Annotated in this window: 47 protein-coding genes, 1 pseudogene, 1 riboswitch and 1 other annotated feature (2 of these 50 cut by a window edge); of the genes and pseudogenes, 36 read left to right on the top strand and 12 right to left on the bottom strand. The window is 46.0% G+C overall.

Annotation, left to right across the window (positions count from 1 at the left end; all coding sequences use genetic code 11):
- Positions 1-34, top strand: the 3' end of a protein-coding gene (locus PBN151_RS14840) for a GNAT family N-acetyltransferase (RefSeq protein WP_072729595.1). The gene continues 527 nt to the left of window position 1, outside the view; only the last 34 of its 561 coding nucleotides appear in the window; its start codon lies off the left edge, out of view; its stop codon occupies positions 32-34.
- 55 nt (positions 35-89) lie between these two features.
- Here PBN151_RS14840 and PBN151_RS14835 read toward each other — a convergent pair whose 3' ends face one another.
- On the bottom strand, positions 90-794 hold the full coding sequence (locus PBN151_RS14835; protein ID WP_072729594.1) for a MerR family DNA-binding transcriptional regulator: 705 nt from the start codon (positions 792-794) through the stop codon (positions 90-92).
- A gap of 220 nt (positions 795-1,014) precedes the next feature.
- Here PBN151_RS14835 and uvrA point away from each other — a divergent pair, with 220 nt between their 5' ends.
- Complete coding sequence (gene uvrA / locus PBN151_RS14830) at positions 1,015-3,456, top strand: excinuclease ABC subunit UvrA (protein ID WP_072729593.1); 2,442 nt, start codon at positions 1,015-1,017, stop codon at positions 3,454-3,456.
- A 195-nt stretch (positions 3,457-3,651) separates the two neighbouring features.
- Here uvrA and PBN151_RS14825 read toward each other — a convergent pair whose 3' ends face one another.
- The gene (locus PBN151_RS14825) at positions 3,652-4,422 is read right to left on the bottom strand and encodes a hypothetical protein (protein ID WP_083545142.1); all 771 of its coding nucleotides are present in this window, start codon (positions 4,420-4,422) and stop codon (positions 3,652-3,654) included.
- A gap of 737 nt (positions 4,423-5,159) precedes the next feature.
- Here PBN151_RS14825 and PBN151_RS14820 point away from each other — a divergent pair.
- Positions 5,160-5,771: a YqaA family protein gene (locus tag PBN151_RS14820; RefSeq protein WP_072729592.1), complete on the top strand. Its 612-nt coding sequence runs from the start codon at positions 5,160-5,162 to the stop codon at positions 5,769-5,771.
- A 111-nt stretch (positions 5,772-5,882) separates the two neighbouring features.
- Here the strand turns inward: PBN151_RS14820 and PBN151_RS14815 are convergent, their stop codons facing one another.
- Positions 5,883-6,470, bottom strand: coding sequence for a DUF421 domain-containing protein (locus PBN151_RS14815; RefSeq protein WP_072729591.1), 588 nt, complete (start codon positions 6,468-6,470; stop codon positions 5,883-5,885).
- A 117-nt stretch (positions 6,471-6,587) separates the two neighbouring features.
- Entirely contained in the window at positions 6,588-6,806 is a 219-nt protein-coding gene (locus PBN151_RS14810) for a cysteine-rich CWC family protein (protein WP_072729590.1), read from the bottom strand.
- 235 nt (positions 6,807-7,041) lie between these two features.
- On the opposite strand from PBN151_RS14810, the gene PBN151_RS14805 reads away from it, so the two are divergent.
- Positions 7,042-9,237 (top strand): penicillin-binding transpeptidase domain-containing protein, encoded by a 2,196-nt coding sequence (locus PBN151_RS14805; RefSeq protein WP_072729589.1) that lies wholly within the window; start codon positions 7,042-7,044, stop codon positions 9,235-9,237.
- Between the two features lie 195 nt (positions 9,238-9,432).
- Here PBN151_RS14805 and PBN151_RS14800 read toward each other — a convergent pair whose 3' ends face one another.
- The gene (locus tag PBN151_RS14800) at positions 9,433-10,869 is read right to left on the bottom strand and encodes an amidohydrolase family protein (protein ID WP_175560717.1); all 1,437 of its coding nucleotides are present in this window, start codon (positions 10,867-10,869) and stop codon (positions 9,433-9,435) included.
- A gap of 194 nt (positions 10,870-11,063) precedes the next feature.
- Positions 11,064-11,621 (bottom strand): YkoP family protein, encoded by a 558-nt coding sequence (locus tag PBN151_RS14795; RefSeq protein ID WP_072729587.1) that lies wholly within the window; start codon positions 11,619-11,621, stop codon positions 11,064-11,066.
- A gap of 177 nt (positions 11,622-11,798) precedes the next feature.
- On the opposite strand from PBN151_RS14795, the gene PBN151_RS14790 reads away from it, so the two are divergent.
- Both PBN151_RS14790 and PBN151_RS14785 read left to right on the top strand, forming a co-directional pair.
- On the top strand, positions 11,799-12,887 hold the full coding sequence (locus PBN151_RS14790) for a DUF3626 domain-containing protein (protein ID WP_072729586.1): 1,089 nt from the start codon (positions 11,799-11,801) through the stop codon (positions 12,885-12,887).
- Between the two features lie 270 nt (positions 12,888-13,157).
- Entirely contained in the window at positions 13,158-13,811 is a 654-nt protein-coding gene (locus tag PBN151_RS14785) for a FusB/FusC family EF-G-binding protein (RefSeq protein ID WP_072729585.1), read from the top strand.
- A 92-nt stretch (positions 13,812-13,903) separates the two neighbouring features.
- Here the strand turns inward: PBN151_RS14785 and PBN151_RS14780 are convergent, their stop codons facing one another.
- Positions 13,904-14,758, bottom strand: a complete 855-nt coding sequence (locus tag PBN151_RS14780; RefSeq protein WP_021256016.1) for a divergent polysaccharide deacetylase family protein — start codon at positions 14,756-14,758, stop codon at positions 13,904-13,906.
- A 166-nt stretch (positions 14,759-14,924) separates the two neighbouring features.
- Here PBN151_RS14780 and PBN151_RS14775 point away from each other — a divergent pair, with 166 nt between their 5' ends.
- Positions 14,925-16,064, top strand: coding sequence for an amidase domain-containing protein (locus PBN151_RS14775; RefSeq protein WP_072729584.1), 1,140 nt, complete (start codon positions 14,925-14,927; stop codon positions 16,062-16,064).
- The gene (locus PBN151_RS14770; protein ID WP_227774683.1) at positions 16,057-17,616 is read left to right on the top strand and encodes an oligosaccharide flippase family protein; all 1,560 of its coding nucleotides are present in this window, start codon (positions 16,057-16,059) and stop codon (positions 17,614-17,616) included. Before PBN151_RS14775 ends, PBN151_RS14770 begins: the two co-directional genes overlap by 8 nt.
- Before the next feature lie 93 nt (positions 17,617-17,709).
- Here PBN151_RS14770 and PBN151_RS14765 read toward each other — a convergent pair whose 3' ends face one another.
- A complete protein-coding gene (locus tag PBN151_RS14765; RefSeq protein ID WP_072729582.1) occupies positions 17,710-18,006 on the bottom strand; it encodes a phosphatidylinositol kinase in 297 nt (98 codons plus the stop codon).
- Between the two features lie 172 nt (positions 18,007-18,178).
- On the opposite strand from PBN151_RS14765, the gene PBN151_RS14760 reads away from it, so the two are divergent.
- The 7 genes from PBN151_RS14760 to PBN151_RS14730 all read left to right on the top strand — a co-directional run bounded on the left by PBN151_RS14760 (position 18,179) and on the right by PBN151_RS14730 (position 25,932).
- Positions 18,179-19,360 (top strand): NAD(P)/FAD-dependent oxidoreductase, encoded by a 1,182-nt coding sequence (locus tag PBN151_RS14760; protein WP_072729581.1) that lies wholly within the window; start codon positions 18,179-18,181, stop codon positions 19,358-19,360.
- A gap of 35 nt (positions 19,361-19,395) precedes the next feature.
- Complete coding sequence (gene sigJ / locus PBN151_RS14755; RefSeq protein WP_072729580.1) at positions 19,396-20,259, top strand: RNA polymerase sigma factor SigJ; 864 nt, start codon at positions 19,396-19,398, stop codon at positions 20,257-20,259.
- Between the two features lie 136 nt (positions 20,260-20,395).
- Positions 20,396-20,935 (top strand): MarR family winged helix-turn-helix transcriptional regulator, encoded by a 540-nt coding sequence (locus PBN151_RS14750; RefSeq protein WP_072729579.1) that lies wholly within the window; start codon positions 20,396-20,398, stop codon positions 20,933-20,935.
- Between the two features lie 130 nt (positions 20,936-21,065).
- On the top strand, positions 21,066-21,548 hold the full coding sequence (locus PBN151_RS14745; RefSeq protein WP_072729578.1) for a hypothetical protein: 483 nt from the start codon (positions 21,066-21,068) through the stop codon (positions 21,546-21,548).
- Between the two features lie 3 nt (positions 21,549-21,551).
- Positions 21,552-22,418 carry an NmrA family NAD(P)-binding protein gene (locus PBN151_RS14740; RefSeq protein WP_072729577.1) on the top strand — a complete coding sequence of 289 codons (867 nt, stop codon included), beginning with the start codon at positions 21,552-21,554 and terminating at the stop codon, positions 22,416-22,418.
- Between the two features lie 206 nt (positions 22,419-22,624).
- Complete coding sequence (locus PBN151_RS14735) at positions 22,625-24,175, top strand: DNA-binding protein (protein ID WP_370510425.1); 1,551 nt, start codon at positions 22,625-22,627, stop codon at positions 24,173-24,175.
- A gap of 143 nt (positions 24,176-24,318) precedes the next feature.
- The gene (locus PBN151_RS14730; protein WP_072729576.1) at positions 24,319-25,932 is read left to right on the top strand and encodes a bifunctional metallophosphatase/5'-nucleotidase; all 1,614 of its coding nucleotides are present in this window, start codon (positions 24,319-24,321) and stop codon (positions 25,930-25,932) included.
- Between the two features lie 253 nt (positions 25,933-26,185).
- Here PBN151_RS14730 and PBN151_RS14725 read toward each other — a convergent pair whose 3' ends face one another.
- Positions 26,186-26,803, bottom strand: coding sequence for a L,D-transpeptidase family protein (locus PBN151_RS14725; protein WP_227774699.1), 618 nt, complete (start codon positions 26,801-26,803; stop codon positions 26,186-26,188).
- A gap of 292 nt (positions 26,804-27,095) precedes the next feature.
- Between PBN151_RS14725 and PBN151_RS14720 the strand changes: the two genes are divergently transcribed.
- A complete protein-coding gene (locus PBN151_RS14720; protein WP_072729574.1) occupies positions 27,096-31,655 on the top strand; it encodes a non-ribosomal peptide synthetase in 4,560 nt (1,519 codons plus the stop codon).
- Positions 31,656-31,927: 272 nt separating this feature from the next.
- On the opposite strand, the gene PBN151_RS14715 is transcribed toward PBN151_RS14720, so the two are convergent.
- Positions 31,928-33,193 carry a voltage-gated chloride channel family protein gene (locus PBN151_RS14715; RefSeq protein ID WP_072729640.1) on the bottom strand — a complete coding sequence of 422 codons (1,266 nt, stop codon included), beginning with the start codon at positions 33,191-33,193 and terminating at the stop codon, positions 31,928-31,930.
- A 128-nt stretch (positions 33,194-33,321) separates the two neighbouring features.
- Positions 33,322-33,382, bottom strand: a riboswitch (Fluoride riboswitch).
- Between the two features lie 63 nt (positions 33,383-33,445).
- Positions 33,446-33,559 (bottom strand): annotated as a pseudogene (locus PBN151_RS30755) (ABC transporter substrate-binding protein); the annotation flags it as partial.
- Positions 33,560-33,799: 240 nt separating this feature from the next.
- Between PBN151_RS30755 and PBN151_RS14705 the strand changes: the two are divergent.
- The 3 genes from PBN151_RS14705 (at position 33,800) to PBN151_RS14695 (ending at position 37,286) form a co-directional block, all read left to right on the top strand.
- A complete protein-coding gene (locus PBN151_RS14705; protein ID WP_227774679.1) occupies positions 33,800-33,988 on the top strand; it encodes a hypothetical protein in 189 nt (62 codons plus the stop codon).
- Positions 33,989-34,003: 15 nt separating this feature from the next.
- A complete protein-coding gene (locus PBN151_RS14700; RefSeq protein WP_072729572.1) occupies positions 34,004-35,146 on the top strand; it encodes a GerAB/ArcD/ProY family transporter in 1,143 nt (380 codons plus the stop codon).
- A 117-nt stretch (positions 35,147-35,263) separates the two neighbouring features.
- Positions 35,264-35,519 (top strand) — a binding site (T-box leader).
- Between the two features lie 93 nt (positions 35,520-35,612).
- Positions 35,613-37,286, top strand: coding sequence for a glutamine--tRNA ligase/YqeY domain fusion protein (locus tag PBN151_RS14695; RefSeq protein WP_072729571.1), 1,674 nt, complete (start codon positions 35,613-35,615; stop codon positions 37,284-37,286).
- A 221-nt stretch (positions 37,287-37,507) separates the two neighbouring features.
- Here the strand turns inward: PBN151_RS14695 and PBN151_RS14690 are convergent, their stop codons facing one another.
- Positions 37,508-38,443, bottom strand: coding sequence for a DMT family transporter (locus PBN151_RS14690; RefSeq protein ID WP_072729570.1), 936 nt, complete (start codon positions 38,441-38,443; stop codon positions 37,508-37,510).
- Between the two features lie 343 nt (positions 38,444-38,786).
- Here PBN151_RS14690 and PBN151_RS14685 point away from each other — a divergent pair, with 343 nt between their 5' ends.
- From PBN151_RS14685 to PBN151_RS14605, 17 genes are all read left to right on the top strand, one after another.
- Positions 38,787-39,866, top strand: coding sequence for an exosporium glycoprotein BclB-related protein (locus PBN151_RS14685; RefSeq protein ID WP_072729569.1), 1,080 nt, complete (start codon positions 38,787-38,789; stop codon positions 39,864-39,866).
- Positions 39,867-40,305: 439 nt separating this feature from the next.
- The gene (locus tag PBN151_RS14680) at positions 40,306-41,502 is read left to right on the top strand and encodes an MFS transporter (protein ID WP_072729568.1); all 1,197 of its coding nucleotides are present in this window, start codon (positions 40,306-40,308) and stop codon (positions 41,500-41,502) included.
- 292 nt (positions 41,503-41,794) lie between these two features.
- Positions 41,795-42,784 (top strand): helix-turn-helix transcriptional regulator, encoded by a 990-nt coding sequence (locus PBN151_RS14675; protein ID WP_072729567.1) that lies wholly within the window; start codon positions 41,795-41,797, stop codon positions 42,782-42,784.
- Between the two features lie 212 nt (positions 42,785-42,996).
- The gene (locus tag PBN151_RS14670) at positions 42,997-44,424 is read left to right on the top strand and encodes an aminotransferase-like domain-containing protein (protein WP_072729566.1); all 1,428 of its coding nucleotides are present in this window, start codon (positions 42,997-42,999) and stop codon (positions 44,422-44,424) included.
- Between the two features lie 27 nt (positions 44,425-44,451).
- Entirely contained in the window at positions 44,452-45,171 is a 720-nt protein-coding gene (locus PBN151_RS14665; protein WP_072729565.1) for an SDR family NAD(P)-dependent oxidoreductase, read from the top strand.
- A 134-nt stretch (positions 45,172-45,305) separates the two neighbouring features.
- Complete coding sequence (locus tag PBN151_RS14660; protein ID WP_072729564.1) at positions 45,306-46,001, top strand: FadR/GntR family transcriptional regulator; 696 nt, start codon at positions 45,306-45,308, stop codon at positions 45,999-46,001.
- A 32-nt stretch (positions 46,002-46,033) separates the two neighbouring features.
- A complete protein-coding gene (locus tag PBN151_RS14655; protein WP_072729563.1) occupies positions 46,034-46,834 on the top strand; it encodes an ABC transporter ATP-binding protein in 801 nt (266 codons plus the stop codon).
- A gap of 315 nt (positions 46,835-47,149) precedes the next feature.
- Positions 47,150-47,695: a GNAT family N-acetyltransferase gene (locus PBN151_RS14650; RefSeq protein ID WP_072729562.1), complete on the top strand. Its 546-nt coding sequence runs from the start codon at positions 47,150-47,152 to the stop codon at positions 47,693-47,695.
- Positions 47,696-47,818: 123 nt separating this feature from the next.
- The gene (locus PBN151_RS14645; RefSeq protein ID WP_072729561.1) at positions 47,819-48,793 is read left to right on the top strand and encodes a DUF5643 domain-containing protein; all 975 of its coding nucleotides are present in this window, start codon (positions 47,819-47,821) and stop codon (positions 48,791-48,793) included.
- 42 nt (positions 48,794-48,835) lie between these two features.
- Positions 48,836-49,819: a DUF4179 domain-containing protein gene (locus tag PBN151_RS14640; protein WP_072729560.1), complete on the top strand. Its 984-nt coding sequence runs from the start codon at positions 48,836-48,838 to the stop codon at positions 49,817-49,819.
- 259 nt (positions 49,820-50,078) lie between these two features.
- Positions 50,079-50,675 carry an RNA polymerase sigma factor gene (locus PBN151_RS14635; protein ID WP_072729559.1) on the top strand — a complete coding sequence of 199 codons (597 nt, stop codon included), beginning with the start codon at positions 50,079-50,081 and terminating at the stop codon, positions 50,673-50,675.
- On the top strand, positions 50,644-51,864 hold the full coding sequence (locus PBN151_RS14630) for a DUF4179 domain-containing protein (RefSeq protein ID WP_072729558.1): 1,221 nt from the start codon (positions 50,644-50,646) through the stop codon (positions 51,862-51,864). Before PBN151_RS14635 ends, PBN151_RS14630 begins: the two co-directional genes overlap by 32 nt.
- Before the next feature lie 290 nt (positions 51,865-52,154).
- Entirely contained in the window at positions 52,155-53,996 is a 1,842-nt protein-coding gene (locus tag PBN151_RS14625) for a fibronectin type III domain-containing protein (RefSeq protein ID WP_072729557.1), read from the top strand.
- 167 nt (positions 53,997-54,163) lie between these two features.
- Positions 54,164-54,940, top strand: a complete 777-nt coding sequence (locus tag PBN151_RS14620) for a DeoR/GlpR family DNA-binding transcription regulator (RefSeq protein WP_072729556.1) — start codon at positions 54,164-54,166, stop codon at positions 54,938-54,940.
- Positions 54,933-56,141, top strand: coding sequence for an MFS transporter (locus PBN151_RS14615; protein WP_072729555.1), 1,209 nt, complete (start codon positions 54,933-54,935; stop codon positions 56,139-56,141). Before PBN151_RS14620 ends, PBN151_RS14615 begins: the two co-directional genes overlap by 8 nt.
- Before the next feature lie 219 nt (positions 56,142-56,360).
- Positions 56,361-57,560: an FAD/NAD(P)-binding oxidoreductase gene (locus PBN151_RS14610; RefSeq protein ID WP_072729554.1), complete on the top strand. Its 1,200-nt coding sequence runs from the start codon at positions 56,361-56,363 to the stop codon at positions 57,558-57,560.
- A gap of 82 nt (positions 57,561-57,642) precedes the next feature.
- Positions 57,643-57,671, top strand: the 5' portion of a protein-coding gene (locus PBN151_RS14605; protein WP_072729553.1) for an MBL fold metallo-hydrolase. The gene runs 1,426 nt beyond the window's last position; the window shows 29 of its 1,455 coding nt (coding positions 1-29); it begins with the start codon at positions 57,643-57,645; its stop codon lies beyond the right edge, outside the window.

Raw genomic sequence — 57,671 nt, 5'->3', positions numbered from 1 at the left:
AGATTATGAACATATGGTGAAGAAGGTACAGTAACGTATACACGAATGCAGAAGAAGCGACAACTTAGTTGCAGTCACTTTGCGATTACTTACATCAGCTGCAGCACCTTGCACAGTTTAACAAGTTCATGTACTCCTCGGAATTGCTGGCGATTTCGATCATGGAGGCTGCGGATAGCATTTTCCGTCACTTTTTTGGCCTGCTCGATGCTGTGATGGTCAAGAGCATCTACAATTTCTTTCATGCTTTTGAGAAAATATAACGTACTGCGCAAGGTGCGAAGCAGCAATATTTTGCGGATATGCAGCGCGTTGAACATCCGATACCCGTTCTCGGGATTGCGTTCCGGGATGATTAACCCTTCCTTCTCCCAATGCCGGATGGCGGACGCGGCAACCCCTGTATATTCAGCAGCTTCGCCGATGGTCATTGGGCTCTTGAAGGTCTTATTCCCAATAGTCGGGAGGTCAATTTGCTCCAATACCGTTAATAATTGATCTGCCACAACCTTCTCCTGATGCAAGTTAGCCTGTTCCTCATTGACAAGCCAGAAGGCTTCGTCCACCTCTTCTTTCTGCATATGTTTGAGAACTGTACAAGTTAGCCCCACCCCAAAGCCAGGGAACATCGCACGAAGACATCGAAAATAAGCAAGATGTACGTCGGTGTACAACCTGTATCCATTCGCATCCCGATCCGGTGCAGGAACCACTCCCCATGATTCATAATGCCGAAGAGCACTCGTACTGATATGAAGTACCCTTGCGATATCCACAGGTTTGTAATACTGCATGTTTTTCCTCCTCAGCTAGTAATGACCTCAATGTATCAGATCGTTTCCCATAAAATCAAATCTTCCAGTAAAACCTTAAAGCACCGTGCTAAAGTTTTGCACGATAAGTCTGTGTCTATCAACACATTTTTTTATAAAACTCTAGCACTTGCATGAATGTTGTAAAGTGGATCATGTAACTCGAATTTCACCGTCACTTTAGAACGATGGAGGGTGCTGCATGAAAGACGTTATTCGTATTCAAGGCGCTAGAGAAAATAATTTAAAAAATGTGACATTAGACATTCCAAAGCATCAGCTTATCGTGGTTACGGGTCCTTCCGGCTCGGGTAAATCAACACTTGCTATGGACATTCTGCAGCGGGAATGTCAGCGTCAGTATGTGGAGTCTAGTGGGATATCAGCCGAATCCATTGCCAAGCCTAATGTCGATTCGATTACTGGACTTGCACCGTCAATCTCGATTGGACAGCATGTGACGAACCGCAATCCTCGATCAACTGTTGGGACGATTACGGATATGTACACGTATTTGCGGACAGTTTATGAGAAAAAGGGAGTTAGGACATGTAAGTTCTGTGGAGAGAGCATAACTCCTTCTCCCGTAGACGTTGCGGGTGAGTCAATAAAGTGCCCAGCATGCTCACAGCCACATACACCACTGACGAAGGCGGATTTCTCTTTCAATACACCAAGCGGTGCGTGTCCCACGTGCAGTGGTTTAGGGAGCATAGTCGATATTCAAGTTGAGGCTGTTTTCAACAAGGAGAAAACGATTCGTGAAGGCGCCGTCACCTTCTGGTACGAATCCCTAACTGATTATCAAGCCAACATTATTGAGGCGGCAGGGAAGCATTATGGCTTGGATATGAGTGGGCCGCTGCACAGTTTTAGCCCTGTACAATGGGAATTATTGAAGCATGGGGTGGAGAGCGAAGCATTTGCATGTCACTTCCCGAATATTGATCCGCCCAAAACAGTTGGCAAAGGCCGATTTAAAGGTGTACTAACTGCAATGTGGCAGAAGTACAAGGAGCGGGATGGGCAGTCAAGCGAGGCGGCTTATTTTACGACTCAATCATGTCCCGATTGCAGAGGAGATCGTCTGAAGTACGAGAGCAGATCAGTTACCGTCGAAGGCCGTACCCTGCCTAGCTTAGCGAGATGCTCGTTAGAAGAGCTGAATGATTGGTTGCTTGCCGTTCATGCGAAGTCTCGTATGGAAGGCGATATGATCCTTCTTGCCGTACTCGAAGAACTCCTTGGTAAAATAAAGCGCGTCATTCTTGTAGGACTTGGCTACTTATCGCTCGACAGACAGATGATCACATTATCAGGAGGAGAAGCGCAGCGATTACGGCTAGCATCGATCCTTGGCTCTGGGTTAACTGGTGTGTTGTATGTCCTTGATGAGCCGACAACAGGCCTTCATCCGAAGGATACAGATGGTCTGATTGAGGTCATGAAGGAATTGCGCGATATGGGCAATACCGTGCTGATGATAGAGCATGATACACGTGTAATGCAGCAGGCGGATCACATTATTGATATCGGACCGGGGGCAGGTCGGTTCGGAGGAGAGATTGTTGGGCAAGGTACGCTTAAGCGACTTATGGAACAGACTTCATCCGTGACCGGACATTATGTTAGAGCACAATCACGTCTTCAATCCAAATGCCGACAAGGCAATGGGGATGTCATCTCCATTCATGAGGCAACCCTTCATAACTTGAAGCAGGTATCCGTGTCATTCCCATTAGGCAGTCTGATCTCGGTATCTGGAGCCTCAGGTTCTGGCAAGTCGACACTCGTATTCGATCTGTTGGCAAATGCCAGCGGCACTGGAGGCCGAGTTGAAGGCTGCCGGGAAGTCACAGGGCTGAATAAAGTTAACAGCATCATTACTGTAGATCAATCTCCCATATCACGAATGCAGCGCTCGAGTGTGGCAACTTATACAGACCTGTATACCTTGCTTCGCAAGGTGTTCGCCTCACTTCCAGCAGCGAAGGCACGTGGCTTGAACGAGAAATATTTTTCCTTCAATTCACCGGGCGGAAGATGTGAGCAGTGCGAAGGACTCGGAATCGTTGAAGTCGATATGCACTTCCTCCCGCATCTGCGTGTGCAATGTCCAGCTTGTCATGGCAAGCGGTTTATTCCGGAAGTCCTGGCCGTTACGTATGAAGACTACACCATAGCTGACATCTTAGAGCTCAGTATTGAAGAGAGTTTATCACTATTTAAGGGCCACCCAAAAATGGCGAAGCTGCTTAAGCTGTTGTGTGATGTTGGTATTGGCTATCTCCAATGGGGACAATCTGCAACAACGCTTTCCGGTGGGGAAGGGCAGCGCTTAAAGCTTGCTAGGGAACTGAGTGCACCTGCTAACGGTCACACCCTGTATCTGTTGGACGAACCGTCTTCAGGCTTGCATCCGCTCGATGTACACAAGCTGTATGTATTATTGGATAAGCTTGTAGATGCCGGAAATACCGTAATCTTGGTCGAACATAATACCGATCTGATTGCGGCATCAGATTGGGTCATTGATATGGGGCCAGGCGGAGGCAACTCTGGAGGTCAGGTTATAGCGGCAGGTACACCGGAGCAAATCGTTAGCTCTGAAGCGTCTTGTACAGGAACCTATTTATCGATATAGATATAACTGCGCTAGGGTAGTGTCATATAACATATACGCAGTCAATGCATTTCAATTGGATGCGAAAAAAGCCAGCCAGATCCATGATGTGATCTGGCCGGCGTTCTTCTGAACCCGAGTTAAGTTTGTCTGCATTTATTCCTTGGGTCGCCTGCTTGTATACCTGCTTACGTCACCAGGCTAGGACAATCCTTCTTATTTCTTTACAGCCGTTTCAGCAAACTTTATCAAATCTTCTTTGGTGAGCGGGTTGCCCGGATTGGTTGTGATGCTATAAATATGATCCTGATCTGACCATATCAGCTTGTTTCGAACCAAGCCAGGGATCTTCTTGCCTTGTTCGGCATCGACTTCAGTTGATTTAATGTACCGGTATCCGTTGTTTGCCGTTTTTCTGCCAAGACTGTGCGCTACTTGCATTTCTAAATTGTCTTTTCCGTTTACGAATGTAAGATTGATTTCGCCCATTTCGTTCCAGTCGAATTTTTTGTAATAGACGCCTTTTCCTTGAGCTTCCGCTTCCGCTTTCACTTCTCGTTGAAACTCCTTATGATGCTTTGCAATCGGGGGTTGGATGTTTCCATTCTCAAATTTATAACCTTCAGGCAGACCTACCGGCTTTTGAAGCACAGGACCCTGCAGTTTGCCTGCCTGGTTTAAATAATCATCATAATTTGTGAATTTGAACATATCCAGATAATACAAGAATGCAGATCCGCCATTGAGACTTGGGTCACTTACGTACAAGAGGTACGTATCCCCTGTATTCTTTCCAATCTCCCCATTTACTTTCTGGGAGAGTTCAGCTTTTGCCGCTTCAACAGCTTCCTTACCAACCACCGGCGTTTTCGATTCCAACTCCTGTGCGGAGTTTGTTTGGTTTGCAAATGCCTCCGTCATATTTGCGGTGCCAAACAACAACGCGATACCCGTTGCGACAACGGCTGCCTTCTTTACGTATTTCATGTGAATATTACTCCTCTCATTTATGCAAGTTTTATTTTTTTGTGAAGACCGGACGCTATCGATTGGGATCCCTTTGTGCCAGCTTCTGTGATATAAACACAGCCCAGGAAAATTTGGTTCACTATTTCGAACAATATCAGAAACAATAACAATGCGTAATGAACATCACACTTTGTTTTGCCCCTTTGGAATCGGCATCAATGACATTTTTCAAGCGATTATTATCTATAAACACAATTGCAAGACCGCTTGCGCCCATGGAGCGGTCTTCGTCATTTTCTGCCAAAATTCTTGAGTGACATGTTAAAATAGAAAAAGACATATAAACGTAGTAGGATAATTGTCATTGCAAACCTTTGGAATGAGAGGAAGGCGAGATTCAACTGATGGTTGGAATAAAAATAACATTGTCAAGTTGCATGAAAAATCAGTATGCTTATTTTACCTGAAACGATAGGACTTTAGCCCCGTACTAACAACAGCAGGGGATATTACCTAGCGCATCGGCCAATGAAACGAATATTGTATTGGTAGCATATTCCACCATTTCGTGTGAAGGGATGCGGCAACAAAGAATCGTCTATACCTGAGAACGTGAATGAGTATATTTCTTTAGAGTTGCTTCCAAACAGCAATTGTCTACATTACCAAAGTGTAATCATTCGCAACACGAAATAAGGTAAAATGAGATTTACCAATCAACTTATAGAAAGAATTTTTCCGGATAGGGGTAGATTATGTTTCAAAACATCATTGATTTTCTAATGGACTACGGGATATGGGGGCTAGTCATCCACTCTTTCGCAGATGCAGTTATTTTTCCTGTACCAGCCTTCTTCTTGCAGGTGCCATTAAGCTTACTGGATCCATCCAATGCCTTATGGCTAGCAACAGCAGGATATATTGCATGTCTGCTCGGTACTCCAGTAGGCTACATGATCGGCAAGCTGTTAGGCCACTCCGTCTTGGAGAAAATTCTTAAAAAATCATGGATTGACGGCGCCAATCAAATGTTTAAGAAAAATGGAGAAGCTACGATTCTTATCGGCTCTTTTACTCCAATTCCGTTCAAAGTATTTACGATTCTATCCGGCTGCATGAATTTCCCGCTATGGAGACTTATCGGATATGCAGCAATTGGAAGAGCAGTTAAGTTCTATGCAGTAGGTCTGCTGTTTTATTTGTATGGGAGATCTGCAGAAGGAATGGTTAAGCACGTCTCGCTGTATATCTTCCTCATTGCTGTTCCAATCTTGGTTATCTTTTTGATTATTCGCAAGAGAAGGAGAAACAAAGCTGCAGCAAAAGCAGACCATACTGAAGGTAAAACAACATCAATCAGCGAATAAACAAATTGTAAAAGGTCGACCCAATGGGCCGGCCTTTTGTTATCTACATCAGTCGTATGAGAGTACACTACATAGTTGTCTGCACATAGCGTAAATCCTGTTGGCATGGCTTCATTCCAAATGGGGGGCAATCTTTTTCCGGTGACCATCCTGCTTAACTTCGTCGAATAAATTCTCTTCTTTGTGGGTCTGCTTCGGAACAGGCATGTTCCATGCTTTCATGAGCCTCTCCAATTCTCCGATCGTCACTGGCTTAGCATGTCGTGCTAACTCGTAACCGATATGACCGCTCATCTCGATAGTCGCTGTTTTCACTTCCGACAACGATGTAATTCCCTTTGTTCTTAATTTTGCTTCTAGCTGATCGACGGTTAGCCGCAGCTTTTTGAGACTCTTTTCAACAATTAGTCCATTTTCAATTACGATTGTTGCTCTTCCAATGAACCACTTCTCGACCCAATTGAACTTAATGGCAAGGAATTGAATGATGAGGAGAAGACTGACAAAGATGCATAAGGTTATCAATGTTCGCAATAGACCGTCCCCTTTGACAGCATGTCCAATCATGGAGGCCATCGCAAGCAGCGTAATGATCTCAACGCCAGTCATTTCTCCGACCGTTTTTTTACCGAGAACGCGCAGCAGACAATAGCCAAAGCTGAGAACAATGACTGCTTCCCCAATGAATGAGAAATCCATAGCATACTACCTCCAGACCCTATCAATGATGGGAAGGCAACATCGTGCGTTCCACTGTGTTCCAGACATGAGTAGTATGCATTTTTGTTCAAATTTTACTCGTAAGGTTGATGTCACTCATTCATTCATTTGCGTTGATTGGAGAAATGCACGGACACATTGCTCGCAGACACATGCTTTCCTGCGAAATTCTGATGGGATTTTCTCTAACAGCACTTGCGGCACAGATAGAGTCATACACCAGCATTCCTGATGGGGGCGGCCTGCCTGGTATGCGCAGTGGTTCTCATTGCCGCACAAGGGACATATTTTCGGATCGATTACTACCTCAGACATGGTAAACACCTGCTTTTGTAAGTTTAATAGCGAAATTGATGCTATACAAGATAATAGCGTATCAGTGAGCATTAACCCAATATATTTCATCACAGCGCACAATTTCATAAAGAAAATGAAACTGTTTTCTGTTTTGAAGCATCTAATTTGATAGAAAGCCCGAGCTGCGCTTGCTAACTCGCAAACGTACCACGTTTATATAATCATGGCAATTACTTTTAGAAAGAGGGATAAGGTGATCAAGCGAATAAAGGTGCGCACATTATTGATTGGAGCCATCTTTACAATCTTTTTCGGGGTCATTTTCGTTCGGCTGTTCTGGTATCAGGTTATCAATCAATCGTTCTGGATGGAGCAAGCGAGAGATTCGTGGTCCGTGAGGAAGGAGCTGACTCCTATCAGGGGAACGATCTATGATCAGAATGGCGACGTATTGGCCATGGATGCCCCTACTTATACCGTGGCGATAAGCCCCAAGGTGATTCAGGAGCTCCGCAAGAAGGGGGATCTGATCGAGAAACGGATTGATATGGAGCGCATCATCGTAGACAAGTTGCATACCGTACTGAAAAAGCCTGAGAATGAACTCTTTGAGCTTACACGAAAAATGAGAACAAAGGACGGCAAAGACGAATATTATCCTCAGGTCGAGGTGCGCAATGAAGGATGGAAGTTGGACGACGAAACAGCCAAGAAATTGCGTGAATTTATCGAGGAATTAAAAGATATGACGAAATTGCGCGACGTCGGACTTTACCTGCTGCCCGAGGTCAAGCGGTTCTATGCGAAGAATGCGCTGGCCTCACACGTTCTTGGATATATGGATAAGCAGAACAATCCCATCGGCGGGATTGAGAAAATGTACGATGAACAGCTTCGAGGCACTGTCGGTTTCCTACAATATGAGAAAGATCGTTTAGGAAATAAGCTTCCCACAGCATCGGAAGTATTTCAGCCTTCCCGGGACGGCAGCAACATCTACTTGACGATAGATAGCACGATCCAGCAATATATCGTGAATTCGATGCGCGAGGTGTATAACAAATATACGCCCAAAAGCATGACAGTCATCGCGGCCGATCCGAAAACGGGCGACATCCTGGGACTGGCCAATATGCCGGATTTTGATCCGAATTCATATTGGAAAGCCAAGGACCTATCCGCTTTTTATAACCATGCAGTCCAATCGCGTTATGAGCCTGGGTCGACGTTCAAAATCGTGACGCTGTCGGCAGCCGTACAGGAGGGCATCTTCAATCCGGATGAAAAGTTCGTGTCTGGCAAAATCATAGCCGGCGGAGTACCCATTGGCGACGTGAATCAGACATGGGGAACGATCACTTATTTAGAGGGTTTGAAGCGATCCAGCAACGTGGCATTTGTCAAGCTAGGCTACGAGAAATTGAAGGAAGAGAAATTGAAATCGTACATCGAGAAATTCGGCTTCGGCAAGAAGACTGAGATTGAAATGCTTGGTGAGAACAGCGGACTGATTCGCTTTGAATATGCGGCAGATGTGGCCGCTGCTTCATACGGCCACGGGCAGGTGCTGGTGACGCCGATCCAGCAGGTTATGGCCGTATCGGCAGTGGCGAATGGCGGTAATCTAATGAAGCCGCATCTTATTCGTAAAATCGAAGATACCGTTAGCGGTGAGGTGTCGGAGCGCAAGCCGGAAATCGTGCGCGAGGTTATCGATCAAAATGTAGCCAAACAAGTAAGTGAATATTTAGAGCAGGTGGTTGCCGATCAAGAGATCGGTACAGGTAGACATGCCTATATCGAAGGATATCGCGTCGCAGGCAAGACAGGTACCGCAATCAAGGTTATTAACGGGGGTTATAATCAAGACCGCGCGGTCGTATCGTTTATCGGCTTCGCACCCGTAGAAGATCCGCGGATCGTTCTGCTCGTCGTGGTCGATGATCCGAAAGATTTTTACCAAGGCGGCGGTTTCGTCGCTCCTTATATGTTTAAGGATATTGTATCCCAATCCTTGCGTTACATGGGGGTACCCTCCTCTTTGCAGTCGAATCCGAAGTCTAGTGGTAACAAGCTCGGCTCGCGGCCGACCGTACCGGCACCCGATATGCAAAACATGAAGGTGCGCGATGCCAAGCAGCAGCTTGCAGAACAAGGTATGGTATTCGATACGATTGGCCCAGGAGATACAGTGAAACGCCAATATCCAAAGCCGGGTGATCCGATGGCTGTCAGACAGCGCATATATTTGCTTACGGATGACCCTGAGAAGCTGCTACTTCCGGACTTTAAGGACAAATCGCTGCGTGAAGTGATGGAAATTACTTCGCTTCTCGGATGGAAGGTACGCGTCGATGGCGAAGGATATGTAGTTGAACAGAAGGAAAGCAGTGAAAACGGCGTGCACGTCCTTCATGTGAAGCTGGAACCGAAGTATCCGGGAGGATGATGTGAAAACGGAATCACGCCACCGTGTTCTGGGATCCAGGAACAAACGCTCCGGGATTAAATCATGTAAAAGTGTAAATTGGTTTGGGTAATGAATCCACAAGAAACAACTCGAAGAGCCTGAATCCTTGAAGGTTCAGGCTCTTCGAGTTGAACATAGCGATAGTTGTACGTGACACGTATCTCTTACCACAGTTTACTTCTGCTTGCGAGAGAACTCCTTAATAATCGGGTATGTTTTTAGCTTTTTGAGAATCTCTGTCCGATCGATTAGATGCCCATTCATGATGACCGCATGGATTTGGGTTGTGTTGCGGATATCTGCGAGCGGATTCGCGTCTAGCAGGACGAGATCGGCTAGCTTTCCTACCTCTACCGTGCCCTGCTTATCCTCATTTTCCAAATAGCGAGCCGGATTAATCGTGGCAGCCTGAAGGGCTTGCAGCGGATTTAGTCCCGCTTTGACTAGCAGTTGAAGTTCTTCATGCAGGCTAAAGCCATAATATAGATTTGGCATCAAGTAAGTAGAATCAGTGCCAGCCATAATCGGTACCCCAGCTTCATTCATTTTACGAACTAATTGCAAATTGTTCTGTTCCAGCTCCTGATGGATAGCAGCCCCTCTTTTATCTTTGTGCCAATTTTCAATTAATGCTGCCCATTCCTTCTGAACAGCAGGTTCTAAAAAACGCACTCTTTCATCAGGTACCTGCTTATTTAAGCTTGTTATCGTTACAAGTGTAGGAACCTGCCAAGTTTCATTCTGTTTAAAGATCTCAAACAACTTTCCGGCTTCATTTGCATCATAATGCTTTGCAGCTTTATTTTCGTATTCGAGATACAACAACTGATCCTTGTTAATAATACCCGCTTCTGTATCCTTAACAAGGCTGTTGAAAATACCTGATTTCTTTGATGCTGTAGCAATATGCATCCCATGCAAATGCTCGAAGCTTCTCATACCGTCGTTAGAAGCTTCATCTGCGCGTACAGTAAATGGTAAATGGCCACTAACCGGAAGCTGTAGCTTCTTCGCTTCCTCCATAGCCACAGCATACAGGTCTTTAGGCATGTGGGAGTACATTTTAATTTGATCGACCTGATATGTTTTCAACTGTTGTACAGCTTTCCGAACCGCTGCTTCATTTTTTAAATTATAGTGATGCGAAGGTACCTCATTATTTGGAAATTGATTAATAACTTTACCGGAATGTACAATGCGCGGAGTCAAGATTTCCTGATTATTAATGCTGCGTGTCACTTGAACATGGTGGAGGCTGGAGCCCATCTCCCTAACACCTGTCACTCCTTTTGCTAATAAGTGAGGGATTGCACTATCCATGTGATTTTCCAAATGGACGTGCATATCCCATAAACCAGGGATAAGATATTTCCCATTAGCTTTGATCACACGGGCATCGTCAGGAACATCAACGTCAGTCGTATCAGCTATTGCTGTAATTTGGTTGCCCTGAATGACTACCGACTGATTTGGTTTAAGCTTGCCTGTCTTCACATCCACTATGATGACGTCCTGCACCATTAAACGATTCTTATTACTTGGATTTGGTGGTTCTATTAAGGAAAAGGCAGGCCGAGCCAACATTCCCGATAGAACGATCACAATCAACATGATGACACTGTTCTTGAGCAAATACAATCACCCTTTACTCCAATGTGTAGCACACCTAACAGATGGCTCAAGGTGAATATACTCGTTCATTTGTCATCCGGCATAGTGACGAAATGTCATATGGCATTTCATCATATTATGTTATCCCGTCTCCAAAATAAAATAAATTCCCAAAACTCTCCCTTTCTTTATTGTCACACACTTCCGTATTTATCCATTAACAAGTCTGTAGACATCAGTAAAAATCTAGGATTTTGCTTTGTACAGGTCTTAAGTGGATTGGATACGGACAAAAAATGAATAGGCATTTGGCCGATCCATTTAAAAGCACGATATAACGGGTTATGGATCTGTACGATATCGAACCCCAAATGCGTGCATCCTCGATGCAGCATCGTAATACCGATAATGGCCTTAATTTCACGGAATTTTGGATGGGCTTGAATATGCCGACACACCCCAGGCAAGGACTGCTCTACCGTGCGATGAATAATTCGCCCCTTCTTTACACCATTCTCCATATAAAAAATTTCCGTAAGTAAACGAACATTATGAAGATGTATTTTTACCAATAGATCGCTATGTTCGATGCGTGTCCCGTCAGACAGTATGATTGTCTTGCCTCGATACCGGAGTAATCTTACCCTAAAGATATTCGAACGTGATTGCTCAGGAAAGGTCAGTCGGGTTAACGAAAAATATATCGGATCTAACATACTCCATACGAATAAGATCAGCATTTTTAGTTTCATATGGTCTAATTTCCCCTTAACGTAGTTAATGATAATTTGGATTAAACAAAAGGATTTTATCCACAGGTTGAAGTAACAGCGAATATAGGACTTTACTTGATGCATATCATGTGCCAGGTAATAGGATTAATTAGTATTGTGAGATGATGATATGGAACTTAATAAGGAGGGGAGCGAATGGCTGCAAAATTATCGAATTCGCAGCGAGCCGCGCTGCATTTTGTGACTACCTATGCGAGAGGCCGAAAAATGAACGCACAGCATACGATAGCGGGCATATTACAAGGTTCCGCCATTTCACAATCCGAATATGACCAAGCTGTAAGAATGATAAAGTTATATGCTAGAGTTGCCCTACACTTCCACCCGGACAGACCTGACCTGAACATGAAAAGTGTTGCTGAAGCTCTTTTGGAACAAGGATTGTACAAAAGCCAATTTGAAACGCTTCTATCCAATGGAAGTGTATCTGCTTATCCTGGAGGTGAACGCGATCTTTGGGAGAAAAAGTTGTTTGGCGGCGCCTATCAGTGCGAAGGCACGGGCAATAGCGAGCGTCCCAAATATGGGGCGCTTAACCTTATGCTTCATTCTGACGGGCCCGCTCCTCGATTTGGCTCGTGTTATTTCCTCTTGTCACCCAAAGTATCAACGCGGTGTACCTTCACATATATGGATTCCCATCTAGATCCGTTGGAAATGGGAACCTATGGCGAGCTTGATGATATATTGGCGGCACTCTTAACAGATGCATATCGCAATAACTGTGCCATTGGGGACAAAAATCTTAGTCCAAGCAAACTAATTAATCATTTACGATGCAGGCTGGCATGTTCATTTCCCAATCCTTCCTGCAGAGAACCGAGTCGCAATCTGGATGAATATATTGAAGCGCAGATTCATGGCGACCTTTCACTACAGGACGACGTTGATATACTAGTCGCTGATCCCTCCTTCATACATACCCACATCGGCAGGACACTGGAGGAAATATGCTGTAAGTATGCAATTGCGCTTTACTGGCATAGGGGATTCTCGTTGTTGGCACATGAGGTGCCTAGTGGCTTTAGAGGATCGGCAATGCCCTCATTAGCAATGCGCATTGCTCATGAGGGCAGGGTAGATGCTAGCGTGATAGGCGATGCTGTCATGGAATTAAGGAGCGACCCGACTAAATGGATGGATCGTGGCAGCGATAAGGAAGTACTTCAGGAGTTGAAATTGCTGTGGCATGTACTTGTGAGATATGGGGAGCCCATGCTGTAGCGCTACCTGTTTTTTGTTCGACGGATAGAGATGAGTTGCAACAACTATCGGTTTTCTTTATACTATTAAGTAACAGGGGAGGTGGCAAGGGATGGCAAAAAACTTTGCCAGAATCAGCAACGACTCATGCAAAGCCTGATTTAGGGGCGATACTTTGCATGGGGCTGGACAATACGAAGAATGATTGTCGCCCAAGATCGCTTATATCGTTTCTAATAATGGGCTTTGCACCTTATTTCTTCAACTATTCAAAATAAGGAGCTGTAAAGCATGACAACACCATTTATTAGAAACCACCAATATAATTTGATTAAAAAGCAAGCGACTTTGCTTCAACATACTTGTCAGACAGTAGCGGATCACAAGATTGTTGATACAGTACGATACAGCGCGTTCACCAAGATTACAGAGGCGTTCCAGAGTGCAGAAGAGCAGCAGCTTCGTCTGCTTGAGCGGATTACGACACTCGACAAAACGGAAGAATTCTCTCAATTTCTGCTTTCTCTTGAACCTTACCTGATTGAGTTCGAACAGGTAACTGACAAGCAGCTGAAGAAGCTCTATCCGAAGAGTAAGAAGCTGAAGCTTCCGAATATGGAGGGACTGGATCTCCGCCATACGACGTATCTTGGATGGACGGACATTGGAACGAATCGCATGTATCTGATCCATCAGTTAGACGGACGACTTGTCGGTATTGAGGGGAAATTCACCCAAGCAAAGAAGAAGGGTACGTGCTTCCTATGCAATCGACAGGAAGAAGTGGCCTTATTTACAGCAGAAACGAAATCCAAACCAGCGAATGCTACGCCTGATTATTACAAGGCCATTGGGAATTATATGTGCGTGAACAGCCATACCTGCAATCAGAACATTACGGATACAACAGCGTTGGAAATGTTTATTCACAGCATTATTGGTTAAGTTTACGAGATAATGAAGAAGAGGATGTCCATTCGGACATCCTCTTCTTCTATTCTCATGTTGGATGCCCTATTCTTGGGTTAACACACTTGTTATTTCCGCGGTGCATTACTCTTTAATACAGAGGCTACTTTTTTGAACTGGATATTTTCTTGGTTCATTTTGACCATCTGATCTTTAAGAACCTCTGCTGTAATTCTCCCGCCAGCGCCGACATGCCCAATTGCAATACATACATCATGACGGCGGAAATGCTCGCGCATTAGCATGAACTGCTTATGAACAGCCGCCTTCGTATGTACATCATCTAGGAAGATGTGATTCTCTAGGCTGGGAACCTGCACCTCGCTTGCGATCTTGCCAACAATGCTGCGAAAATTAGTATGGCTGTCCACGAAGAAAAGCCCACGTTCTTTGCATACTTTCAACACATTTCGCATAACACGCTCATCAACTGTAGCCTTAGAACCCATATGATTGTTCATGCCTATGGCGTGGGGGACATTATCGATAGCTGCATGTACCCGTTTCTGAATTTCAGCATCACTCAGATCCGTTGTTATTGCTCCAGGCCCAAGCCAATGTTTCTTGCCTGACAATGCTTCCATCGGCATATGAACGATAACATCATGACCAGCAGCATGCGCACGCTTCGCGTCTCTTTCTGTACTTGGCATGAAGGGCATAACAGCGACAGTTACTTTATAGGGCAGCTCCATAATCTCTGTAGTACCCTTGGCGTTATTCCCGAAATCATCAATAATGATCATTGCCGTTTTTTCTCCGTGCTGCCGATCGGATAAGGATTGTACGTCAACAGGGAATAACGGCAAGCTAAGGAATGCCACTATAAGGCTAAGGGCAATCCGGCATGACAAGCGTTTATTTACATCTTTCACATCAGCACCTGCTTTCTTGCTTGCTTCAATGATATCCTTGCTTATCATTGTTTATCGAAAACGTACAAACCATGCTTATTATTTTTTAGCAGAATCAGTTATTCGATGCAGGGCATAGTAAAAGGGTGCTGTATTTATGTATTTCACGAGCAGGGTGCGAAGTTTATGTGGTCGAAGTGACAAAAGGAAAAAGAGGGAGGAGTTTGTCGTTAACATGTATAGATGGTTTGTTATCCCTATATTCGTTATCGTTTGTGTTGCTGTATCCTCCATACCGCAATACGCATTCTCCGCAGAACAGCAAACAGTAGATAATGAGCTTACAACATTTATTCAGCAATTATTTGCGAATCGAGCCAAATATTTACTTCGTCAGGAAGATGGGTTGCTCCGCGATTTTTATATGCCTGAACGCGCATCAAGCATGAGGGCGATGAAGCATGAACAGATGCGTGCACAATATGTACAAACGTGGGTCAAGCATAGGCAACTTCAATTGGCGGATGCTGCTAGCAGCCCAAGAGTAATTCGGGCGAAAAAACGTAATGATCAGGTATTTGTCTCCGCTGTAGATTCATTGCGTCTCGGATATACGTACAATCAACCGTCAAGTCAAGTCGAGCACTTCGGGATAGGTACGCGGCATGCGCTTACCCTGATAAGGAAGAATGGATCGTGGAAGGTACTACGAGAATGGTATTTAGACCCTCTGGAAGAGAATCCTGATCTAATCCCGAAATTAACCGAGTTACCGCGCAATTCAGCGTCTAATCGGGTTAATGCCAAGACAAACCAAGCATCGGGTCTACATTCAACTTCAACTCGCTACAACCGTGATAAGGCTATTGATTATGCGAATAAATACGCAGGAATAGCTTGGGGGGCTGGTAACAATCATCGCTACAATCCCAGATATCGGGATTATACCGGGCAAGGAGGGGATTGTACGAATTTTGCTTCCCAATGTATTGGCGATCAAGAAGGCGGCGGATTGCGCATGAAGGGTGGATGGCATCACTATCGCTCAGGAGGCAGTAAAGCATGGGTACAGACCGATGCTTTCAAAAACTTCCTCCTATACAGCGGGTACGGCAAAGTCATCAAAAAAGGAACCTACACTACAATTGTCCAGACCAGCAATCAGCATCCAAACGGCGCTTGGGCTGGTCTAAAGGCGGGAGACCTGATTGGGTACGAGCTTAATGGCGATATCGATCATTTTTCGATTGTAGTTGGCTTTGATGCTCAAGGTTACCCGCTCGTGAATTCACACACTGCCGATCGTTACCGAGTACCTTTTGATCTAGGCTGGGATAAATATACGAAGTACTGGCTCATCCATATTCGTGATTAGCTTGCAGAACTGGTCAGCACTTCGGCACATACCTCGTCCACTCCGATCATACAATGATGAGGACAAGAAGGAGTGGTCGGAAGGTGAACGAATGTTGTTGTCATCACTCGTAAAGCAAACTGCACTTCGAAGTGCAGTTCTCGTCATTGGTAAAGGAATAGGCCTTGCAGGCAGAGTAGCCATAACAAGAATGCTCGGTGCAGAAGGCATTGGGTTATACCAGATTGCCTATTCCTTCTTTGGCATGGCCTTGATGGTTATTTCCGGAGGGTTGCCTACTACGCTCGCCTTATTCACAGCGAAGCAGACTGATCGAGGTTGGAGGGTATTCCAGCTTTTATCCGTTTATACTGCATTGATTGGGATGGGGCTCGCATTTTGGACACAATACTATGCGAACAACATTGCTGTGCTAATTGGAAATGTTGAACTTGCATGGGCGTTGCGAGCCCTAGCCCCGGCATTAATCGCTGTACCACTTCTCCAATTAGCACGCGGTTATATGCAGGGAATCCGCAGCTACGAAGCGATTTCCTTGTCCGAATTAACGGAGCAAGCAGTGCGGATTACGGTACTGATTACTTTCGTAAGCCTGTACGCGGCTCAAGGAGTAGGTCGAGCCATAGGCTACGGGTTGTATGGCACGACGATTGCAGCTATTGCTGCGTTTTTGTTTTTAACGATATATGCATCTTCCACACGGCGTGCGGCGATAATGATCACATATTCCCCATTGAGCAAAGAAGGGTTAGGCCTTTTTCTAAGATCCTCCTTCGTTATCGGTTGCACGCGAATGCTTGTACCACTTTCAGACTTCATTGACTCCATCCTTATTCCGAACAGACTGCAGGCTGCAGGGTATTCTATATCAGATTCAATCGCGATGTATGGCATTATTACAGGAATGGCTGCTGTCATCGTCTATATGCCGACGATGATAACGGCCTCTGTCTCTTATACAGTAACGATGAAGATAGCAGCGAAGCACGAAGCAGGCATGGAGAGCGGGCGCGATATCGAACGAATTCTCCGATTTGTCTGGACATGGGGAATCATTAGCGGACTTTTTATTTTTCTGTATGCGAAGGAAGCGGCAATACTCCTATTCGGCGTGGAAGCTGCAGCAGAGCCTATTCGATACCTATCTGCAATCCCTCTTATTGTTGGGTTGCGTGAACTTACCACGAGTATTCTGTGGGCCCAAGATCGCAAACGGATTCCATTAACGGGACTTGCACTGGGAATCGGCCTATCCGTCTTGCTTCAATTCGTTATTGTCGCAATTCCAGGTTTTGGGTACAGAGGCGCCGCGATTGGAATTCTTCTTATGGAAACGGTAGCCGTTCTGTGGAATTTGCATGCGCTTCGGAATGCTAACGTAACCTTATTCACAATTAAGTGGGTAGGATGGGATCTCATATTGTTTTCTTGTATCATGTTTGTCCTCATATCGCCCTTTATTAAGGAAGGGCAACTAACATTGATTGTTCTAAGTGCACTTTTCTATTGGATAAGCGCAGCTTTCCTTATCGCTATAAGATACCGCAAGTAGAAATTTACTGAATGAAAGCGAGTTAGGGGAGCCCCCTGTGTTCCATATCATGTTAGAAATTTACACAGGGGCTTGATTTTGTTCTCATCAGGACTACAGAAAGAATGGGAGTAAAAATAAGTCATCAATGAACCCAAATGGGATTCGTCGAGGGAAAAAGCGGCGTCTAGGGAAAAAACCAGGCTGAAACCCAAATTGTCTGTAAACGGAAGGTTGTGTTGGCATGCCGCTCATTTGCGTCATCATTTGATCACTTGGAATGGCAAGTGTTAACCCATCTTGATCGACATGGGAGATAAACCCATCATGATACATATTGTCTTTCGTACGAATACCTACATAATTGTTTACACAATTCCAACTCACTTGATGATAGTAATTAGGATCCATAAGTGCCTCCTTGTAAATATCAGTCATCTCAGCATCAGTCTATCCGCGAATCCCCATATTGCTCACGGCTATAGCCCAATTTCAATAGAAACAATACAATTCCATTCTCTTCTGTCACAAACAGCTGTGCTATGTCGTTCTATGTGCAAATCGATCTTAAGGAGAGAAGCACATGAGAGAACAGACATGCATCATTATTGGAGGCGGCTATGCCGGATTAAATGCTGCACACGCGATGTCAAGTATTATGAAGGGCATGAAAGACTCCTCCCTTCATATTTTTCTTATTGACCAGCATGCACATCATTTGCGTAAAGTACTCCTTTTCAAGCCTACCGCCACAGACACGGCCATTACGGTTCCATGGTCGGATGTATTGCCTAGCAGAGTTACATTCATTCAAGGGAGTGTTACTTCCATACAAGGAGCCAACGAGCATGTACTATACGAAGGTCGGGATGGCCAATTACATCGCATCTCCTATGACTTTCTCATTGTTGCTCTTGGGAGTACTATTCGTAAACCGGCTGAAGAACAAGGAGGAATTGCGCTTACTCATGAACATGCAGCATTGCAGATCCAACAGCAATGGCGAAGCAATATGCAGAAGGCGGCAGGAATACAAGATCAGCTCGAACGCAAGCGTCTCATGTCGGTTGCTGTAGTAGGAGCAGGAATTAGTGGCATTGAGGCTTCTGCCGAATTAGCTTACGCAATGCGGATGGAGGCTATTGAGCTCGGATTAGCTGCGAATGACGTTCGAGTTTCTTTAATAAATGCGCAGGAGCGGTTATTCACCGAAGGCCCCTTGAAGGTAGCTGCCAAGTTGGAAGCTGCACTGAACGAGTTAGGTGTTGCTGTAATTCACCACAGTCGAGCAAGTCATGCAAGGGATGGTATGCTGCACCTTGATGACTGTGATCCGCTGCCAGTTGGCTTATGTATTTGGACACTGGGACTTCAGCCTAATCCAGTCCTTCGTTCACTTGGTTTACCCGTAACTGAAGAAGGGAAAGTCATCGTAGATGCAAGTTATCGAGTTCATGGCCTCCCGGGAGTATATAGTATCGGTGATTGTGCGCATATCGTTGACCCGAAGAATGGTAGACCAGATCGTATGACATGCAAGGAAGCTATTCCACAAGCGAATCGGCTAGCCAAAATCATAGCAGCAGACATTGCTCATCGTCCTGCGCCATTACACCAGTCTTATATGGAGTTATTTTGTATTGGCCTAGGTCCAGAAAGTGGATTGGTGTGGTGCCGGCAATGGGGAATAGATTTCGTACTGACAGGCAAGCTCGGATGGAAGATACGAAAGTTCACCTGGGATTCTGCTAGTTTGATAAAATAATGGCATCATTTGTGATTACAAGGGAGAAGGACAATATGGATACGACAGAACTTTATCATCAATATAAAGCACTGCTGTTCACACTTGCCTATCAGTTGACTGGTTCAACTGTTGACGCAGAAGATGTTGTGCAAGAGGTATTCGTCAAAATCCATAAGTTGAACGGAAATGAGCTTGAACAACCGAAGGCATATTTGTGCAAAATGGTTACGAATCAATGCTATGATTTGCTAAAATCAGCTCAGCGCCGACGAGAGCAATATTTCGGTACTTGGCTGCCAGAGCCTGTTGCGACAACCTACGAGGATCCGATGAATTCAATTGTACGTTCTGATTTGCTATCCTACGCGATGCTTGTGCTGCTTGAACGATTAGCGCCTGTGGAACGCACGATCTTCATCTTGCGTGAAGCGCTCGGGTTCGACTATCCCGCAATTGCACAAATTGTGAATAAAAATGAGGCGAATTGCCGCAAGCTGTTAAGCCGAGCCCGCAATAAGATGGGAATTTCGGAGGAGGAGCCTATCCCTCATGAGCTGGCTAGTGAGGAATGGGTAATGCGTTTATTACAAGCACTGAGGTCGAATAGCGTGGATGCCGTCGTGTCTCTGCTGCACGAAGATATCGTTGTTCTGTCTGATGGAGGCGGTAAGGTGTCGGCTGCTGCACATCCAATTACAACGCCAGAACGAGTCGCACAATTCCTCATCGGACTTATGAAGAAGACTGCCCAACAAGAGTTCCCTACGCATTACGAATTTTCCTCTATTAATGGGCAAGCGGGAATGATCGTTCATACCGATGGACGACCCGACACCGTTATCCTGCTGCATTCGGAGGATGCTGCCATTCGCAATATCTATTTCGTACGCAACCCAGATAAGCTTGTACGACTCTAATTGTGGATATTTGCTCACAAATTTAATTCTAGGCTGAGAGCCGATCCCTCATTTGCAGAAGCATCTACACGTAGGCGAATCGGCTCTATAATAATAAAGAGTTGACAACAGTATAGTTAGGAGCCATACTATATACATGACCAATCAACCATTATTTTCTAATGCCAATGAAACCGCACCTACACTCATTCAATCCAAGCGGCAGATTGATCGCTACAACCTCGACGTCGACGCACAAGCCATTCTTGTTGCTGCTCGTTTAATGGAGGCTGGCGCGAAGCTAGGACATGCGGCAGAAGTTCATTTCTCCAGATTCGGACTATCAACAGGTCGATATCGCTTGTTAGCCGACTTGGAGGACAATGGAGGAGAGGAGCTGCCATCGCAATTAGCCAACAATCTCGGTGTGACTCGTGCGACTGTCACTGGATTAATCGATACTTTGGAACGCGATGGTCTCGTCTCTCGGCGTGCTAGTGCATCAGACGGTAGGCAAAAGTCAGTTGTTCTCACAGATCAAGGAGCTAATAAGCTCCGTGAGATGGCACCGGAACATTTTGCAAGGCTGGAAGCCATGGTAGGACTGCTTACTGCTGAAGAGCGCACCGTGTTTCTCGACCTGCTCGGAAGGGTTACCGAAGGAATTTCAGCACTTACCGCGGAATGTATTGATTAAACAGACACATCGAGTGAGCGTGAATGGGGCTAGTCCTGACTAGCCCTCCTTTCTGCCCATATAGTTAGGAACCTAATTATATGGGTGTAGGAGTGATTAATTTTTTTAACAGAAAGGGTGAAGACAAACATTGAACAGATCAGATGATGCAAGCAAGACCAAGAATGGATGTAACGCGATAACTAAGCCTTCTGTTCTCTGGCGCGATATCATGATAGCTTATGCTGCGCCGGCGTTGATGGCCGGGATTGGAGGAGTGGTGATCGGTGACCAGATTCTGTTCATTGCCGCCTTTACTTCGATAGGAGGGACATCTGCCGTAACAGCATGGTTCATTGGTCGTTGGCTGCAAGATTGGGGATTACATACACAATGGTTGAACAGGTCGCATCTTCTTGTCATTGCAATGATATTCGCCTTTCTAGGAGTAGCAACAGGGTTGCTGATAGCTTTGGTTGTTACAGAACTGTCGATTTATGCATTTTCACAAGAGATTGCATGGTTGGATCGGGTGTGGATAGATTTTCCTCTATCTGTCACGATAGCGAGCACAACTACAGTATGCCGCTGGTATAAGGCAACACACAAACATACATCGAACAGGAGCGTGTAAGATATGATCGTAGTAATCGGTGCAACAGGAACCATCGGCAGAGAACTGCTAAACAGTCTGATTCAAGCAAACGTACCCGTACGGGCCATCAGCAGAGAGCCGGACAAACTCCGGATTCAATTGGGTGCGGGTGACCATAGACAGGTGGAGATTGTCCAGGCAGATGCATCCGACGCATCAGCATTGCGCTCTGCATTTCAAGGGGCGAGCCAACTTTTTATGTCCATGTCGAATAGTCCAAGACAAGTGGAATTAGAGAGCACTATCATCCGAACGGCTATCGAAGCCGGCATTGAGCATATTGTAAAGATTTCTAGCCCGCTCTATAACGCTCTTGCACCAGTTGAGATTGCCAGATGGCATCTGGAAATTGAAACCTTGCTCAATGATTCAGGTATTTTGCATACCGTATTGCGACCCTATGCTTTTATGCAGAATTTACTTCGATTGACTGGGCCGATTCGCAAGCATAATGCCTTCTACGGCTCAATGGGGAGCTCAGCATGCAACTACATCGATTGCCGAGATATTGCGGATGTCGCCGCAGAAGTGCTGACGAATCACAAGAAAGCAGGACGCATCTATACACTCACTGGTTCAGAAGTGTTCAATTACGAACAGATTGCGGCCAAATTCACAGCAATGCTCGGTCGTCCTATTACGTATATCAACATGGATTCGAACACACAGCGCCGTTCCTTAATGGAACAAGATCATATGCCGCTATGGCTTGCGAATCACGTTGTAGAGATTCAAGCCATGTCAGCGGTCATTCCGGAGCATCCTACAGATACAGTTGCTCGATTGCTTGGCCAAGCACCGAGAACGCTCGATAACTTTCTCGAAGAACATATCGGCCTATTCCAGTAGTAGTAGATGCATTTCGCCGCTTTTGATTTCTTACTTATACCAGTTGTAATATTTTCAATATAATTCATAAATATTGATCGATTAACATAATCTTCGCATGAACATAAGTTTCCCTTAACATACGAGCCCCATAATAATGTTGAACGGAGAGGTACAATCCCCCGCATCACAAAATGAGGAGGCGAAGAAGAATGAATATGCTAACTGTGTTGAAACGCAAATGGTTCAAAGTTGTACTTGCTGCATTAATCGCACTACCCACGTTGTCCTTGGGAGCAGGGTCTAACGCTTATGCGGAGGGGCCAGCCGATCCGGCGCCGTATATCACGGCAAAGGGTACACCGAACGGCAAGAAAGTATTGTTCGATAACACTCATGGTCAAACGGCTGGCGCAGCAGACTGGGTAATTGATGGCGGCTTCTCAGATTTCGCTAACGGCATTGCAGACAAAGGCTATGAGGTTAAGGAATTGCGCAAGTCGACGCCAATCACTTATGATGATCTGAAAGATTATCAAGTGTTTGTTATTGGCGAGGCCAACATTCCGTATAAGACATCCGAGCAAGCAGCAATGTTGCAGTATGTCAACAGTGGGGGCAGCATCTTCTTCATCGCAGACCATTACAATGCGGATCGCAACAAGAACCGCTGGGACGCTTCTGAAGCATTTAACGGTTACCGCCGTGGAGCATGGAGCAACCCAGCACAAGGGATGAGCACAGAGGAGGCCAACTCAGCTGCTATGCAGGATGTTGCAAGCTCCGATTGGCTGTCCGACAACTTCGGTGTTCGTATTCGCTACAATGCACTCGGTGACATTAATGCTAACGTGATTGTCGATCCACAGCAAGCATTCGGCATTACGAATCAAGTAAGCAGTGTTGCCATGCATGCGGGTTCAACGGTTGCAATTACAAATCCGCAAATTGCGAAAGGCATCGTGTACTTGCCTGCGGTAAGCAGCAGCCAGAAATGGCCAAATGCAGTAGATCAAGGCGTATATAACGGAGGCGGTGTCGCAGAAGGGGCTTATGTATCTATCTCGAAGGTCGGGTTAGGGAAAGCCGCTGTCATTGGTGATTCCTCTCCAGTAGAAGATGCAACACCGAAATATTTGCGCGAAGAGAATGGACAGACGAAAAAAACATATGATGGCTACAAAGAGCAGGATGATGCCGCACTGCTCATGAACCTTATTGACTGGCTTGCCGAGCAGGAGTCATACACAAGCTTCACACAGGTGCCAGGACTGCAGCTTGACACACCAACTGCATTGCTGCCGTTCGAGACACCGCAGCTCAGTACAGAGCCGCAGCCTGAGCCGTGGGCAGCACCTGCAGCGGGCTACAAATGGTGGGACTCTTCCACATTCAAGAAAGGCTCATATGGCGCTCCAAGTGGGGGACAGAACCCATCTGGCAATCCTGCGATGACACATCCTGCAACGGTAACTGCAGCCACGCCATTCAATGTAACGATTACAGCAGGCGGATTAACGCCGAACAGCAGCATTACGCTTCAAATCGGCGTATACTTAACGGGCGGGCAGCAAGTCGGTCAAGTGCAGCAAGATAATGGCAGTTGGCCTACCGGATATGGCTATAATAGCTTCACACTTACAGCGGATAGCACTGGTACTGCCGTGAAGACAATCCAGGTGCGAACACAATCAGGCAAGAGCGGGGCAGCCAGCATTCGTCTCCGCAAGGATAGCAGCAATGTATATCAGACTAATCCAATTACAATTGCACCTTAAGCTATAAATGTCATGAATTGTCTGACATAGCTAGATCGTATAGAGAAGTCCCGGCGGGGTTGCCAGGGCTTCTCTATCCTTTCTTTCGAAAGACACCAGCCAAGATAGGATAGATGCTTCCAACACAGATGAGGAGAATCCATATGAGCAATGAAACAGCAGTACCTCTTCACGAAAACAGTGATTCCTGCATAGTAGCCATCATACATACAAGTGACATTCACGGAACCGTTATGCCTTATCGTTATGCGGATCAGCAGCATATTGAAGCAGGGTTAGCCAGAATGGCGACCGCTATTGACACTCTGCGCCATCAGTATAAGGAATCTGTACTGATCGACAATGGCGATCTGCTTCAAGGCACACCGCTAACCTATTATCATGCTCGCATACAACCAGAGCTGCCTAATCCAATGGTCGCCTGCATGAACCAGATCAAGGCGGATGCTGCCGTCATCGGGAACCATGAATTTAACTATGGGCTTCCCTATTTGAAGCAGGCGATTAAGGAGTCTCAATTTCCATGGCTCAGCGCAAATCTGCTTCGGGAAGAAGACGGAAAGCCTTACTTTGGCAAGCCCTATATTGTAAAGGAGTATGCGAATGGACTTAAGATCGGCATACTGGGCTTAACAACCCCGTATATTCCGAACTGGGAATTGCCGCAGCATATTGCAGGAATTTGCTTTGAAGACGCGGTTGATGAGGCGAAGCGCTGGGTGAACATTCTTCGAAATGAAGAGCAGGTTGATCTCGTTGTCGTATCCTATCACGGCGGTTTTGAGCGGGACATGCGTACTGGCGAATTGACAGAGGCAGATACAGGGGAAAATCAAGGCTATCGAATTTGCATGGACGTTCCCGGAATCGACATCTTGTTAACCGGTCATCAGCACCGAAAGATTGTAGATGAGCAAGTGAACGGGGTATGGATCGCGCAACCGAGCTCCCATGGGCAAGGAATCGGATTCATGGAGCTTAGCATGACCAAGCTTGAGGGGAAATGGGCACTAGAACAATGTCAATCTCAGTTCATTTCTGTAGAGGGAACAGTCCCGGACGAACGTATCTTGGAAGCGATCCATGACATCGAACAGAAGGCTCAACACTGGCTGGATCAACCGATTGGTACTATGGAAGGCAATATGTTGGTCGATGATCCGTCGCAAGTCCGGCTTGCAGACCATCCGTTGATCGCATTCATTAATCGGGTTCAAATGGAATACGGATGTGCCGAAATATCGAATACCGCTCTCTTCGATGATAGTGCGCCAGGATTCTATGGAGAGATTACGATGCGACAGGTGCTGGCCAACTATATGTATCCGAATACGCTAAGAGTCATTCGCGTCTCGGGTCAAGATATTAAGGACGCCTTGGAGCAATCTGCCTCTTATTTTGCATTATCGGAACAAGGGAATCACATACAGGTTAGTGAAGCATTCTTATATCCGAAGCCCCAGCATTATAATTATGATATGTGGTCAGGCATTGAATATGAGATTCAAGTCTCACGACCGATAGGACAGCGCGTTACTACGCTAACCGTTGGTGGCTCGCCAATTGAGATGAAAGCTGAATATGATGTGGCTATGAACAATTATCGAGCCGGGGGCGGGGGGAATTACGTCATGTTCGCCAATAAGCCAATTGTTCTTGATCTGCCGACAGATATGGCTGAATTAATCGTGGATTATATTAGGAAGCGGGGAACCATTACAGCCGAGTACAGTCATAATTGGAGAGTTGTCTTGTAGGATTTGGAGCAAAATACCATCTTTCAAATCCGAACAAAGGTTATGACTACGAACTAAGGGAGGCTGATTGAACAGCTTCCCTTGTTTTTTGGGATTCACTCACTTAGAAGCATTTCGCAACCGCACATTCGGATATTCGCCGACATGTAAAAGAAACAGCATGCACCCTATCGTCTCAGAATGACGATAGGGTGCATAAGCAGTATCTTGGAAGCATCCTAAAACAGCTAATGTGAAGAGTGCAGACCCACGGTCATTCTACCAATCCAAGATGTACATAAATAGGGAAGGAAACAACGCCATTTGGCTCTAGATGGTGATCGCGTTGATAACGCTTGAGGGCCTGCGTCGTGCTTGATCTGAACTTGCCGTCACACCTTCCTGTGTAATATCCTGCACTTTGCAGCCTCGACTGAATCAATTGCACATCTCCGCCAACATCACCTTCCGCTAAATCGCGTGGATTATGCCTCAAATCACCCAGTGCATGTCCCATAATCGTTACTTTCGTGCCAATCGGAATCATCTCATACAATTCAATAACATCTTTATTGCGCATACGAATACAACCATGACTCGCGTGACGTCCAATGGAATAGGGCTTATTGGTACCATGGATACCATAGTATCCCCATGTCACATTCAAGCCGAGCCAACGAGGGCCGAATGATGGCCCCCAGTTCTCCCCCTTAAATATGATACGGAATTCACCCGTGGGGGTTGGGGTAGCGGGATCACCAACTGCGATATGATAAGACTTGATTGTCTTGTTATGCTGTTGCACAACAAGGCGATGAAGGTGGGGGAAGATGATGATCGAGTAGTCATCTCGCTTCGATTCAACGGTATTCAAAGGTTTTGCTTCAACCATATTTGGCACGAGGGTGACCATTGCCAAAGGAATGGATATACTTAACAGCAATAGCCGAAAGAAAAGTACATTGGCATGTAAGTTCATTTATTTATGTCTCCATAAGGTTTTGCATTTCGGTGCGGATAGTTTCACCGATTTTGCGAAATTTATACAATTATAGCTGCATTCTCGGTATTTACAAGAAATTATCAAATGAACAATTCTTTTTAGAAAATATTTGATTGACCCTCTTTCCAATGGCATGTTTCAATGTGCTAGTAGATGAATTTGACAGGGAAGGGCGAGTCTGATGAATGATTGGTCACTTACACATCCTCAACTTAGAATTTGGTACATGGAGAATATGCAGCCGAATACAAGCTTAGGCATTATTTCAGTATCGTTGCGGCTGAAGTCGAAACAAGGCAATCTGGAGATTCCTTTCCTGCAGCAAGCTGTAAATGAGCTCTTAAGACGAAATGAAGTTCTGCGTCTTCGTATCGTAGAGAGGGACGGACAGGAGCCAAGACAATACATCAGCAAGTATCAAAGTTATGAGGTTCCAGTCATTGATGCTGTCGGTATTGACGTACAATCATGGGAGAAGGCGAGAGCTCAAGTGCCAATGCCGTGGAAGGATACCGATCTATTTGAGTTCATTCTGTTGCGGATTAATGCTACGGATTGTGTATTATACCAGCGTTTTCATCATTTCATTCACGATGGAATCTCCCAGCAGCTTATCATTGATGATATTCTTGCCTATTACAGTTGCCTTGTACAAGGTGCAACCTTGCCTGAGTCACATCGACCTTCCTACTTGCAGTTCATCGCTAGTGAGCTGGAGTACGAGCAATCTGAGCGCCGGGAGAAAGACCGACAATATTGGCTGCAGGAATTTGAAGCACATCCCTCTGACAGCGCACATACAATCTCGCCACTCCTACTGCATGATCCCACCTGTAAATCCGATCGTATAACTTATCCATTGTCTGCCTCCGTGCAAAAGCACGTATATCAATTCTGCGAAAAGCATCAAGTTAGTCCATTTACGTTATTCACTGCACTACTGGGCATTTATTTATACAAGTGGAATGGGAACCAAAATCAAATCATCGGCACGACATTAAGCAATCGAACGAATAGAGCAGAGAAAAACATGTTAGGTATGTTCGTCAGCACCGTGCCACTCCGCCTCCAGATAGAAGGGGAACAAGACAGGATCTCCTTCATTAAGCAAGTGAACAAAAAGCAATTCTCAGCTGCAAGGCATCAGAAATACCCATTCAATCAGCTTGTACAGGACATTCGCTCCAAAACAGGCGATAGTTCACCTCTCTTTCAAACATCCATTGAATACCGGGAGACGGATACATCGAATGAACACAGCAATGAGTACGTTCAATATGAATGGGAGCATATCCATTGTGGCTATGAGGAAAATGACTTCCTGCTTCGGGTACAGCGAGTCGCGGCGACAAACGAATTGTCCCTGCACTTTGATTATCAGATAACTAAGTTCAGTTCAGAAGAAATACAGCGACAGCTTGAACAGTATGTATATGTAATCGAGGAAGTGCTTGCACAGCCTGAACGCTCTATCGACTCAACCGAAATTTGCACGCCTGAGCAGCGTGCAGAGCTGATGACTTCCTTTCAGGCAGCTAAAACAAAAGAGTCCAATCCCACTCTCTTAGTCGTCCAAGCGTTCAATGAGCAGTGCGAACGAACTCCTGAAGCTATAGCCATTCGATGCGACCAGAAATCCATCACTTATCGAGAATTAAGTTACAGAGCCGACCGATTGAGTGCACATCTAAGGAATAAAAGTATCGGGCAGGACGATGTCGTAGGCATCCTGATGGAGCGATCTATCGATACTATTGTCAGCATGCTCGGGATATGGAGAGCTGGGGCGGCCTACATTCCGCTAGACCCTGCACTCCCTCATGAACGAATCTCATTTATGCTTACAGACAGTAGTGTCAAAGTCATCGTTACGCATCGAGGCCTAGAAAGGCGTTTCCAAATCGATAGAGCATATGAATGGTTGGATCTAGATAAATGCACCGCAGACAGCGACAAGCAAGAAAGTAGGATAGAAAGCAAGCTATTAAGTGACATTTCAAAAGATGACATTCAAGCCACTCACCCTGCTCCAAACAGCCTTGCATATATCATCTATACCTCCGGGTCGACCGGCAATCCGAAGGGGGTGATGATCGAGCATCAATCATTCGGCAGCACTCTGCATTATCGGAACCAAGAATACAAGACAAGGGTAGGAGACACCGTGCTCCCGTTGATTTCCTTCGCGTTCGATGGTTTTGTGGCGACGTGCTGGTCACCGCTTATTATGGGAGCGACAGTTGTGCTGGCAGTTGAGGAGGCGATGAAAGACTTCTATGCCCTACGTAACTTGATTATACAAGAGAAGGTCTATCATATTATTTCCACACCAAGCCTATATGGGTCTTTACTCACTGGATTATCAACAGAAGATATGTCGAGTCTTCGGATTGTTACCTTAGCAGGCGAGCGGGTCAGTGATGCGGTGATAGAGAGAAGCAAGCAGCTTCAGTCCGACACTGAAATTGTAATTGAATACGGCCCTTCCGAGAACAGCGTTGTCACGTCGATCAAGAAAGACGCGCAAGCGGGAGGAGCCTATAGCATTGGCAGACCGTTAGCGAATAGCTTCGTATATATCGTGAATGAGCATCTTCAGCTGCAGCCAATTGGGGCACAAGGACAGCTATGTATCACCGGAATAGGACTTGCTCGCGGATATCTCAATCTACCGGAGCAATCAGAGCAGCGCTTCATAGCGAACCCCTTCTTCGACTCGGATGGATGGAAGCGAATGTGCTTGACCGGTGATTATGCCAGATGGCTTCCTAACGGGGAACTCGAATTCATTGGTCGAACAGACGACCAAGTGAAAATTCGTGGTTATCGAATTGAAATTGGTGAAATTGAATCGCAGCTGCAGCGCTTGCCAGGCATTCAAGAAGCTGCCGTGCTTATGATCAAGCAAGATACTTCCGACTCGACGCTATCTGCCTATATTGTCACGGATCAAGAACTCGTGATCTCAGACATTCGCACTCAGCTTCTGAATCAGCTTCCTAGCTATATGGTTCCTGCACACTTCATGAAGATTGACAGCATGCCGCTAACACACAATGGCAAGATTGACCGCAATGCACTGCTTCACATGACCGCACTGTCTTCTGGCAATCAACCGTATATTGCGCCTGTTACCGAACGTGAGCAGCTGCTGGCGGAGCTGTGGGCAGAGACGCTAAATAGGCACTCAATCGGATTACACCACAGCTTCTGGGAGCTCGGCGGCGATTCCATCAAAGCGCTTCAACTCATGGGACGATTGCATCAATACGGATATACCTTGCCAGTAAAGGAACTTCATTTATACCCAACGTTGGGTGAGGCAGCCGCCCGCATGAGATCTACAGATAAGCGCACTCAGAACGAGATCATAACTGGAGTCGTTCCATTCACACCTATACAACAGTGGTTCTGGGAGCAGCGGTTCGCGAACCCGCATCATTGGAATCAGTCATTCGTCCTATTCAGTAAGACGAGATTTGTGCAAGAGCACATCGAACATGTATTTGACCATCTTGTTCTTCACCATGATGCATTGCGAATGACCTACCGCTCAGATGGAAAGTCGATCGTTCAGACCATCCGCCAGCCGGATGAAGGGCCCTTCTATCATTTCGTATCATACGATCTAGAAGATGCTGACCATCCTGAGCGAGAAATGGAACAGATTGCAACTCAACTGCAGCAGAGTATTAATCTCTACAAGGGCCCAATTGTCAAGCTTGGTCTATTCCGTACGAAGGGTGGGGATCACCTGTTGCTCACGATTCATCATCTGATTGTAGACGGATATGCTTGGCGTGTGCTCCTCGAAGATTTTGCTGATGGATACGATCAGCTTGTGAACGGACATCCACTGCGTGTTAGGCCAAAGTCAACTTCTCTGAAGCAGTGGGCAGAGAGACTACACACCTATGCTCAGCAGGATGAGGTTATTCAGGAACTTCCTTATTGGCTTGCGCTTGAACAATATTCTGGAGATCCATTACCGCTCGGTATACGCAGCGATGTGCAAGCTGCCGATCTTGGCGTATGGAGCGATAATGGCATGATTGCGGTTGAATTCTCTTCGGAAGCAACCGACACACTGCTTCGGAGCAATAATACGTCAGCAAGCCCGGAAGCATATGACCTCATGCTAACTGCGTTCGGAATGGCGCTTGCGGATTGGAGTGGAGGACGCACATTTCGCTTGGATGTTGAAGGCCATGGAAGAGAAGCAATCGGGGAAGAGATCGAGGTGTCGCGTACGATCGGCTGGTTCATGACGATGTATCCGATCATTCTCGATATGTCACGAGCCGATTCCCTTCCCGCAGCTGTCGAACAGACTCGGCAAATGCTGCGCAGCATTCCGAACAAGGGAATGAATTATGGGGTACTGAAGTATTTGACCAAGCATGAGTCAGCAAGCGGTACAGCAATTTTGGAGAGGAAGGCAAATATAAATTTCAATTATATGGGTCAATTCGGTAACGAGCTGAAAAATGAAAATTTTACGTTCTCAGCGATGCCGCCAGGTGATACGATAGGACTGGACAATGGACGAATGTATCAATTAGAGGCGGTTGCCATGATTGTAGCAGGGCAGCTTGTCGTTCGGTTCGTGTACAACACACGGGACTATGAGCATTCCAATATTCAGGTGCTCGTCAATCGATATAAGGCCCGTCTCGAAGCATTGCTTGAATTACACAAGCACGGATATGCATCAGGGCCGAGTTCCAGTCTAACCGTCTAAGCGTAACAGAGACCGATGCTGCTTCGACTATATCGGTATCTTCATCCGAATAAGTAGGAATGAGATAGCCTGAGTCATCACAAGTAAGATGGGAAAGTCCTCCTATTTTCCATTGAATGTGACGCAATCCACAATTAAATCGGATAGTCATGAAAAAAAGGTCGAGAGCAGGGCGCCATATTACCCTGAACTCGACCTTTGTCTTATTAGATAGGATCCCGCAGAAGGTAAGCTAACGAATTGGACAGCCTCATTCCGTGGTTATCGTCATATTACTCAGTACGATCCTGTTGCCGCTGCTCCGTTTTGACTGCGCCAATCGTACTTCCTGCTGCAATCCGTATCAATTTCGCCTTAGATACTCCAATTTGTTGTGAAGTATAGATACCGGTATGACCTGAAAATAAATAGCTGATTAAGCAGGCGATAAACATATAAATGGCGCCCTCAGAACCGAACAATTCAATTCCCATCAGGAAGCAGGCGATCGGTGTGTTCGTTGCTCCACAAAATACGGCAATAAATCCGAGTGCAGCCAAGAAGGGGGCATACAACTGCAAGATGCCCGACAATGCATTGCCTAATGTAGCTCCGATGGCAAATAACGGCGTGACCTCACCGCCCTGAAAGCCTGCACCCAACGTAAAGGAAGTGAAAATGAGCTTCCCAAGAAAGGCAAATGGAGATACGTCCTCCGTAAATGAGTTCTGAATAAGCGGAATTCCTAAGCCAAGATAATCGCGTGATCCGACGATATACACAAATGCGATAATAACAAGTCCGCCTACTGCACTTTTGAGCATCGGATTTGCGAATAGCTTGGCGTACCCTTTTTTCAAATAGTGGGTCAGTTGACTGAACAGCCGGCTCGTAAGTCCGAACAAGATGGAGGCCAGCACAACCTTTCCCAGTACAAGCAGCGATAACTCCGGAAATTCATTGACGACGTAATGGACATGTGATACTCCCCATACTGACGAGGTGACAATATTCCCGACAAAGCTCGCTACGAATGCTGGAACCAAGGCCTCGTGACGGATGAGTCCGATGGCCAGCACCTCAAGTCCAAATACTGTACCCGCAAGCGGGGTGCCGAATATAGAACCGAACCCACCACTAATGCCGCAGATGAGAAGAATTCTACGATCAGTGTGATCGACTCGCAGCATTTTGCCAAGCCATTCGGATAAGCTGCCGCCCATCTGGACTGCCGTCCCTTCACGGCCTGCGGAGCCGCCGAACAGATGCGTAATGAGCGTACCGAACAAGACTAGGGGCGCCATACGCAGTGGAATCGCTTCTTTGCCATCATGAATCTGTTCAATAATAAGATTATTGCCTTTCGCGCTGTTCTTACCGAATTTCAAATACATGTAACTGACCACAGCACCGCCCAGCGGCAACAGGTACAACAACCAAGGATGCTCGATTCTCGTCCCCGTAACATAGTCCAAGCTGATGAGAAATATCGCAGAAGCAGAACCAGTCAATAGCCCAACGATACTCCCAAGTACAATCCACTTTAATAAAGAAGCCATAATAGCGGCGTATGTAGATTTCTGTAAGACAGGTACGAGCAACCCTCTCCATTTCTTCACAACATCTCATCATCCTTTCTGTCTTTACCATTCTGGACAAAAAAACAGACTCCTACCAGGGAAGTTATTCTCTGGTAGGAGTCATTAGCCTAGACGGCGGTTATGGCGAACTCCATCGCCTATTCAACTTAATATAGATGTATTTTATTTCATTTCATCCGCATAGTCAATTCTAATCCGAAGTAAGACGCGCTTAAAACCTAATTCTCCGTACAGCAATTGCGGTAAGCCTGTCGAAATCATAACGAACAAGCGGTTGCCGGGATACATCGTAAATACGGATGCAGTCTCATTCGGCATTGCACCGCCCGTTCCGCCTGTGAAGGACATATTAAGGAGCGATCAGCTTCGTACATTGCACAAGAGCTCCTTACAATGATGATGAGCTACTTGCATTGAAAAATTTTTCCCAATTCGTTTAAAAAAATGCTCAACGACGATAATTGAAATAGATTGATCACAAATATCCACAATATAGGAAATGGAGGATTACGACATATTTTAGCTAGTTTAGGGATCCTCATTATTGCAGCCACCATTATTATCATGGAATACCCAGCATTGTCGAAGAGCGGAAGTAAACAAGAAGCTGTCGCATTCGGTACACTGCTTACACTCGGCACAGTACTTGGCATCGCTCTGGCATTTCATGTTAAGGTACCAAGTCCGCTGGACATGGTTGCAACCATCTATAAACCAATTACACGCCTGATTTCAACATTCTTGAAGGGATGAACGAGAGGAGCAATCATGATGGGAAAAGGGGAACAGAATAATATCAGCGTTCGTCAGTTTACAATTCTCGTCTTCTTATATTCCGTTGGAACTGCGATTTTAGTTATCCCTTCAAGCTTGGCAGAAGAGGTGAAGCAGGATGCATGGATTGCTTCAATTATTAGCATTGGAATAAGCATGCTTCTTGTGAAGCTGTATAGCATCGTCGCACAGCATCATCCGAGAATGACACTCGTTGAAATGATTGAGAAGCGCTTAGGAAAATGGATTGGGACAGCTATTTCGTGGTTCTTCGTTTTCTTTGCATTAATTACTTCATCGGAGCTGCTAAACTATATGGGCTTCTTCATGACAACTCAGATATTGCCCAATACTCCTATGATCGCTACGAATATCATATTCGCATTCATCGTTGTTATGGGCGTGCGCTTAGGCTTAGAGGTGCTTGCAAGATCTGCAGAGATTGTATTTCCATACTTCATACTCTTGCTCCTCATTCTATTGTTATGCATTGCGCCACAGATCGATATACATAAGATTCAGCCTATCTTCGAGTCGAGTATGAAGCCGATGATCCGTGCGACATTATTGTTCAGCAGTATATACTTGTTTCCAGCTGTCGTCTTCTTAATGATCTATCCGTCATCCACTCCAGAAGTGAGCAAAGCAACAAAAGCGTTCTATATCGGAGTGCTTCTAGCCGGTATTGTGTTGACAATCATTATCGCCTGTACGATCCTGGTTCTCGGAGCAGAGACAACTTCACGGCAATTATATCCGAGCTATGCGCTGGCAAAAAGAATTATGGTAGGTACTTTTTTTCAGCATGTCGAAGTAGTTGTAGCTGTCATGTGGTTCATTACCATTTACTTCAAAATGTCGATGTATTTTTACGTCTCGTGTGTAGGTCTGTCACAGACATTGCGACTGCACGATTACCGCATCCTTGTGTATCCGTTAGGTCTTCTATTAGTCATCTTCTCCATAATTGTTCATCCGAGCTCGGTGCACTACAGCGATTATAACAAGACAACCTGGATTCCGTTCGTTGCTACCTTCGGAATCTTAGTCCCGCTTCTGCTGCTCGCTGTTTCTATTCGATACAAGCGGGCACAATCGAGAGAGGAATCATGTCATCAAGAGGGGAGTAAGGAGTAGGCAATACGGATACGGTCATGTTCTGTGGTGCGCCATTGCCATCATGTTCTCACACAAAGCAGTCTAACATCCGACTTTACATTGGTGGAATGATTTGTTATTATCTATCCCAATAAAAGAAACGCGATGATGAGAAGAGTAAGGAAATATGCCCATATACAGAGAGCTCCTGCAGCTGAGAAGGAGCAATGAGCCATTTCCCGAACCAAGCCTCTGAGCAGCATGCCGGATCCGTTCAACCGTGGGATGGCATGACGGGAGCTCCCGTTACAGAGCTAGAGTATAAGCATGCTTCTTATGCCGTACTTGATGAGATTAATATGGCGACATATTAATGAACCCGGGGTGGTACCACGATAACTTCGTCCCCAAGACTTAACGTCTTGGAGGTGAGGTTTTTTTATTGCGTTTTTTAGATATGTGTTAACACTCGATTCACCCCACAAGTTCATGAGGAGGCGTCACCATGAATCAAGATACTGCCTATTCAACTGACCATTATTTATACAGACTCATACATGAGGAACAGGAAGCTTCGCCGTTCAGTCGAAGCATGTGCACGCGGTTCCCCCCAGAGCCGAATGGCTATCTCCACATTGGGAGCGCCTATGCCATCCACACAAGCTATATGCTTGCGAAGCAGTATGGAGGCTCATTTCATCTGCGATTCGACGACACGAATCCTCTGAAGGAGGACATCCATTATGTTCACTCCATCATTGAGGATATGAAATGGCTTGGATATGACCCCGATTATATTTATTATGGATCGGACTATTCGGAGCAGATTTACCAAGCAGCTGTGACCTTAATTAGAAAAGGGAAGGCCTATGTCTGCGATCTTGCGCCAGACGAAGTAGCGAAATATCGGGGGACGTTGACAGAGCCTGGCCGAAATAGCCCTTATCGCAGCCGCACGATACAAGAGAACTTAGAGCTATTTACTAACATGAGACAAGGAGTCTTTCCTACCGCATCTAAAGTGCTTCGCGCCAAGATCGATATGAGCTCGCCGAACATGAATTTGCGGGATCCGGTTTTATATCGAATTATTCATGCTGCGCACTATCGAACCAAGGATAACTGGTGTATATACCCAATGTATGATTTTGCCCATCCGATTCAAGACGCCATCGAAGGCATCACGTACTCGTTATGCTCGCTTGAATTCAAAGACCATCGTCCGCTGTACGAGTGGGTTCTCCGCGAACTCGAAGTTCCAGAGCCTCCAAGGCAGCGCGAATTCGGACGATTGAATCTTACGGGTGTCGTAACAAGCAAGCGTTACTTACGTCAGTTAGTCGAGGAGAGACTCGTTGAGGGCTGGGACGATCCAAGATTGCCAACGATTCGGGGCCTTCGTAGAAGAGGGTACACGTCAGAGAGTATACGCGCATTCATCGAAGAGATCGGCAGTATTCGGACGGAGAGCACCGCGAATATCTCGCTGCTGGATCATTACGCAAGACAGGATCTTCAAGACCGAACTAGCGGCATCATGGCAGTACTGCACCCGTTAAAGGTTGTCATAACAAACTATCCTGAGGATAAGGTAGAATGGCTGCAATTGGAGAACAATCCTCATAATGAGCAGCTGGGCCAACGGGATGTTCCCTTTTCGAGAACCATTTATATCGAGCGAGATGATTTTCTGGAGCAGCCACCAAGCCAGTTCCACCGGCTACGTCCAAATGGCGAGGTTCGATTGAAGGGTGCTTATTTTATCCGGTGTGATGAAGTAATCAAAGATCCAGCAACCGACGAAATTACAGAACTTCGATGCACATATGATCCGGTCACGAAGAGCGGCACAGGCTTTACTGGACGGAAAGTGAAGGGAACCATTCACTGGGTGTCAGCTGCTCATGCGGTGGAGGCCGTCGTTCATTTGTACGAAAACCTCTTGCTAGATGAGTCTGTGCCGAAGGATAACGACATCATCTGGACTGACCGAATCTGCCCAGACTCACATACTCGTATCTCAAACGTTATGTTGGAGCCTTGGGCAGCACAAGCTCTAACAGAACAGCGATTCCAGTTTATCAGACATGGTTATTTTGCCAGGGAGCAAGGTAGGGAGGGCACACATCTCGAATTTCATCGGATCGTACCGTTGAAGGATTCCTGGGTCAAGAAATAAGCTCTGTATGGTGCGAATCATTTGGATGCCACTTATGCTGTATAATCTGCTTGTCGTTTCATTGCTGTGAAGACGTTTGTTGTTGAAGTATTGGCGAAATAACATGATAGATCTTTGCTTTTCTGCAAAATGTATCATTTTCTTTGGAGAATATGAACGAAAATGGAGAAAGAGCTCTCTCGAAGGAACACATTCGGGAGAGCTTATTTTATTGCTGTGATTCATCCAGACTGTACTGTTTGGAGATCAGTATGGCTTTTCTTTGGCCGCTGGAACAATTGCTTCAAGCTGTCGTAATTGATAAAGGCTGTGCCGACAATAATGATTACTGCACCAGCAGCCGATACCCATGTGATCCTCTCCCCATAGAACAGTACGCCAACTACGAGCGCGAGCATCGGAGATACGTACAGCCAAGTAGAAGCAAATATTGGCGTCGTCTTGGCGACAAGCCAATAGAACAGGCTATGCCCAATCATCGAACCAATCACAATTAAATAAAGCAATGAGCCAAGTGCGCGACCAGATAGCATACTCCCAAAGTCCCAATCCTCCGTAAATGCGGATAGAGTAAGCAGTAGAGCTCCTCCATATATCATCTGAACCGCATTAAGTGCAAATGGTGACGTAGTTGCAAAGCGCTTTGCAACCCGTTTGGAGTAAATTGCACCCCCTGCATAGAACAATTGACCTAAGATTATAACGATGCTGCCGACAATAACCCATACGCTTGCCGATACTGAGATCCCAGGTACTAGCATAAGAACAACTCCTAGGAATCCTATGACACAACCTAGTAAAGCGTGAATGGTGGGTTTGTGGCGCATGAAGATCATCTGCAGCACAAGTACTAGAATAGGCGCTGTAGCTGACAGAATCGCTGCGATCCCCGAAGCAACAAATTGTTCTCCCCAATATAGAGCAGCAAAAGTTCCGAACGTAAGACCTATCCCTGTAAGGAGCGAATCTTTGTGCAATAACAAGGACAGGCTTGCTTTCTTCCTCCATAGCATCCAACTGAACAATAGGATTCCAGCAATGAAAAATCGAAGCCCCCCTGACAGGAAAGGCGGGGCAGAGGCGTCCACACCAATTTTCACCGCTAGGAAGGTTGTGCTGAAGATAAGACAAACGAGCACATAATTGAAGATAACCATGGTTCCTCCTCCTTTTGGATTGATCATACACGCTGTGAGATAGGACAGATTACTACAAATAGAACAGATTACTTCGATACGTTAATCAATGGAAGGAAGATAAGATCATGTCCATACGATGAGAGCAAGTGTAATAACGATCAGTATCCACCTTACTATCGTTTCATTGGATGTAAACACGATGTTGGTTTCCAGCCTAATTATAGGAGTACACGTCTGTAATGACGCGTAGAAACGGAACATACTTTATGTCTTTACCTTGCGTTGTTTACCCAATCATTTCTTTCATATGTTCATATAATTATAGGGTAATTGAAAATACAACTTGCGGGAGGGATTTCATTTGTCACAATCTAATATCCCTAATATTACTCCTATTATTTCTGTAACTAGAGACGATGCAATCAATTTATTGTTATCTTCTATTGCTTTGGAAGAGCTCGGATTAAGCCACATTATTAATGCTGAAGGTGAAAAAATTCAGTTTGCTTTAGGTACTTTACCAGGTGTTACTTCTCCACCTGCTACAATTAGCGACATTTTACTTGTAAACCAAAGTGTAAGAGATACAATTCAAGACTTAACCAAAAAAGAATTTCTTCTGCAGAATAAACTAGATAGCATCTTGTCTACACCGATATCTGTAGGTCCAACAGGGCCGACAGGCCCTACCGGCCCTAGTACTGGCGTTACTGGTACTACAGGCGCAACAGGCGCTACGGGGGCTGCTGGTGTTACAGGCGCAACAGGCGCTACGGGGGCTGCTGGTGTTACAGGCGCAACAGGTGCTACTGGCGGTGCTGGCGCAACAGGTGCTACTGGAACTACAGGTGTAACAGGTGCTATCGGCGCTACTGGAGCTACAGGCACTACAGGTGCTACTGGCGTAACTGGAGTTCCTGGTACAGGAGCCATTATCCCATTTGCTTCCGGTGTACCTGTACTATTGACCACGCTCGCAGGCGGATTGGTAGGAACAGGCGGACTGATTGGATTTGGAAACTCTGCGCCGACCGTAAGCGCATTAGGTGCAACGATTGATCTTACAGGAGCAGCAGGTCTGCTTCTGAACATGGCATTCTCGATGCCGCGTAATGGCATAATTACGTCTATTTCTGCTTACTTCAGTACGACAATAGCCCTTAGTCTAATTGGAGCAACTGCAACGATACAGGCACAATTATGGGAATCAACTACACCGAACAACACATTCACTCCAATTCCAGGAGCTATCGTTACACTAGCACCATCACTTTCTGGAATCGTAGCAATTGGTACTATTTCTCATGGAGCAACAACGGGGTTGTCAATACCTGTAACAACAGAGACTCGTTTGTTAATGGTCTTCTCGGTTACAACAACAGGTCTGACATTGGGTACTACGGTTGCAGGGTATGCAAGCGCTGGTGTAGCAATTACGTAATCACTATCATTAGGACGAAATAATTAATATCACGCATTGAATCGGCAGTAATACACTTTTCATAGAAAGGCGTGGAAGCTGCCGATTCTTTGCTTTGTTCATATGAATAATTTCAAGTCCGATCAATGGTTCACATTTCTTCTGCTATATTCTTGCAAAGGCAATCTGCATGCTCTTCTAAGTTAGATAACATGACAGAATCTATCAGTTAATTCATAATCGAATTGTATAGAATCTTTCAGAACCTACATATGGAACAGGAGCAAGAGTTAAAATATTGTTGGCTTCCTCAACCGCAATTATTTCTCTCCCGGGATCAAGAAAAATCCGTTTACCGGCATAATCAATCCGTTTTGCGGTAGCAGGATCAATCCTTTTTCTTATACCATCTAGAGGGAATCATCCGAAGAAGATGTAGGGGAGAGGAGGGCCATTCAAGATGGCTAGAATTCGATTTAGCGTATTTTTCAGTGTATTTGTCTCGATGGTAGCGTTAATGATCATTGCGCCGGTCATGCCGCCGCTCATTCGTGAATTGGGATTAAGTGAGGTGCATTCAGGCATCATCATTTCATTAGGCTCTGTCGCCATGGCCATTATGGCTCCTGTATGGGGACGACTCAGTGATCTCAAAGGGAGAAAGCCGGTTATCTTAATGGGCTTCATCGGAATGTTCGTCAGTTATGTCATTTTCACTGCAACGATGTATGCCGGATTACATGGAGCAATAGAAGGGGGGCTGCTCCTTGGACTTCTAATCGCTGCACGAGCCATGGTTGGCATGTTCATTCCAGCTGTACCTTCATCCGCACAGGCGTATATGGCTGACGTAACCGATGAAAAGGGGCGTTCTTCAGGCATGGCCCTTATAGGGGCAGCAAACGGGCTTGGGCTTGTGCTCGGTCCTGCAATTGCCGCTGTATTCGCATTTATTGGGCTGATATGGCCTCTGTATATTGGGGCATTACTACCGATTATCGCATTCTTTGTCGTGCTCATGTTAGTTCCTACTCATAAGCAGTTGAATCACACCAAGCCGCCCAAAGTGAGTCCGTTCCAGAGAGGGATTCCCCTTAACTTACTAGCCGGGATGATTACCATGCTCAGTATCATTACGCTGCAGGTAGTTGGCGGCTTCTATTTTCAAGACCAGCTTGCACTCACTACGCAAGAAACTGCCCGCATGGTATCCATGGGATTAATGCTGACAGGATTCGCAATGATTTTGACGCAGGGCATTCAAATGAAGACATCGAAGCTGCATCCCAAGCAGCTGCTGCTCATCGGATCGCTGCTCCTTCTATGCAGTATCGCACTGTTCTTGTTTATTAATAGCTTACTCAGCTACTATATCGCGTTCTCCCTGTTCGGAGTAGGGGCAGGATTGTTGATGCCCGGCTTCATGACAGGCGCATCGCTTGCGGTATCCAGTGAACAACAGGGAGGGGTTGCAGGACTGATTGCGGCCGTACAAGGAATTTCTGCGGTAATTGCACCTATTCTAAGCACGATGCTGTATCGGCTGGATAAGCATGTTCCATTTGCAATCATGGGTGTACTCGTTCTTATATTGAGCATTACTATGGTTGCTGTACTGAATAAGACGGCCATAAGCAATTCAGCTATCGAGAAATAAAATAAGACTCTAACCGTAGACTAATAAGCATCTAAAAATAACAAGAACGGCAAGAAGACAAGTGAAATGGTAAAAAGAGATTTTTTATTTTCATTCATTGATAATGATAATCATTTGCTTTAATATGGAGATATATACATGGATTTGCTCGATTTGGACTAACATTGGGGGACGGCACATCAGGATCGTCACATCTAAGCCTGCCAGGCTTCATAGGAATATACCGACACTGGATTGCTTTGTTCATGTACCATACAGAAACTTATATAGACATGGAGTGGAGGAGAAGGTCTTGAAACTGCACATCGATTCCCGCGACTTAAACGATACATTCGGAGATTTCATAGATATCACTCCTTCACTTCGGCCAAATGACCAGAAGCGCATCTATTCCATTCTGGCACCCAGCGGAACAGGGCATCTACAGCGATTTCTCTTAAGAAAAGGGCTAGAAATCAATTTTTTCGACGCAGAATTTCATCGTCCGGTAACGATGGACGTCGATATCCATTATCCGCATCTTGAAATTTCATATACGACTTCAGGCAGCGGCAGCTGGTCAGCATCATCGCAAGAATATGCAATGACCCCGGGGATGTCCTCGCTCATCTATGTCAAGGAAGCCAACATGATTGCGCAGCTGCACCCTAATGAACGGATGCAGCATATGGAGCTCCGGATTGATCTCAGGTATTTCGACAACGATCTTCCTGAGCTTGAACGATTGACTCGCAGCTCCGTCTTCTGTAAGCAAACGGCTGGCTCAGCCCAGATCTCATTGCTTGTAGAACAGATGAAGCAGTGCCCTTACCAAGGCGCGCTCCAAAAGCTATATTTGGAAGGAAAAGCGCTTGAGCTGCTGGCGCTTCATTTAGATGGCTTGGAAGAGAAGGGGCAAGCGCAACAGACCACTTCCAAGCTGACTGCCGAAGACATTCAATGTCTGTATGAAGCGAAGGATATCTTGACAAGAACGTGGAAGCAGCCGCCCAGCCTGCTTGGGCTTGCGCGCTTAACAGGACTTAATGATTATAAGTTGAAGCTAGGTTTCAAGACATTATTCGGGACTACTGTATTTGGTTACGTACGGGAACTGCGCATGAATGAAGCAAGACGAGTGCTGGAACGAGGGGAAGCCAATGTAAGCCAGACGGCAATGATGGTTGGGTATCATAATGTCAGCCATTTTGCTTCTCTCTTCCGGAAAACCTATGGCTACAACCCAAGTGAATGCGGCCGATTGACCGCATCAACTTCACGGCATGAGCTGTACAAGATTTGAGTAGAATGCACTAGGGGTAGTGCTCGGATAATTATAGAAGGTTTTTAGGATTCATGTCTGAGATGCGTGCTTCAATACTGACTGGATCACGATTGCTGTAATTCCCTATGGTATGGTCGTACATGTGCTTAACTAGAACAGATTACTTCAAATAGAACAGATTGAAGATGAATGTAGTACAATATAAGTTCAGATAGGAAAGGGGCGTGCCGATGCGATCCAAGCAAATATATGATTACATATTGACGAATATTGAACGAGGAGAGTGGGGGGCTCATGATAAGCTCCCTTCGGTACGATCCCTTGCCGCTGAACTCGGCGTGAATCGATTGACCGTGTTCAAAGTCTACAAATTGTTGAAGCAGCACGGTGTGACCTATGTCAAGGAGAAATCCGGCTACTACGTAAGCCCATCGAAGTCAGCAGTTGAACTGGATTATTTCAATAGTAAGAACAGCTCAACAGCCATACAGTTAACAAGCAATCTGTCCGATATTCACCGAGTGGCGGCTAACTATAAATTTTCTCAAGCTATAATCGATCCGAATTTACTGCCTAATCTGTTCCTGTCGGAATACGTAAAGAAAGTATTCGATAAGTACCCCAAGCTCATGGGAAGCTATTCAACACCGCAAGGGGATGAGGAACTGCGTGATGTGCTGTGTCAATATTTCATGCGGCAATATCGAGTCGATCTGACTATTGACGAAATTCTGATCACAACGGGTGCACAGCAGGCGATTGATCTCCTAGCCAGAATCCTAATTAGACCGCTCGATGCCATTCTCGTAGAGCGGCCAACATACAGCGCTGCGATTGACATCTTCCGAGGGCATGGCGCCCGATTGATACCGGTGGAGTTCACGCCGGAGGGGTACGATTTGGAAGCGATAGAGAAGCTGATGAAGCAGCATCGTCCACGAATGTTCTATATGAACCCAACCTTCCATAATCCGACGGGTTATACGCTTCCTCCGTCCCAGCGCAAGCAACTTGTAGAATTGGCTGAGCGGTATCGTTGCATGCTTGTGGAAGATGATGCATTTCATGATATTTATTTCGATGAGGGGCCGCCGCAGCCTTTATTCATGTATGATACCTATGGATGGGTTGTCTATCTGCGAAGCTTCAGCAAGTACGTTGCTCCTGGTTTGCGCATTTGCGCGGTGTTCGCTCGCAAATCGATGATCGATCCGCTGATTACAGCCAAATCGCTTGCAGATAACGGAACACCACTCGTCACGCAAAAAATATTTCTTCATTATTATCAATCTGAACGGATGCAGCAGCACCTAGAGAAGTTGCGGATCGCGCTGCAAATTAGACGGGACGTAATGGAAGAGGAACTATCGGCAGCCCCCATTGATTGGAGATGGACAACGCCGCAAGGCGGATTGAACATATGGCTCCGTCTGCCAAGCAACATTTCCTGTGGCGCACTCCTGCACAACTGTTTCCAGCAATCTATTTCCTTTGTCCCTGGTCATATATGTGATCCGCTGAACGACATGCAATCTTGGATTCGTCTAAGCTATTCACTCATGAACGAGATCCAAATACGAGAGGGAATTCAGCAGCTAGCGCAAATCGCCCAGCGAGTAGCAATAACCGATTCACAACCGATGGTTAATCCGAAATAATCCGAATCCTGAAAGGGGAATGGAATAATGAAAAAATACATTATTTTCGGTGCAAGTAAGGGACTAGGTGATGCATTCGTAAAAGGTTTGCCCAAGCAAGGAGATCAAGTGTGGGTTGTCTCGCGTAATCGTCCGTCCAGCTTAGATCTGAAAGATGGGGTCAAGCGAATCTGGATTCAAGCTGACCTGTCGCAGCAGGAGGCTTCCTCCCGTATAGCGAATGCAGTTGCAGAAGATGTGATTGATGTAATCATATACAATGTAGGCATTTGGGAACAAGATGGTTTTGGGGACGATTACAATTTCGACAATGATGATCCTGCGGAAATTGCCAGAATCATTCAAGTCAACATTACATCAACAATAACATGTATCCAGTCGCTGCTTCCGAATATCCGCAAGTCAGAAGCAGGCAAGATCATCTTCATTGGTTCGACGGCTGGGCTAGATCATACGAACAATTCACAAGTTTCCTTCGTTGCGTCGAAGTTTGGACTGCGAGGAATAACGAATGCGCTGCGTGAGCATGTTCGCCAAGATCAGATAGCCGTTACCTGCATTAATCCAGGCGAGCTTGCTGCTGAAATTCCTTATGAAGAGGGCGCAGAAAAGGCACTCTCTGCCTATGACAGTACCCGCATCCCAGTACAAGATATCTTATCACTCGTCACATGCGTAATCGGATTATCCAAAGCAGCCTGTGTCAAAGAAATCAATATTCCTGCGATGCAGGATACGAATGCTTAATTTCGAATTTACTATCTAAAACCGTGCGATGCACGGTTTTTTGCTTTTCATACGCAGGATTCGAGTTACACCTAACTAATGGATTGACATTTGTAAAAAAAGGAATATACTCCTCTATAACAGGAGATGATCTGATGAATTTGAATACACCCAAGTTCTCTGCCGTCCCTCGCCGCAAACTGGTGGATCAAGTGCTTGAACAGCTGCACGATGCGCTTGACCACCACTATCGTCCTGGCGATCGCATGCCGACTGAGCCGGAGCTGATGGAGATGTTAGGCGTAGGACGTTCAACGATTCGTGAAGCCGTCAAGATTCTGGTGCATGCTGGAGTGCTGGAAGTGCGACAGGGGGATGGGACGTATGTTCGTTCACGCCCTTCTGATTCAGACTCGTTGGAACAGCGGCTGCTTAGAGCGGAGACTGTGCACATTACCGAAGTGAGAAGCATGATGGATGCTCAGGCAGCACGCTTGGCATCAGAGCGCCGCACGGATACGGAGCTTGAGCGAATGAAGCAGCTTCTTGAAGAACGAAAAAAGGCACTGGAGGTTGGCAATTACGCTGCCTATGTAGATTATGATGTGGAATTCCACTGTTCGATTGCAGAAGCGAGCCACAATCCTGTGCTGATTGATCTGTACCGTGCCTTCTGCAGCGCGCTTCGCGGTGAACTAAGCCACCTCATCGTCGACACGCAGCATTATGAAGACCGGTCGGAGCTGCATGATCAACTGCTGCAGGCGATTGCGAATAGAGACGCCGATACCGCCGTTCGCTTGTCGCTTGCCAATCTGGAGCCGCAAGGCAGCCGCAGAAGCAGCAAATAACTGCCGAACACATATGGGAGAGGAGGGATGTTATGGTTATTGATGTTCGCGATGTAACTTGGAGTAGGGATAACAAGATGATTCTGGAACAGGTCTCTTGGGAGGTTAAACAGGGAGAGCATTGGTGCTTGCTGGGCCTTAACGGCTCAGGGAAGACTACCTTGCTGAATATGATCAATGGCTACATCTGGCCGACCTCAGGCAGCGTATCCGTCCTCGGAAAGAAATTCGGCACATTCGATCTCCGCGAGTTGCGGAAGCAGATCGGTTGGGTAAGCACCTCGCTGCAGCAGAGACTCCATGGACACGAGACAGTTCAGAAGATCGTTCTTAGCGGAAAGTTCGCTTCAATCGGACTATACGATAACATCGAAGAGTCTGATGAGGACAAGGCATTAACCTTAATTAAGCTGCTCGGCTGCGAGCGACTGCTAGGCCGCACTTATGATACATTATCCCAGGGCGAGCGGCAGCGTGTGCTCATCGGGCGTGCGTTAATGGCTTCTCCGAAGCTTCTGATCCTCGATGAACCGTGCACGGGACTTGATATCTTCGCGCGTGATCAACTGCTCCACATGATTCAAGCGATTGCACGCGAGCCTGAAGCGCCAACACTCATCTATGTCACACATCATGTTGAAGAGATCATGCCCTGCTTCAACAAAACGCTGCTTATTAAACAGGGATCTGTATTTTCATCAGGCAATACAGCCGATCAGCTGACCTCGGCTCATCTGAGCGAATTTTTCGATTCGACTATCGAGGTGCGGCAAGAGCTGGGACAACGTTATTCCCTTCAATTGCTGTCAAATGAACCACATTATCATAAGTAATGACGGAAGCGGGCGAGAGTGCCCGCTTTAGCGAATCAACCTCCACCTCCTTAGCTATGTGCGATCCGGGAGACGACATCCTTATTTTCATACAAGCAGAGAAACTTGCTGTTCAGCATGTCTAATTAAAATGAAATTAGTAGAGCTGTCTAACGCTGCTTATTTGCAGCACAGACCATGCAATTTGCCATGAGGATACTCATATCCCCATGGTTTTTTTGTGGTGACTAGTATATTCCGGTTCAATATGGTAGAATTCGAACAATTTCTTGTTATTAAAATCATGAATCATGAAGGAAAATGGGGGACATCAGTATGCCACAACTTGAAACGAATAGATTATCATTAAGACCTCTGTACTTGAGCGATGCTGCGAGAATTGAACAATTAGCTGGAGATTATGATGTCGCCAAGACGACGTTGAATATTCCGTATCCATATCCGAGCGGAGCGGCCGAGCCATTTATCAACAGCATGCTGGAAGCTGAGGCGAAGGGTAAAGTAGTCATTTTCGCGATTTGCGAGAAATCATCTGAAGACTTAATCGGCATTATGAATATTAGCATCTCAGCAATGCATAACCGAGGAGAATTAGCATACTGGATTGGGAAGCCTTATTGGGGCAAAGGGTATGGCACCGAAGCAGCTCAAGCGCTTCTATCTTATGGGTTCGAAGAGCTAGGGCTTCATAAAATTTTCGCTGAAGCATACACCTCTAATCCTAGATCGTGGAGAATCATGGAGAAGATCGGCTTCGCTTATGAGGGAACACTGAAACAACATGTGTATCGATTCGGGCAGCATTACGATCTGGCATTCTATGGCATGTTAAGAGATGAATATAGACAAAGAACGAGCTAATTGGCTCGTTTTTTTGTTGCCAGATTTCACAGTTCTTATAAATAATCATGCCTTCTGTCACAAAAGAGCCGACTGAAATTGTTATATAGAGTAGAACAAGAGAGATTGGAATGGTGAATTCGTATGAATCATGTAGAGAGCAATCCTAATTCGAAAAACAAGTTCAGCTTGATCAAAAAAACCATCATTGTCACTTCCACTGCAGCACTGCTTGGCATTGGAGCATTCAGTTCCAGCATGCCAGCTACAGCAGCACTGAGGATAGATGGCTTCAATGAAAAGACGGCTATCAAGCAGGGGTACCTATACAAGCCTAATTTGAGTGTCAAGCATGATGTAATTACCCTAACTTTGACCGATGTTCGCTACGATGGAACGATATTATCCTTCGCATTGCGTCCGGAAGGAGCGAATCTTGATTTCCCCTTTACCATCAACCCGGAGAAAGAGAAACTCAAAGGTTACATCAAGTCAGAGTGTGAGGTGCTTGCCGATGGCAAACCCATCACCATAAGCAGCTCTGAGACCTTTGGAGCAAATAAGAGCTATCAATACTATGCAAAAGGGGTGAAGCTCCCTGACGAATTCGAGCTCTCGATTAAGGCCGGAGTGACGCATGTGAAGGAAACTTATGATTTCAAAGTGCCGGTGAAGTTGAAAAGCAAACCGCTCGTTGTGAAGCCAGATCGCGCATCCAAAACTTCCGGAAAATTCAGCTATACCGTTAAGCAGATTGTTCTGTCGCCGTTCTCTACACGGCTTATCCTGGACAGCGAAGGTTTGCCCCCTGCTTCAGCTGAGCAATCCGGGAAGTACCATGCAAGTCCAGTTTATTATGAGTTATTCGACAACAACGGCAACGAGATAGGGCCTGAAATGATTGGATTCTTCCATAAAATGCCGGAAACCAAATACCATATTGATAAATTCTACTATCCAACGGACGACAAGGCGACCTCCATCACGATTAAGCCATATACGTATACCATTAATAGCAAAAACTGGGCTATCCTCGAGGAGAAGGGGAGCAACGGGAAAATGACTCATAAGAAAACGTATTTGAAAGGCTTGGAGCTCACGATTCCAATCAAACGATAACACAAAAATGATTTCCAAATGTAGAAGGGATGATAGTTACAAATGAAGTCAATCAAAAAAACGGCAATCGCAATATCTGTGGCAGCACTGCTTGGAACGGGGGCACTCGGTTCGAATTTGCCCGCAGCAGCAGCGCCGAAACTAGACGGCATCAATGAAAAGACGGCTATCGAGCAGGGTTACCTGTACAAGCCTAATTTGAGTGTGAAGCATGACGGGATTACCTTGAAGCTGGAAGAAGTGAAGTACGACGGTTCTACATTATCCATCTTAGTCAAGCGAGAAGGAGCAAATCTGGACGGTACGGTATCCCCATATTTCAGCATGGAGGATCTAAAAGAAAATCCGAACAATGAATTTATCAAAAAAAATGCCGTCCCTGAGCAGGATCAGCTAAAGGGTTACATTAAGCTAAGCCCGAAGGTATTAGTTGATGGAGAGCCGATAAAATTGAACAGTGCCAGTTTCTCTGGTCCTCAGAATAATTTTTATTATGTCGCAAAAGGAGTCAAAGCGCCCGAGAAATTCGAGCTTACCATTAGGGCTGAAGTTACAAAAGTTAGTGAACCATTTGAGCTCAAGGTTCCGATCGAGTTGAAAAGCAAACCGCTCGTTATCAAGCCAGAAGCATCCAAAACGTCTGGGAAATTCAGCTATACCGTCAAGCAACTCGAACTGACGCCATTCTCGACCCGACTCATTCTAGACAGTCAAGGTTCAGTGCCTGCTTCTGCCGAGCAATCTGGGAAATACCATGCAAGCAAGGTCTACTATGAGCTTATGGATAACAAAGGGAAGGAAATAAATCAAGAAACGATCGGATTCTTTAATAAAAAACCGGAAACCAAATACCATGTTGATCAATTCTACTATCCGATTGACGACAAGACGACATCTATCACGATCAAGCCGTATACATACACGGTAAACAGCAAGGATTGGAGCATCCTCGGAGCAAAAAAGGGCAGTGAAGGAAAGAGAACCTATCTGAAGGATTTGCAAGTCACGATACCGATCAATCGATAATAAATAAAACACAAGGGGGGTTGCTCCAGAACCATGTTAGCATGGCTGGAACTGCCCTTTTTCCATGTGGTAACAAGTCGTCTGAGGCGCTTATTGTGCACATCTACGAATTTGTATCTACTATGTACAGTTATATTATGCTAACATGAAACGGTCGCTTATTTTACAGTGCATAGAATAAAAAATTCATTGAACGTGTCACAAAATAAACGGTTCAGATTGTTATATATAATAAGACAACAAGAAAGGAGTTGAGCACTTGCAATCTACCAGCCCCGGGGAGTCAGTAGTGCAGTCCGTTAATGTTGAAGAAATCGTAACGCGAGTACAAGCTGGTGATAAACAAGCTTACCGAACGATCCTACACAATTTCGAACGCCAAATGTATACATACTGCTACTATATTTTAAAAAATCATGCGGAAACGGAAGATGCTGTTCAAGAAATATTTATCCGTGCCTATGAAAATTTACATCAATATAATAGACAAGTTTCTTTTTCTGCATGGTTATATAAAGTTGCCTATCATCATCTGATTAATTTGAAGAAGAAGAAGAGCCGTTGGCTTAATCTGATTAAGCAGGTGGAGAAGGAGACAGAACAACAAGAGATTGCCTTTTCCCAGCATGAAACGATAGTAAGCGATCTCCTAACCTATCTCACTGCAGAAGAGAGGCATATTTTGCTCTTGAAGGCTGTGGAGCAATATACATTTGAAGAGATTAGTGAAATTATGGGCCTGAAATCAGCAACGCTGCGCAAGAAGTATGAAAGATTACGTGCAAAATTAATGGATCGAATTAGTGAAAAAGGAGAGAAGGCCCATGGGACATATGCAGCGCACGGAATACGCTGAGATGGACGGGATCGAACAAATGATTCGTCAATCCTCACCGCCTCCCATTCGACCCGATAAAATCATGGATCGAATCGAACAAATGGAGTGGACAAGCGCATCTCTATTCAATCGTAAGCCGAGTATACTAAAAAGAACCTTATTCGCTGCTTCTGCCGCAGTCATTCTCGGAGTAGGAATGGTCGGAGTTGGATATGTATCCCCAACGATGGCGGAAGCTTTGAAGAAAGTGCCGGTAATCGGACTGCTATTCTATGAGGCGAGCGAAGACGCGGTTCAGAAGGCGATTGAGCGCGGGATTATATCAACGCCAAACGTTAGCGTTACGCATGATGGAATTACGTTAAAGGTAACTGAAGTATTATTTGACGGGACTCGCTTGTCATTCCGTATCGAACGTGAGGGCAAAGATTTGCCTCAGTATCTGGCTTCTCCATATGTAGAAGGCTTTTCGAATGAGGAAAGAGTTGCGCTCTATAATAAATTCTACGAGACAAACAAAAGTATGGCGGAATCCTTCGGCACTCCTGATGAGAAACAGGAGAGAGGGTATATTCGAAGCCCAGAAGTTCTAATCAACGGTGAGCCTATCAAATCCTCTGGCCAACTCAGCAGCTATATGATGGATGATAAGCCGATGTATATGCTGGAATTTAGACATGTCGCAACCTTACCGGATGAATTTGAACTGACTGTGCGGACAAAAGTGACACAGGTTAAGGAAACGTATGAATTAAAAATTCCTGTGAAGGTTGAGAACAGAGCCATGATTTTGAAACCGAATGCAACCAAGTCCGACGGCAAGTTCTCGTATACCGTTAAGCAGCTTGATATCTCACCTGTATCCACTCGTATCGTACTGGACAGCAAGGGTCCAGTTCCGGCCTCTGCGGAACAAACGGGGGATTATCATGCAAGTAGAATGTACTATGAGATTGTGGATGATCAGGGACGTGTACTAAGACCATCCAAACTTATCTATACACCTGTTCTGCCAACAACCGAGTATCACCTCAACGATTGGTATGCGCCAGCAGGGATGAAATCGAAATCGATCACAATCAAGCCTTACAACTATACAATTAGCAACAAGAACTTTGAAATGAAACGAACCAATAAGAACGATTTTGGAGATCGAACATACTGGAAAAACCTTGAGATGACGATCGAAATTCCGCAATTCAAATAATAAATAGTCAGGGCCGACTCTGCGAACCATGAAATCATGGGGAAGAAGTTGGCCCTGTCTCATTTTTATATAGAGAGGTATTTCTCCCTACTTTATTGCAATTTATCCCTTATGATCCGTCCTTCTTTTCTAGATAATGATGGTGTAAGGCTGAGCCGCATGGAACATCAGTGCAGATGCTCATGGAGGTGTTGTCTCATATGTCTGGTGATGAAATAGGAGGGATAACCAAATCTGTTATCAACATTTTGCAAGCGCTATCATTATGGATTAAAGGAGGATGATTACGTATGTTACGTACAGGGAATACATCCCGCCGCAAATGGATGGTTGTCTTACATGCAGCTCTAGCATTGATGCTCCTGCAAGGTCTGGTACTCTGGGCGCCGCAAGCTCAAGCTGCCGTATCCAGCAAGACGATTGTAGGCTACTGGCACAACTTCGATAATGGTTCCGGGTTCATCAAGCTCCGTGACGTATCTCCTAAGTTCGATGTCATTAACGTCTCCTTCGCAGAGCCAACCTCTGGTGTCACGAATGGTACTATCGGCTTCACGCCTTACAATTATACGGATACCGACTTCAAGTCTGATGTCGCTTACTTACAGAGCCAAGGCAAGAAAGTCATCATCTCCATCGGGGGACAGAACGGGCAGGTGCAACTGCCGAACGCTGGAGCCCGAGATAATTTCGTCAATTCAGTCATTGCGATCATTGAGAAATACGGCTTCAACGGACTTGATGTGGACTTCGAAGGACACTCCCTCTATCTGAACGCTGGCGACAGTGACTTCAAAAATCCCACCACTCCAGTTATCGTCAACCTCATTGCAGCACTCCGTACGATTAATAACCACTTTGGAACCGATAACTTCTACCTGACCATGGCTCCTGAAACCTTCTTCGTTCAATTAGGCTATACCTTCTATGGGGGCAGCTGTATTAGCTGCGACAACCGCGCAGGCGCTTATTTGCCCGTCATCCATGCAACCCGCGATATTCTGGATTGGCTACAAGTGCAGAACTACAACTCAGGCCCGATTACAGGACTGGATGATCAGTATCACACGATGGGGAATGCTGACTTCCATGTGGCAATGGCCGACATGCTCTTGACCGGATTCCCTGTTGCCAAAAATCCAAACAACTTCTTCCCGGCACTGCGTCAGGATCAAGTTATGCTCGGATTGCCTGCAAATACGAATGCGGGGGGCGGGTTCACTACGGTTGCAGAAGTGCATAAAGCACTTGATGCGCTCATGAAAGGCGTACAGTTGTCCAGCTACAAGACACGAGGCAGTTCGACTGGATATCCGAACTTCCGTGGGTTGATGACATGGTCAGTGAACTGGGATAAATTCAATAACTTTGAATTCTCAAACAGTCATCGTGCTTATCTGGATGCATTAACTCCGCCTATTCCCGATACGGAACCTCCTTCCGTACCAACAAACGTAATCGTTACAGCTAAGACATCCACCAGTGTCAGTCTCAGCTGGACGGCCTCCACAGATAATGTTGGGGTGACCGGATATACCGTCTCCTATGGGACTCAATCTGTGAGCGTTTCGAATCCGAATGCTGTCATCTCGGGATTGACGCCAGATACGAATTATACCTTCACGATTTCTGCGAAGGATGCGAAGGGGAACCAATCCGCTGCAAGCGCACCGCTAACGGTGAAGACAGCTCCAACGGGATCAGGTGGAGATACAACACCTCCTACCTCCCCAGGTAATTTACAGGTAACAGGCAAATCTGCAACTTCAGTAACACTCAGCTGGTCGGCTTCTACGGATAACGTCGGCGTAACTGGCTATACCGTGTCTTATGGGACAAATGCAGTCAATGTGACAGCTACGTCCGCTTCTATTACGGGATTAACGCCAAATACAAACTACGTATTTACCGTAACTGCTAAGGATGCAGCCGGGAATGTTTCCACTGGAACTAGTGTTCAAGTAACGACAGATGTACAAGGCGGAGCTCAGCCATGGGCTCCAAATGTCAGCTATAAGGCAAACGACGAAGTCACTTATGGCGGAAAGACTTATGTATGTCGGCAAGCTCATACTTCATTGCTAGGTTGGGAACCGTCTAACGTTCCAGCTCTGTGGCAGCTCAAATCCTAATAGAACGGAAGTAGGGGAGTTCTGAATCGATCAGAACTCCTTTTTTCATGTAGGTAAACTGTGTCGCTTCTCCTATTGACACTTCCCATTTATGGCTTATAATCATGATTAATACTTAGATTTACTTAATAACACTTAACTTTACTTAACAGAACAGGGGAGAATCCATGTTTCAAGAGGAACGCTTGGCAGCTATATTAGAGCACCTGAAGAGAAACAAGCGCATTGAAGTGGAAGAAGTATGCGACCTGCTGTCTATATCACGAGATACAGCACGTAGGGACATTATCAAGCTTGAGGAACAAGGCTCTATCATTCGAACACGGGGCGGAGCAGTCCTGCCTACCATTTCGAAGGAGATGCCCAATTACGGCCAACGGTTGCAGAAGGAGACGACGTCCAAGCAGATGATCGGTCAGGTTGCCGCTACTCTCCTTCACGACGAAGATTATTTATACATGGACTCATCCACGACGGTACGATTCGTGGGAGAACATATGAAGACCAAGGGTAATGTCATCGTTACGAATTCCATCGACATGGCCGGTATGTTGGCGGAGAGAAATGAAGCTCGCATTCAGCTGCTTGGCGGCCTATTGGACAATAATCAACGGATGATTTATGGATCGCGGGCAATTGAGATGCTGGGCGACTATCACTTCGACAAGGCCTTCATCGGCACTTGTGGATTGTCTATGAATGGACTGACGACCGACTTTGAAGAAGAGACATATCTCATCCGTCAGGTGATTCGCAGTGCAGACCAAGTCATTGTCCTTGCTGACCACTCCAAATTCGGCAAGACGATGTTCCATCGTGTAGCGGGCTTAGAAGATATAGATTTTATCGTCACAGATCGTGAGCCAGATGCGGAGTGGCAGCGTTATGTAAATGAAATAGGCGTCGAGATCATCATTGCTGACAGAGAGGTGCACCATGATTAACAGACTGATTTGGATGGGTTGTCTATCATACATTGTAACTGGGGTAACACTTGTCATTATGGGCGCAGTTCTCCCTGAGCTGCTTCTGAACTATGGCTTGAATTATACAGACGGGGGAATACTCGTCTTCGTTCAATTCGTCGGCATGCTGCTCGGCGTTCTCAGTATGCCTGCTATTTCTCGAAGGTTCAGTCGGAAACGAGGAGTTATAATCGGATTGCTGATGATTAGCGCCGAGCTGCTGCTGTTTCTCCTCCCGCCATGGCCAGTCGTTATTTTGATAGCTGGATTTGCGGGAGCAGGAGCGGGGCTTGTGGAGTCAGGGATCGGTACCATTATTCTTATCGCTGTCAAAGAGAAGCAAGCCATCGCGATGAGCAAGCTGGAGGTTACTTTCGGCCTCGGCGCCCTGACGATACCATTCGTGGCAAGCTTCCTAATTGCACGCGGCATATGGACATACTCCTTCCTGCTGCTCGGTGTGAGCGCACTCTTTACAGCAATCGCTTGGCAGCGAATGTCATTTGGCCATGTCGATGCCATGTTGACGCGCACAGTAGGTAAGGGCTCCGAAGCCAAGCGTGAATCTTACTCAGGGAAGTCCATTCCTTTCCTTGTCCTATGCGCCTTCTTCTTCATGCTTTATGGAGGAAGCGAAGTGTCTGTTGTGCACTTCTTCCCATCCCTGTTTATCGAGAGATGGGGCGTCGCAACCTCTGATGCAACATTGACGGTTACGGTATATTGGACGGCGATGGTTATCGGCCGTGCGCTATGCGGTGTACTTGCCGAGAAGATAACGTACTATCGATTTTTATGGATCACGACAGTGCTCAGTGTCCTTGTATTGCTCACTCTGCCTTTCATCTCACAGGCATGGGGAGGATACGTCATTAGTTTTCTCCTCGGGCTTGGAATGGCAGGCATGTTCGCGATCATGCTGATTTATGCAAACAGTGCGCTTCCCGGCATGACTGAGCGGACAACGAGTATTTTGCTGGCGGCAAATGGACTAGGTGGTTCGCTTCTGCCAATTGCAGTCGGTAGAATGATGGACATATGGCCGGTTCAAGCCGTCATGTGGCTTTTCTTCGGGGTGATGGTAACGATGCTGCTGCTCGTATTCGGATCAAAGCGCCTGAATTTGTTCTTGTCGACGAGCAAACAGACGAGCCAAATCCATACTTCAGAAGCGAAATAATATAATGAAAAGCAATTCCTGCCTCGCAACATGGAAGCGGAATTGCTTTTTTGTTATGCAATCATAGAATGAGGATTCCAGCCATATATTTTGACCATCGGTACATTAAGTGGATTCACTATCCCACAATAACTCCTTTGGAAATGAGGGCAAGCAAGAATGCGCGAAAATACCCATGTGCACCAGCTAGCAGCACTTGTAAGCAGGGGAGGACATTGAATGCCAAAAAAGCTTCACTATACCATTGCCATTGTCGGGGCAGGCAGCGCCGGATTGTCGGTCGCGGCCCGCTTGCTACGCGAATCGAAAGCGCTTCACGGCTCAGTCGTGCTGCTTGATCCGCAAACCAAACATTATTATCAGCCCTTGTGGACGCTTGTCGGCGGAGGCGTCGTCAGCAAGGAGACGACCGAACGCAGCCAGCAATCACTGATCCCGAAGGGAGCCGACTGGATTCAGGAGGCGGTCGAGGAATTCAATCCGGAGGTCAACCGATTCGTTACCAAGGCGGGCACCGTCATCCAGTACGAGATCCTCGTCGTAGCGGCGGGAATTCAGGTGGACTGGGAGCGGATCAAGGGACTGAAGGAGTGTATCGGACGGGATGGGGTGTGCAGCAACTATGATTATCGATACGTCGATAGCACGTGGAAGTCCATTCGCCAGTTCCGTGGCGGCAATGCGATCTTCACGCAGCCGAACTCGCCAATCAAATGCGGGGGAGCGCCTCAGAAAATTATGTATTTAGCCGACGATGCATTCCGGCAAGCAGGGATCAGAAATAAGACGAACATTATCTTCGCTTCGGGAAATGCGTCAATCTTTGCCGTTCCGAAATATGCTGCGGCACTTAATCGGGTGATCGAACGAAAAGACATTGCGACCAAATACCAGCTTGATCTGATCTCGATTGATTCGGTGAGGAAGGAAGCCGTGTTCGAGCACGTGGTTACGAAGGATCGGGAGACACTCCGATATGACATGATTCATGTCGTGCCGCCCATGTCGTCTCCCGACTTCATTCGAAATAGCCCGCTTGCAGGAGCCGCAGGATGGGCCGAAGTCGACAAACATACGCTGCAGCATGTCCGGTTCAAGAACGTGTTCGCGCTCGGAGATTGCAGCAATCTCCCGACTTCCAAGACGGGAGCAGCCATCCGCAAGCAGGCTCCCGTCGCCGTACAAAATATCATCAGCTTGCTGGCTGGACAACCGCTTGCCGCACGTTATGACGGCTATACATCATGTCCGCTCGTTACCGGCTATAATCGGCTTATTCTGGCGGAGTTCGATTATGATCTGACCCCGCAGGAAACATTCCCGTTTGATCAGTCGAAGGAACGGTACAGCATGTATATGCTGAAAAAAAATCTGCTGCCTAAAATGTACTGGCACGGGATGCTGAAGGGCCGAATGTAAGAGAAGTCTACGAAAAATTCATAATGTTAAGTTAATCAAGTGCCCGTGGTTGTTTTATTTAGAAAGGGGAGAGTATTACCTAATGCTGCTGCGTTATTTTTATGATGACAA

Source organism: Paenibacillus sp. NAIST15-1, from assembly GCF_001894745.1.
GTDB lineage: Bacteria > Bacillota > Bacilli > Paenibacillales > Paenibacillaceae > Paenibacillus_B > Paenibacillus_B suaedae.
The sequence above is the reverse complement of the archived record's forward strand: the minus strand, read 5'-3'. Positions and strand labels throughout refer to the sequence as shown.

Bases quoted from the DNA above. Each gene is read 5' to 3' on its own strand.
- PBN151_RS14660 (WP_072729564.1), top strand. From the start codon at position 45,306: ATGAATTTGAATACACCCAAGTTCTCTGCCGTCCCTCGCCGCAAACTG.
- PBN151_RS14715 (WP_072729640.1), bottom strand. From the start codon at position 33,193: ATGGCTTCTTTATTAAAGTGGATTGTACTTGGGAGTATCGTTGGGCTA.
- PBN151_RS14730 (WP_072729576.1), top strand. From the start codon at position 24,319: ATGAGCAATGAAACAGCAGTACCTCTTCACGAAAACAGTGATTCCTGC.
- PBN151_RS14680 (WP_072729568.1), top strand. From the start codon at position 40,306: ATGGCTAGAATTCGATTTAGCGTATTTTTCAGTGTATTTGTCTCGATG.
- PBN151_RS14740 (WP_072729577.1), top strand. From the start codon at position 21,552: ATGATCGTAGTAATCGGTGCAACAGGAACCATCGGCAGAGAACTGCTA.
- PBN151_RS14795 (WP_072729587.1), bottom strand. From the start codon at position 11,621: ATGAAACTAAAAATGCTGATCTTATTCGTATGGAGTATGTTAGATCCG.
- PBN151_RS14790 (WP_072729586.1), top strand. From the start codon at position 11,799: ATGGCTGCAAAATTATCGAATTCGCAGCGAGCCGCGCTGCATTTTGTG.
- PBN151_RS14650 (WP_072729562.1), top strand. From the start codon at position 47,150: ATGCCACAACTTGAAACGAATAGATTATCATTAAGACCTCTGTACTTG.
- PBN151_RS14775 (WP_072729584.1), top strand. From the start codon at position 14,925: ATGTATAGATGGTTTGTTATCCCTATATTCGTTATCGTTTGTGTTGCT.
- PBN151_RS14810 (WP_072729590.1), bottom strand. From the start codon at position 6,806: ATGTCTGAGGTAGTAATCGATCCGAAAATATGTCCCTTGTGCGGCAAT.
- PBN151_RS14645 (WP_072729561.1), top strand. From the start codon at position 47,819: ATGAATCATGTAGAGAGCAATCCTAATTCGAAAAACAAGTTCAGCTTG.
- PBN151_RS14615 (WP_072729555.1), top strand. From the start codon at position 54,933: ATGATTAACAGACTGATTTGGATGGGTTGTCTATCATACATTGTAACT.
- PBN151_RS14815 (WP_072729591.1), bottom strand. From the start codon at position 6,470: ATGGATTTCTCATTCATTGGGGAAGCAGTCATTGTTCTCAGCTTTGGC.
- PBN151_RS14670 (WP_072729566.1), top strand. From the start codon at position 42,997: ATGCGATCCAAGCAAATATATGATTACATATTGACGAATATTGAACGA.
- PBN151_RS14690 (WP_072729570.1), bottom strand. From the start codon at position 38,443: ATGGTTATCTTCAATTATGTGCTCGTTTGTCTTATCTTCAGCACAACC.
- PBN151_RS14705 (WP_227774679.1), top strand. From the start codon at position 33,800: ATGGAATACCCAGCATTGTCGAAGAGCGGAAGTAAACAAGAAGCTGTC.
- PBN151_RS14720 (WP_072729574.1), top strand. From the start codon at position 27,096: ATGAATGATTGGTCACTTACACATCCTCAACTTAGAATTTGGTACATG.
- PBN151_RS14825 (WP_083545142.1), bottom strand. From the start codon at position 4,422: ATGAAATACGTAAAGAAGGCAGCCGTTGTCGCAACGGGTATCGCGTTG.
- PBN151_RS14695 (WP_072729571.1), top strand. From the start codon at position 35,613: ATGAATCAAGATACTGCCTATTCAACTGACCATTATTTATACAGACTC.
- PBN151_RS14630 (WP_072729558.1), top strand. From the start codon at position 50,644: ATGGGACATATGCAGCGCACGGAATACGCTGAGATGGACGGGATCGAA.
- PBN151_RS14785 (WP_072729585.1), top strand. From the start codon at position 13,158: ATGACAACACCATTTATTAGAAACCACCAATATAATTTGATTAAAAAG.
- PBN151_RS14665 (WP_072729565.1), top strand. From the start codon at position 44,452: ATGAAAAAATACATTATTTTCGGTGCAAGTAAGGGACTAGGTGATGCA.
- uvrA (WP_072729593.1), top strand. From the start codon at position 1,015: ATGAAAGACGTTATTCGTATTCAAGGCGCTAGAGAAAATAATTTAAAA.
- PBN151_RS14620 (WP_072729556.1), top strand. From the start codon at position 54,164: ATGTTTCAAGAGGAACGCTTGGCAGCTATATTAGAGCACCTGAAGAGA.
- PBN151_RS14820 (WP_072729592.1), top strand. From the start codon at position 5,160: ATGTTTCAAAACATCATTGATTTTCTAATGGACTACGGGATATGGGGG.
- PBN151_RS14640 (WP_072729560.1), top strand. From the start codon at position 48,836: ATGAAGTCAATCAAAAAAACGGCAATCGCAATATCTGTGGCAGCACTG.
- PBN151_RS14765 (WP_072729582.1), bottom strand. From the start codon at position 18,006: ATGGATCCTAATTACTATCATCAAGTGAGTTGGAATTGTGTAAACAAT.
- PBN151_RS14835 (WP_072729594.1), bottom strand. From the start codon at position 794: ATGCAGTATTACAAACCTGTGGATATCGCAAGGGTACTTCATATCAGT.
- PBN151_RS14610 (WP_072729554.1), top strand. From the start codon at position 56,361: ATGCCAAAAAAGCTTCACTATACCATTGCCATTGTCGGGGCAGGCAGC.
- sigJ (WP_072729580.1), top strand. From the start codon at position 19,396: ATGGATACGACAGAACTTTATCATCAATATAAAGCACTGCTGTTCACA.
- PBN151_RS14655 (WP_072729563.1), top strand. From the start codon at position 46,034: ATGGTTATTGATGTTCGCGATGTAACTTGGAGTAGGGATAACAAGATG.
- PBN151_RS14700 (WP_072729572.1), top strand. From the start codon at position 34,004: ATGATGGGAAAAGGGGAACAGAATAATATCAGCGTTCGTCAGTTTACA.
- PBN151_RS14725 (WP_227774699.1), bottom strand. From the start codon at position 26,803: ATGGTTGAAGCAAAACCTTTGAATACCGTTGAATCGAAGCGAGATGAC.
- PBN151_RS14800 (WP_175560717.1), bottom strand. From the start codon at position 10,869: ATGTTGATTGTGATCGTTCTATCGGGAATGTTGGCTCGGCCTGCCTTT.
- PBN151_RS14750 (WP_072729579.1), top strand. From the start codon at position 20,396: ATGACCAATCAACCATTATTTTCTAATGCCAATGAAACCGCACCTACA.
- PBN151_RS14625 (WP_072729557.1), top strand. From the start codon at position 52,155: ATGTTACGTACAGGGAATACATCCCGCCGCAAATGGATGGTTGTCTTA.
- PBN151_RS14780 (WP_021256016.1), bottom strand. From the start codon at position 14,758: ATGATAAGCAAGGATATCATTGAAGCAAGCAAGAAAGCAGGTGCTGAT.
- PBN151_RS14760 (WP_072729581.1), top strand. From the start codon at position 18,179: ATGAGAGAACAGACATGCATCATTATTGGAGGCGGCTATGCCGGATTA.